The organism is Streptomyces sp. 3211.6, assembly GCF_003634815.1.
Lineage (GTDB): Bacteria > Actinomycetota > Actinomycetes > Streptomycetales > Streptomycetaceae > Streptomyces > Streptomyces katrae_A.
Map to the genome: position 1 here is coordinate 3,162,399 of NZ_RBXC01000001.1, position 55,535 is coordinate 3,217,933.

Below are 55,535 nucleotides of genomic sequence, written 5' to 3' on the forward strand. Positions count from 1 at the left end.
TGACCGAAGCGGTCGCGGTCTCGTCGAACATGTGCGAGGTACTGCGGCGACTGGGACTGGACGTCGTGGGTGGCCACCATACGTACATCAGTCGGCGTGTGAGGTCGCTGGCCATAGACACCTCGCACTTCAAGATCCCTTCACCGGCTGGCCGGCCCAAGACGCGCCGGACTCCGGAGACCCTGCTGGTGGTGCAGGAACCGGGAAGCGCACGCCGCATCCCGGGTGACCGCCTCAAGCGCGCCATGGGGTCCTGCGGGGTGCCGGAGCGCTGCTCGAGGTGCGGCACTGAAGCAATGTGGCGCGGCTACCCACTCCCCCTTGAGGTCGACCACATCGACGGCGACTGGCGGAACAACCAGCTGGCGAACCTTCGCCTGCTGTGCCCGAACTGCCACTCCACGACGGACTCGTACCGAGGCCGGGCCAAGCGGCGGGCAGCATGAACGGCTCCCATTCCGAGCAGCCCCGCCGACGCAACAGCCGATCCCGGCCGGACCCGGCGGCAATACGCGACGCGGTCGCCGAGTCCCGGTCACTGGCCGAGACGCTGCGGCGCCTGTCTCTGCCCGACTCCGGCGGGCAGCGTGGAAGGCTGCGGGCATGGATACACGAGCAGGGGCTCTCGACCTCCCATTTCCTGGGGCAGGCGCATCAACGGGGCAGACCCGGCACCGTTCCGCTCAAGCCCCCGGAGGAAGTCCTCGTGCTCCGCACCGGAGGGCGGCGCACGAAAACCGAGCTCTTGCGCCGCGCTCTGCGCGCAATCGGCGTGCCTGAGTGCTGCGCCGAGTGTGGAACCGGCCCGGAGTGGCAGGGGCTTGCCATGACCCTCGAGGTGGATCACGTCAACGGCGACTGGAGGGACGACCGCCGCGAGAACCTGCGACTGCTGTGCCCCAACTGCCACGCGATCACAACCACCTGGTGCAGAGGGGGACGCCGCCGGTCCGTCTGAGGAGTCCTTCACCGCAGCGGATGGCTGGCCGCTACCATGGCAGCATCTCGCGGCCGTGTCGTAACAGGCAGCCGAGCGGCGCTTAGAACGCCGTGGGAGAAATCCCGTGGGGGTTCGAATCCCCCCGGCCGCACCACACCGAAGGCCCCGTACGCAACCGCGTTCGGGGCCTTCGGGCTATCCGGCGGGCGGACCGTCAGCCCAGCAGGTCGCGCAGGATCGGGATCAGGGCGCGGAAGGCCTGGCCTCGGTGGGAGATGGCGTTCTTTTCCGCTGCCGTCAGTTCCGCGCAGGTGCGGGTTTCGCCCAGCGGCTGGAGGATCGGGTCGTAGCCGAAGCCGCCGCCGCCCGCCGGGGTGTGGCGGAGGGTGCCCAGGAGGCGGCCCTCGACGACGTGTTCGGTGCCGTCCGGGAGGGCCAGGGCGGCCGCGCAGAAGAAGTGGGCGCCGCGGTGTTCGTCGGCGATGTCGCCGAGCTGGTTGAGGAGCAGTTCCAGGTTGGCGCGGTCGTTGCCGTGGGCGCCGGCCCAGCGGGCCGAGAAGATGCCGGGGGCGCCGTTCAGGACGTCGACGCACAGGCCCGAGTCGTCGGCGATGGCGGGGTAGCCGGTGGCCTGGGCGAGGGCGTGGGCCTTGAGGAGGGCGTTCTCGGCGAAGGTGACGCCGGTTTCCTTGACGTCCGGGACCTCGGGGTACGCGTCGGCGCCGACCAGCTCGTGCGGCAGGCCGGCGTCGGCGAGGATGGCGCGGAGTTCGGTGACTTTGCCCGCGTTGCGGGTGGCGAGGATCAGGCGGGTCATGGCGCCATTATCCCGGCCGGGGCAGGTCGTCGGGGCAGGTCGTCAGCCCGGGGTGCAGACCTTGGAGATCTCCGCGGCGGCGTCCGCGACCGGCTTGATGTCGGGGGCGGTGTTGCCCTGCTGCACGGAGGTGCGGACGTTGTTGACGGCCGTGGTCATGGAGTCGACGGCCTTGCCGAGGTCGGCGTTGCCGGTCTGGTCCTTGATCTTCTTCAGGTCGGTGTCTATCTGGTTCAGCGCGTTCTGGGTGTCCTGGACGCTGTTGCCGGCGTTCGAGACGGCCTGCTGGAGGTTGTTGACCCCGTTGGTGATGGCCACGGCCGTGTTGGCGCAGTCCATCGCGGTGGAGATGGCGTCGCAGGAGGCGAGCGCCGGGACCGTGAGGGTGGCCGTCAGGGCCAGGGCGGCCATGCGGAGCTTCGGACGGGTGAGGTGCGGGTTCATGTGGGTCCCCCCCGGGGGTGTGGGTACGGGTACGGGCGCGCGGCCGTGAGACCGTGCGCCCGTACCGGCGTAGACGCGGGCCCGTGCCGCGCGGTTGCCGGATGCCTAGGGGAGCTGGAGGTCCAGCGCCCCGAGCTGGAGGGCTTCGAGGTCCGCGCAGCCGCCGGCGGCGAGGTCGAGGAGGGCGTTGAGCTCCTTGCGGTCGAAGGGCTCGCCCTCGGCGGTGCCCTGGACCTCGACGAAGCGGCCGTCGCCGGTGCACACGACGTTCATGTCGGTCTCGGCGCGGACGTCCTCCTCGTAGCAGAGGTCGAGGAGGGGGACGCCGTCGACGATGCCGACGCTGACGGCGGCGACGGTGCCGGTCAGCGGCTTGCGGCCGGCCTTGATGAGCTTCTTCTTCTGGCCCCAGGCGATGGCGTCGGCGAGGGCGACGTAGGCGCCGGTGATGGCGGCGGTGCGGGTGCCGCCGTCGGCCTGGAGGACGTCGCAGTCGAGGACGACGGTGTTCTCGCCGAGGGCCTTGTAGTCGATGACGGCGCGCAGGGAGCGGCCGATCAGGCGGGAGATCTCGTGGGTGCGGCCGCCGATCTTGCCGCGGACGGATTCGCGGTCGCCGCGGGTGTTGGTGGAGCGCGGGAGCATCGAGTACTCGGAGGTGACCCAGCCCTCGCCGCTGCCCTTGCGCCAGCGCGGGACGCCTTCGGTGAAGGAGGCGGTGCAGAAGACCTTGGTGTCTCCGAAGGAGATGAGGACGGAGCCCTCGGCGTGCTTGCTCCATCCGCGTTCGATGGTGACCGGGCGGAGCTGTTCGGGCGTGCGGCCGTCGATGCGAGACATGGCTGTGAGCCTAGTCGCTGCGGGGGCGGGCCGGGTGACGGGCGGGAGTACGGCCGGTGCAGGGGGGTGTGGGTACGGGTGGACCCCGTCCGGTCGGGCCGGTACGGGGTCCTGGTCATGCTCCGCGGGGGCGGTTCACATCATGTCTTCGATTTCGCCGGCGATCGGGTCGGCGTCGGTGCCGATGACGACCTGCACGGCGGTGCCCATGCGGACGACGCCGTGGGCGCCGGCGGCCTTGAGGGCGGCCTCGTCGACGAGGTCGGGGTTGACGACCTCGGTGCGCAGGCGGGTGATGCAGCCCTCGACCTCTTCGATGTTTTCGATTCCGCCGAGCCCGGCGACGATCTTCTCAGCCTTGGTGGCCATGTGTTTCTCCCTGAGTGTGGCGAAGAACGAGTCTCGGCGGCCGTTACCAGCTGCGTCCGCTTCGTCACGGTAGCTCACGGTTGGCCTATCTACGCGAGCACGGGTCTGGGGTCTGCCGAATGATGACGATCAGCAGCACCCTGCCCCACAACTGGTCTACACCAGTGTGCCGTACGCGGTGCGGCTGCCAAAACGGGCCGGTCCAGGGAGGACGCGATGAGCGCGAGCAGTGCCGAAGCGGCACCGCAGCCGAAGTGGTGGAGCGGCCTGTACCCGGGGTTGCAGAAGATGGGGCGCAGTCTGCAGCTGCCGATCGCAGTGCTGCCGGCGGCGGGCATCCTCAACCGGCTGGGGCAGCCGGACGTGTTCGGCAAGGACGGGCTGGACTGGGCGCCGGTGGCCAAGGTGATGGCGGGTGCGGGCGGGGCGCTGCTCGACCCCGAGCTGGGGCTTCCGCTGCTGTTCTGCGTGGGTGTGGCGATCGGGATGGCCAAGAAGGCGGACGGGTCGACGGCGCTGGCGGCGGTGGCGGGGTTCCTCGTCTACCGGGGGGTGCTGCGCGCGTTTCCGAAGGACTGCCCCGTGGGGACCAGGGACGTCGGGGGTGGCTGCCTGACGCCGGCGGACACGTTCGCGGGGTACACGTACCAGAACCCGGGGGTGTTCGGCGGGATCGTGATGGGGCTGCTGGCGGCGTGGTTCTGGCAGCGGTACCACCGGGTGAAGCTGGTGGACTGGCTGGGGTTCTTCAACGGGCGCCGGCTGGTGCCGATCATCATGGCGTTCGTGGCGATCGCGTTCGCGGTGGTGTGCCTGTGGGTCTGGCCGCCGGTGGGCGGTGCGCTGGAGCACTTCTCGGACTGGCTGATCGGTCTGGGGGCGTGGGGTGCGGGGATCTTCGGTGTGGCGAACAGGGCGCTGCTGGTGATCGGGCTGCACCAGTTCCTGAACGTGCCGGTGTGGTTCCAGTTCGGTTCGTTCACCACGCCCGAGGGTCAGGTGAAGCACGGTGACATCAACATGTTCCTGGCGGGCGACCCGCACGCCGGCCTGTTCCTGAGCGGGTTCTTCCCGATCATGATGTTCGCGCTGCCGGCGGCGGCGCTGGCGATCACGCACTGCGCGAAGCCGCTGCGGCGCAAGGAGGTCGGGGGCCTGATGCTGTCGGTGGGGCTGACCTCGTTCGTCACGGGGATCACGGAGCCGCTGGAGTACTCCTTCCTCTTCGTGGCGCCGCTGCTGTACGCGGTGCACGCCGTGCTGACGGGGGTGTCGATGGCGGTGACGTGGGCGCTGGGGGTGCACGACGGGTTCAGCTTCTCGGCGGGTCTGATCGACTACGTCATCAACTGGGGGCTGGCGACGAAGCCGTGGCTGATCATCCCGATCGGGCTGTGCTTCGCGGTCGTGTACTACGTCATCTTCCGCTTCGCCATCACGGCGTTCGGCATCCCGACGCCGGGTCGGGAGTCGGACGAGGAGATCGCGGCGATGCAGGCGGAGAACACCAAGGCGTAGCGCATGGCGGGAACCGCCGTGCGGCACAGGGCAAGGGCCTTCGGATCCGAGGATCCGGAGGCCCTTCGTCCTGTGGTCCAGGCCACACAAAATCGAAGGTTCCTTATCTAACCCCGACCGTGCTACAACTGGTCTACACCACCTAATGGTGTAGACCATGCAGGCCGCCCGAGCAGCCCAGTGGTCTCTTCCGAGACGCCGCCACCCCATTTTCCCCTGTCCCCTGGCAGCGCCTTGCCCAATGGAGGAAGCCCATGTCCACAGCGACCGCTGCGGAGAAGAAGAAGGGCGCTGGCGTGATGGCCGTCATGCAGCGCATCGGCCGGAGCCTCATGCTCCCCGTCGCGGTGCTGCCGGCCGCCGCACTGCTGGTCCGTCTCGGCGACAAGGACATGCTGGGCGATCCCTCGCTGCCGGGCTTCCTCACCAAGATCGCCGGATACATGTCCGCCGGTGGCAGCGCGATCCTCGCCAACATGGCTCTGCTGTTCGCCGTCGGCATCGCGATCGGTTACGCCAAGAAGTCCGACGGCTCGACCGCGCTCGCCGCGGTGACCGGCTACCTGGTCTTCTCGAAGGTCCTCGCGACCTTCACGGACCCGAACCTGCCCCAGGTCGAGGTGGTCGTCGACCACAAGGTCGCCCTGGTGGATGCCCCCGTGGACGCCAAGGTGCTCGGCGGCGTCGTGATGGGTCTCGTCGTCGCCCTGATCTACCAGAAGTTCTACCGGACCAAGCTGCCCGAGTGGGCGGGCTTCTTCGGCGGCCGCCGTCTCGTCCCGATCCTCTCGGCCTTCGCCGGTCTGCTGATCGGCATCGTCTTCGGTCTCATCTGGCCGGTCCTCGGCACCGGTCTGCACGGCTTCGGTGAGTGGCTCGTCGGCTCGGGCGCCGTCGGCGCGGGCATCTTCGGCGTCGCCAACCGCGGTCTGATCGCGGTCGGCATGCACCACCTGCTCAACTCCTTCCCGTGGTTCCAGGCGGGCGAGTACAACGGCAAGAGCGGCGACATCGCCCGCTTCCTCGCCGGCGACCCGAGCGCCGGACAGTTCATGACCGGCTTCTTCCCGATCATGATGTTCGCCCTGCCGGCCGCGTGCCTGGCGATCGTCCACTGCGCCCGCCCCGAGCGCCGCAAGGTCGTCGGCGGCATGATGTTCTCCCTCGCGCTGACCTCGTTCGTCACCGGCGTGACCGAGCCCATCGAGTTCACCTTCATGTTCATCGCACCGGTGCTCTACGCCGTCCACGCGGTCCTGACCGGTGTCTCCATGGCCCTGACCTGGGCGCTGGGGATGAAGGACGGCTTCGGCTTCTCCGCCGGCGCCATCGACTACCTGCTGAACCTCGGCAAGGCCACGAACCCGGCCGGTCTGGCGCTGGTCGGCCTCTGCTTCGCGGCGCTCTACTACGTGATCTTCCGCTTCGCGATCACCAAGTGGAACCTCCCGACGCCGGGCCGCGAGTCCGACGAGGAGCTCGCCGAGCTGGCGAAGGCCGAGGCGAAGTAAGTTTCGTAGGCGGCACTACGCGACGGAGCCCCCGCTCTCCCGGAAGGGAGGCGGGGGCTCCGTCGTTCGTGCCGGGGCTCCCGGTCGCGGCTCAGACCTCGTAGACGGCGCCGGCGTACGCGAGGTCGACGCGGCCGTCGTAGACCGCGCGGGCGTCCGCGAGGTTCTGTCCGGCGTCCGTCCACGGCGGGATGTGCGTCAGCACGAGCCGCCCGACCCGGGCGGCGCGGGCGTACTCCCCGGCCTCGCGGCCGTTGAGGTGGAGGTCCGGGATGGCCTCCTTGCCGTAGGTGAAGGAGGCCTCGCACAGGAACAGGTCGGCGCCCTCGGCCAGCGCCCCCAGTTCGGGGCAGACCCCGGTGTCCCCGGAGTACGCGAGCACCCGGCCGCCGTGCTCGATGCGGATCCCGTAGGACTCGACCGGGTGGCAGACCCGCTCGGTGCGGACCGTGAACGGGCCGATCTCGAAACTGCCGGACTTCAGGGTCCGGAAGTCGAAGACCTCGCTCATGGAGCGCTCGTCCGGGACGTCCTCGTAGGCCGTGGTCAGGCGCTGCTCGGTGCCTTCCGGCCCGTACACGGGCAGGGGGGCGCAGCGGCCGCCCTCGTGCCGGTAGTAGCGGGCGACGAAGTACGCGCACATGTCGATGCAGTGGTCGGCGTGCAGATGGCTCAGGAAGATCGCGTCGAGGTCGTAGAGACCGCAGTGGCGCTGGAGGGCACCGAGGGAGCCGTTGCCCATGTCGAGGAGCAGCCGGAAGCCGTCGGCCTCTACGAGATAACTCGAGCAAGCCGAATCCGCGGACGGGAACGACCCCGAACAGCCGACGACGGTGAGCTTCATGGAGCGTGAACCTCCGTGGACGGTCCGTGGACGGATTGCGGGCCGTGCGTGCGTCGAGCGTAAGGCGCGAAACCTTCGGTCGCTCCTCCGCGGCAGGCCGTTGTGGGGGGAATCACCTGTGCTGTCACCCAGGGGAGCGACGAGTGGTACGGGCGTTGCCATGTCGCCGCGGTGTCGCTGCCGTGACGCCGCGGTGTCGCTGCCGCGCCGGGGGTGGCCGTCACGGCTACGGTCGGTTTATGGACACGTCCTGGTGGTTCGCCGTGGCGGCGGCGGTCGCCGTGGTGGGGGTGGTGCTGCTGCCGTGGCACGTCAGGAGGCGTGCGGGTGCGCCCCCGGCGCCGCCGCACGGGCTCGGGCCGCCGCCGCGGGTGCGGGCCGGCGACCTGTGGGGCCTGGCGGACGGGCGGACCTGCCTGGTGCTGTCGGCGCGGCCGCAGCGGGAGTCGGCGCGGGTGGCGTGGATCGTCGGCAAGTACGACGACCGGCGGCCCGGGGTCGTCCCGCTGCCGCCCGGCACGGCGGGGGACGGCGGACGCGGCGGCTTCCTGGAGGCGGACCGGCCGGAGGAGGTCTCGGTGTGGGAGTTCCGGCGCAGGCTCGGGACGCTGGATCCGGCGCTGTGGGACGAGGCCAAGGGACTGGGAGGCGGCAGCGGATGAGCGGGCGGGAGGTCAGGTTGCGGCGGGTCTACGATCCGCCCGAGCCGGGGGCCGACGGCGTACGGGTGCTCGTGGACCGGCTGTGGCCGCGCGGGCTGTCGAAGGAGGCGGCGGCGGTGGACGAGTGGCCGAAGGAGCTGACGCCGTCGGCGGAGCTGCGGAAGTGGTTCCACGGGGGCGGGTCGGCGCAGGAGTTCCGGGCGCGGTACGAGGCGGAGCTCGCGGGGGCGGGGGCGGAACTGGACCGGCTGCGGGCGCTGGCGGCGGACGGGCCGATGACGCTGCTCACGGCGGTCCGTGACCCGGCGTCCAGCCATGCCGCCATCCTGGCGGAGCACCTGGCGGAGTGAGGGCGGCTACCGCTGCGCGGAGCCGTCTCCCCGCCCCGCCCTTCCTCCGTTCCCAGGGGCTCCGCCCCTGACCCCGTTCCTGGGGGCTCCGCCCCCAGGCCCTCCCCCAGCTACCGCTGGGAGGTGCCCCCAGCGCCTCAAACGCCGGCGGGGCTGGATTTGGCGCGCCTCCCTGGGGGGCTACGCCCAGAGCTGGCCCTGGAGGACTTCGATGGCTTCCTCCGTCGTCGCCGCCGTGTAGACGCCCGTCGAGAGGTACTTCCAGCCCCCGTCGGCCACGACGAACACGATGTCGGCGGACTCGCCGGCGGCCACCGCCTTGCGGCCGACGCCGATCGCCGCGTGCAGGGCGGCGCCGGTGGAGACGCCCGCGAAGATGCCCTCCTGCTGGAGGAGTTCACGGGTGCGGGTCACCGCGTCGGCCGAGCCGACCGAGTAGCGGGTCGTCAGGACCGACGCGTCGTACAGCTCGGGGACGAAGCCCTCGTCGAGGTTGCGCAGGCCGTAGACGAGGTCGTCGTACCGCGGTTCCGCGGCCACGATCTTCACCCCGGGCACCTGCTCGCGCAGGTAGCGGCCGACGCCCATGAGGGTGCCGGTCGTGCCCAGGCCCGCCACGAAATGGGTGATCGAGGGGAGGTCCGCCAGGATCTCGGGGCCGGTGGTGGCGTAGTGGGCGCCCGCGTTGTCGGGGTTGCCGTACTGGTAGAGCATCACCCAGTCGGGGTGCTCCGCCGCCAGCTCCTTGGCCACCCGCACCGCGGTGTTCGAACCGCCCGCGGCCGGCGACGAGATGATCTCGGCTCCCCACATCGCGAGAAGGTCGCGGCGCTCCTGCGAGGTGTTCTCCGGCATCACGCACACGATCCGGTAGCCCTTGAGCTTCGCGGCCATGGCGAGCGAGATGCCCGTGTTGCCGGAGGTGGGTTCCAGGATGGTGCAGCCGGGGAAGAGGCGGCCGTCCTTCTCCGCCTGCTCGATCATGTGGAGCGCGGGGCGGTCCTTGATCGAGCCGGTCGGGTTGCGGTCCTCCAGCTTGGCCCAGATCCGGACGTCCGCCGAGGGGGACAGCCGCGGCAGGCGGACCAGCGGGGTGTTGCCGACCGCCGCGAGCGGGGAGTCGTACCGCATTACTTCGAGCCGCCGGCCACGGCCGGGAGGATGGTGACGCTGTCGCCGTCCTTGAGGGCGGTGGCGATGCCGTCGATGAAGCGGACGTCCTCGTCGTTGAGGTAGACGTTCACGAAGCGGCGCAGCTGGCCGCCCTCGACGATGCGCTCCTCGATGCCCTTGTGGCGGGTCTCCAGGTCCGCGAACAGCTCGGAGAGGGTGGCGCCCTGGCCGGTGACGGCCTTCTCGCCGTCGGTGTAGGTGCGGAGGATGGTGGGGATGCGGACCTCGATGGCCATGGCAGCAGGCTCCAGTGTCGTGAAGGAGGAGGTGGAGAGAAGAATGCGGGCGCGTTCTCGTGCGGCCCGCGCGCGGGGCCGTGGTGCTCAGGCGGCAGGACAGATGGCGCTGGCGAGGCGGCACAGGTCGACGTGCAGCCGCGCCACGAGCAGCAGCCTGCCGGGCGTCTCGATGCTCACGTCGTGGGAAACCATGCGGTCATGTTAACGATTCCCGGTCCCCCGTTTGGAGTGTGATCCCGCATCGTGGACGCCTGCCGCTCACATAGTGGTCAGTAGGCGGCTACGACCTGCACTTCTTCCTCCGTGATCACGCCTTCGAGGATCCGGTACGAGCGGAACTGGAACTCGCCGAGGCCGTCGGTGTCGGCCGTGGACACCAGGACGTAGTGGGCGCCGGGCTCGTTGGCGTAGGTGACGTCCGTGCGCGAGGGGTAGGCCTCGGTCGCGGTGTGCGAGTGGTAGACGATCACGGGCTCCTCGTCCCGGTCGTCGAGTTCGCGGTAGAGCTTCAGGAGGTCCTTCGAGTCGAACTCGTAGAACGTGGGCGAGCGGGCCGCGTTGAGCATCGGGATGAACCGCTCGGGGCGGCCGGTGCCCGCCGGGCCGGCCACGACGCCGCACGCCTCGTCGGGGTGGTCCTTGCGCGCGTGTTCGACGATCTGGTCGTACAGGGCCTGGGTGAGGGTCAGCATGGGGCTCAGGATAAGCAGACGGGCCCTCCCGTACCGAGGTGTGGTACGGAAGGGCCCGCATGGTGGACACGAGGTCCGCAGGAGCGCGGTTCCCGGCGGTGACAGGCGGCCGGGACCCATGGCTCGCGGCCCGGGCTACGAGGAGCTCGAGGCCTTCTCGAACGCGGCGCCGCCGGGGTTGCGGGCCTTGAGGACGAGGTAGGACACGCCGAGGATCAGGCCCCACAGCGGCGCGCAGTACAGCGAGACGCGGGAGTCCTTGTCGAGGCCCATCATCACGATGACCATGCCGATGAAGGCCAGGGAGAAGTAGCTGGTGTACGGGGCGCCGGGGGTGCGGAAGGAGGACTGGGGCAGTTCGCCGCGGTCGGCCTTGGCCCGGTAGCGGATCTGGCAGACCAGAATGACGATCCAGGCCCACATGCCGGAGATGGTGGCGAAGGAGACGACGTAGTCGAAGGCCTTGCCGGGGGCGACGTAGTTGATCCAGACGCCGACGAGCATGAGGGCGGCGGAGAAGGTGGTGCCGACGAGCGGGGTGCCGGTCTTGGTCAGCTTGGTGAAGAACTTCGGGCCCTGGCCGTTGAGCGCGAGGTCGCGCAGCATGCGGCCGGTGGAGTACATGCCCGAGTTGCAGGAGGACAGGGCGGCGGTCAGGACGACGAAGTTGACGATCGCGGCGCCGATGCCCAGGCCCATCTTCTCGAAGGCGAGGACGAAGGGGCTCTCGCCGGCCTTGAAGTTGGACCACGGGATGACCGACATGATCATGATGAGCGCGCCGACGTAGAAGACGGCGATGCGCCACGGCACGGTGTTGATGGCCTTGGGCAGGGTCTTCGCGGGGTCCTTGGACTCGCCGGCGGTGACGCCGACGAGCTCGACCGCGAGGAAGGCGAAGACGACGATCTGCAGGGTCATCAGCGTCTCGCCGATGCCGTTGGGGAAGAAGCCGCGGTCGTTCCAGAGGTTGGAGACGGAGGCTCCGGCGGCGGCGTCGGAGAAGCCGACGGTGAGGATGCCGGCGCAGATCAGGATCATGCCGACGATGGCGGTGACCTTGACCATGGAGAACCAGAACTCCAGCTCGCCGAAGAGCTTCACGGAGATCAGGTTGGCGGCGTAGAGGATGACCGTGAAGATCAGCGCGTAGGCCCACTGCGGGAAGCTGTCGTGCGTCCAGTACGACATGTACTTCGCGGCGGCGGTGACCTCGGTGATGCCGGTGACGACCCAGAACAGCCAGTACGTCCAGCCGGTGGCGTAACCCCAGAACGGGCCGAGGAACTCGCGGGCGTAGTCGGAGAAGGAGCCCGAGACGGGGCGGTACATGAGCAGTTCGCCCAGGGCCCGCATGATGAAGAAGATGACCAGGCCGACGATGGCGTAGGCCAGGATGAGGCTGGGCCCGGCCTTGGAGATCGCCTTGCCCGCGCCCAGGAACAGGCCGGTGCCGATGGCCCCGCCGATCGCGATCATCTGGATCTGGCGGGCGCCGAGCGCGCGGTGGTAACCCTCGCCGTCGCCCTCGCCCTGTGCGCCCTCGCCGGGCGTCCTGTCGTGCTGCTCGACCTGCACAGAGGTCATGTTTGGTGCGCCTTTCTCCACGCCGACCCGCGCCTGAGACGGCTGCGGATCGGGTCCTCGATCCCCCCGGATACGGATGGAGTTGCACCCGGCGGTCAGCCGGTTCAAGCGGGCCGGGGGACATGGGTGGCGTCCCGGCGGCGGTCGTGAAGATTTATCACGCGCTTAGGGGTGGAGGAAGGGGCGAAATGCGACGCAGGGAGGGGTTAAATCGGGACATATGGCCTGAAAGAGATCAGATCACCGCATGGCGGTGATCTGATCGTTATCCGGATTTGAGCGTCCGCTGAGCGAACGGTGTGCGCGCTTGAGGATCCTCAGAGGGTTTCGATGAGGGTCTCCTGGAGACCGCCGAGCCAGAGGTAGGCCATCACCATCGGCTTGCGCGGGTCGTCGTCCGGCAGCCGGTAGAACTCCCCGCTCTGCTCGTCCTCGGTGATCTCCAGCCGGGCGGCGATGGTCAGCCGCAGGTCGTTGAGGGCGCCGAGCCAGCGCAGCGGCAGTTCCCCGGACAGCTCCAGCACCGCCGCGCCGTCGCTGGCCGGGGTGAGCGCGTCGAGGCTGCGCACGACGGCCAGCGCGTCCTCCCGCTTGCGGGTGCGCAGGTCGTTCTCGGTGAAGCGGCGGAACTCCGCCGAGCGGGCCCGCAGCTCCTCCGGGTCCTCGCCAGCCGCGGCGCCCGGGCCCCCGTAGGCGTCGGGGAACAGCCGGGCCAGCGCCGGGTCGGACGGGGGCTCGGTGGGGCCCTCGGCGGCGAACAGCACGGCGAGGGGGTCGGCGTCCTCGGCGGGCTCCGGCTCGCCGGGGCCGATCAGCTCCAGCAGCTGCACCGCGAGGGAGCGCAGGATGGAGATCTCGATCTCGTCCAGCGCGACGGCGGCCCCGCCGCCCTTCAGGGGCTCGAACACGCCGCCCATCAGTTGCGGTCCTGCGAGAGGGTCGCCCAGAGCCCGTACCCGTGCATGGCCTGCACGTCGCGCTCCATCTCCTCGCGGGTGCCGCTGGAGACGACCGCCCGTCCCTTGTTGTGGACGTCGAGCATCAGCCTGGTCGCCTTGTCCTTGGGGTAGCCGAAGTACGCCTGGAACACGTACGTCACGTAGCTCATGAGGTTGACCGGGTCGTTGTGGACCAGGGTCACCCAGGGGACGTCCGGTTCCGGGACCGCGTAGGTCTCCTCAGCCGATTCGGTCCGTTCGATCTCAATCGGAGCAACACTCACTCGTCCCATGCTGCCACTGCGACAGGCCCGTCGCACAAACGGGCCCCCTGCCGGGCTCCGCGCCGTCCCGCCCTCCGGACCACATCTCGTCAGTTTGACGAGATGTGCGCTAGCATCCGTGACATGAACCCTGCGGACCTGGGCCTGCCGGTGGACGTGCCGTCGACAGCGCTCTTCACGGACCATTACGAGCTCACGATGCTGCAGGCCGCGCTGGCCAACGGCACGGCCGACCGACGCTCCGTCTTCGAGGTCTTCACCCGGCGCCTGCCCGAGGGGCGGCGCTACGGGGTGCTGGCGGGGACCGGGCGAGTCCTGGACGCCGTGGAGAACTTCCGTTTCGACGGAGCCGTGCTGGAGTTCCTGCGCGAGCGGGCCGTCGTCGACATGCGGACCCTGGACTGGCTGGCCTCGTACCGCTTCTCGGGTGACATCTGGGGCTACCCGGAGGGGGAGGTCTACTTCCCCGGATCGCCGGTGCTGCGGGTCGAGGGCAGCTTCGCCGAGTGCGTGCTGCTGGAGACGGTCGTCCTGTCGATCCTCAACCACGACTCGGCCATCGCGGCGGCCGCCTCCCGGATGGCCTCGGCGGCGGGCGGGCGGCCGCTGATCGAGATGGGGGCGCGCCGCACCCACGAGCTGGCGGCGGTCGCGGCCTCGCGGGCCGCGTACGTGGGCGGCTTCACCTCCACCTCCGACCTGGCGGCCGGGTTCCGGTACGGGATCCCCACGGTCGGCACCAGCGCGCACGCCTTCACCCTCCTGCACGACACGGAGCGCGACGCCTTCACCGCGCAGGTGGCCTCGCTGGGCTCCGGGACCACCCTGCTGGTGGACACCTACGACGTCGCGGAGGCCGTCCGCACGGCGGTGGAGGTGGCCGGAACGGGGCTGGGCGCGGTCCGGATCGACTCCGGCGACCTGCTGCTGGTCGCGCACCGGGTGCGGCAGCAGCTGGACGAGCTGGGGGCGACGGACACCCGGATCGTGGTCACCTCCGACCTGGACGAGTACGCCATCGCCTCGCTGGCGGCGGCGCCGGTGGACGCCTACGGGGTGGGCACGCAGCTGGTGACGGGCAGCGGACACCCGACGTGCTCGATGGTCTACAAGCTGGTCGCACGGGCGGAGTCGGCGGACCCGAAGGCCCCGCTCGTTCCGGTGGCGAAGAAGTCCTCCGGCGGGAAGACCTCGATCGGCGGCCGCAAGTGGGCGGCGCGGCGGCTGGACGCCGAGGGCGTGGCGGAGGCCGAGGTGGTCGGGACGGGCCCGGTCCCGACGGCCCTGGCGGACCGGCAGCTGCTGGTCCAGCTGGTCAAGGCGGGCGAGGTGGTGGCCCGCGAACCCCTGGACACGGCCCGCACCCGCCACGCACGCGCCCGCGCGGGCCTGCCGCTGTCGGCGACACAGCTGTCCCGCGGCGAACCGGTCATCCCGACGGAGTACGCCTAACCCCGCACCGCCCCTCCCGGGGCCCGACCCCGACCCCGGCAACCCCGGGCCGGGGCAGGCCCGGGGCCGGGCAGGCCCGGGGGCGAGCAGGCCCGGGGGCGGGCAGCCCCGGGGGCGAGCAGGCCCGGGGGCGGTGCGGGCCCGGGGGCGGTGCGGGCCCGGGGGCGGTGCGGGCCCGCCTAACCCCGGGGCCAGCCGGCCGCCCCGCCTGGGGGTTCTCCGGCGGTAGCCGGGGGCTGGGGGTCCGGCCCCCAGTTTCGGGAAGGGGCGGGGTGGGGGAAGAGCACCCGCAGGGCCCCGACGCGCCGCCGCACCGAAGAACCATCCACACCGAGCCGAAGGGCACGCGACATGCACCGCGCACTGATCGTCGTCGACGTACAGAACGACTTCTGCGAAGGCGGCAGCCTCGCGGTAACCGGCGGCGCCGACGTCGCCGCCGCAATCACCGAGCTGATCGGGAACGCCACGGCCGGCTACCGGCACGTCGTGGCCACGCGCGACCACCACATCGACCCCGGCGCGCACTTCGCCCGCCCCCCGGCCGAGCCGGACTACGAGAACTCCTGGCCCCCGCACTGCGTCGCCGGGACCGAGGGCGTCGGGTTCCACCCGAACTTCGCGCCCGCCGTCGCCTCCGGCGCGGTCGCCGCCGTCTTCGACAAGGGGGCGTACGAGGCCGCGTACAGCGGGTTCGAAGGCGCCGACGAGAACGGCGACAGCCTCGCCCAGTGGCTGCGCGAGCGCCACGTGAGCGAGGTGGACGTCGTGGGCATCGCCACCGACCACTGCGTCCGCGCCACCGCACTCGACGCCGCCCGCGAGGGCTTCGCCACCCGCGTCCTCCTGGACCTGACGGCCGCCGTGGCCCCCCACACCACCGCGAAGGCCCTGGAGGACCTCCGGGCGGCCGGGGTCACCCTCGTCGGCACCGCGGGCGACCACCCCCACGCCTGACCCCCGCCCAGCCCTTCCCCCACCGCAGCGGGGAGCCCACCCCCTGGCGGAACCGGCCTGAGGCCGTCCAGGGGGTTCAAGGGGCCGGCCCGGGCCGCTAGTGCCCCAGCAGGGCCCGGATCGGGTGCCACAGCTCCGCCGTGCCGTCCGGGGTGCCGCGCCACAGGAGGCCGTCCGGGTGGTGGAGGACCGCCGTGATCTCGTCCGGGGTCGGGGGGTGGGCGTTGCCCCGGAGGTACACCGCCCGCATGCCGAGGTTCCGCAGCCTGGTCAGGGCGCGGGCCCGGTTCGCGGCGTGTACGAGCACGCGGACGTTTCCGCCCTCGCCGGACGGCCTCGGCAGCGTCAGCGCGACCACCACGCTGCCGCCCGGCAGTCTGACGAAACCTCCACCTGGCATGATCCTCAGCTCCCCCGTCAATAAGAACAGTCGTCCGTGCATCTAAACGCGATCGGCCGCCGCCCGCTAGAGGGCGACGGCCGATCATGCTTTGACCTGGGGTTTCAGGTCACTACTTGCCCGAGGGGCCGACCTCGATCGTCATCTGGAGGCCGTCGTAGGTCTCCTTCGCGATCTTGATCTTGGTGTTGGTGTCAGCGACCTTCACCGAACCGGTCGGGTTCTCGTCGTAGTAGTACTTGCCCTTGTGGTCGTCGAAGACCAGGTTGGCCGGCTTCGGCTTGACGAAGAGCGACTCGCCGTTCTTGTGCAGGGTGAACGCGTCCGTCGAGTAGGCGCTGAACGGGGCGTCGTACGGCTGGATCTTGTTGCGCAGCAGCGTGCCGTCGGCCCACTTCATCGGCTTGGCGTTGGCGTCGATCGGCAGGATCAGACCCGAGCCCGGGTGCTGGCTCGTGTTGTTGTCCTTCTGGGACTTGTCCCACAGCCAGATCAGCAGGCCGTCCTGGTACGGGTAGTGCTCGACCCAGTTCGGCTTCGAGTTGCCCCAGCCGAAGTTGTACGGGCCCACCTTGAGGGTGGAGTCGTACGAGACGTAGCGGCGGTTCTCCGCGATGTAGTACTGCGGGTACTCCTTGGTGAAGCCCGAGCCGACCCGCTGGAAGCCCTTGCCGGTCCAGCCGTTGTCGCCGTTCTCGGCACCGTCGGTGAACACGGCCGCGCCGTCGGCGGTCAGGGTGATGGCGTCGGCCGTGAAGCCCTTGCCGCCCGCGCCGCCGTCCGTCTGGTAGCGGAAGCGGAGGTCGATCTTCTTGCCCGCGTAGGCGTCGAGCGGGAAGTTCAGGGACTTCCAGGCGCCGGAGGCACCGGTCAGCGAGGGGGCGCCGGAGGCGTCGGCCGGGAGGGCCGCACCGTCGGCGGTGCCGGGCAGGGCGGTCCAGGTGGCGCCGCCGTCCGTGGAGACCTCGGTGTACAGGAAGTCGTAGTCCTGCTCGATGTCCCACCAGCCCTTGAGGGAGAGGGCCGCGGCCTTCTTGCCCGTCAGGTCGACGGAGCGGGTGAGGGTGTTCTTGAGGTCGTCACCCATCTGGCTCCACCACTGCGAGGAACCCTCGGCGGGGGCGACGATGTCGGTCTTGACCTGCTTCTTCGGCAGCTCGACGACCAGCGCCTGCTTGTCCTTGGTGTTGTACTCCGAAACACCCAGCTTGTGCGTGGACTTCGTCGCGGCCTTGGCCGTGTCGTAGTTCAGCCAGCCCAGCTGGAGCTTGTCCCAGGCGGTCATGTCGCCCGGGAGGTCGCCTATGGAGTCCTTGCCCTCGCCGAGCCAGGAGCCCGCCGACATCAGGGACCAGAAGCCGACCGAGTTCTCGCCGCCACCGGAGGTGTCGTAGAGGTCCGGCAGACCGAGGTCGTGGCCGTACTCGTGCGCGAAGACGCCGAGGCCGCCGTTCTCCGGCTGCATCGTGTAGTCGCCGACCCACATGCCGGTGTCGCCGATCTGGGTGCCGCCGGCCTTGTTGTTGGCCGGACCGGTCTTGCCGACGTCCGTGCCGTACGCGTACCAGCGGTGCGCCCACAGCGCGTTGGTGCCCTGCACGCCGCCGCCGGCCGACTCGTCCTCGCCCGCGTGGACGATCTGGAAGTGGTCGATGTAGCCGTCGGGCTCGTTGAAGTTGCCGTCGCCGTCGTAGTCGTTGCGGTCCCACTGGTCGTACTGCGCCAGGGTGGCCTTGATCTCGGCGTCGGTCTTGCCGGCCTTCTTCTGCCCGTCCACCCACGCGTTCACGCCGTCGCGGACGGCGTCCCACACGTTGGAGCAGTTGGTCTGGCCGCAGTAGTTCGAGCCGTAACGGGCCTCGTTGTACGGGATCTTGACCCAGTCGGCGACCTGGCCGTCGACCGAGTAGCGGCCCGAGGAGGTCTTCTCGTAGTAGGTCTTCAGCGAGTTCTTGCCCTGGCCGGTACCGAAGTACAGGTCCTGGAAGTAGTCGCGGCTGAAGTCCTTGCGCCAGGCGGTGCTGTTGTTGGTCGCGCGGTCGGGCTGCGCGATCTGGTTGTGCAGCGGGCCGGGCGTGCCCCCGTACTTGGGCTGCGGCGGCTTCGGGCCGGCCGGGCCGTCCGGGTCGAACATGGTCGTGTTGTCGACCTGGTCGCCGAAGTCGACGAGGATGGTGAAGATCTTGTCGGTCTTCTCGCGGCCGAGCTCGACGTACTTCTTGTCGTCGAGCTTGACGACCTTCGAGGCACCGCGCTGCTCGACCTGCTTCTTGCCCGCCAGCACCTGGTCAAGGGCAGCCTCGCGCTCCTGCGCCTGCTGCTTGCTGAACGGGGTCTCCAGGTCGTGCTTGACCTTCTCCTGGGCAGGAGCGGTCGGGTCCTGCTTGCCGGAGGCGGGTACGCCGCCCCAACTGGTGTTGGCCTGGGCCGTGGTGAACATGGCGCCGGTGGCGGCGGTGGCCGCCATGGTCACGCCAACTGCGGCGGCGCGCAGCGCGCGACGCCTTGCGGAGTTGCCGGTCACTTGATGTCGTTCCCCTCCCGCGGCCGCGGGCGTTGGTCGGAACGTCTCCATTGGAGCGGGGGGTTCCGCGCGGCGCGCGTCTCAAGTGACGACATTTGACCGGAGAGTCTAAAGAAAAGACAGACCTTGACTTCTTCCTTACAACTGCACTATGCGGTCAGCGAGTTCCGCTATTCGGACGTTTGGAGTCATCGGGGCCTTCCGGGGCGAAGAGAGCCCCGGATGCCGGCTTCCCGTCCGGTTGCGACCCGGTTTGTGACCCCGTGCGCCCCCCGTGCTCCGGTCCCGTGGGTAAGGCCACGCTTACTTGTGGCCTTCCTCGGGCATCCCGTCGTATGGGTCACTTGACGCGCGCGACCGTTGAGGGGACTCCGAGCCGACGTACCCACGCACCTCCCGCCTCCGAGGACGGAACACGTCATGCCGCGTCCGACTGCCGCACAGCTCGCCTACGGCTCCGCCACCGTCGTCGTGTCGACGATCGCCATGCTGTTGCTCTCGCAGACGAGCACCGGGATCGGGGTCGCGGTCATCTCCGCCGCCGCGCTGGCCCTCGGGCTGCTGGTCGCCCTCACGGTGCCGCTCCCGCGCCGCCGGGGCCGGCACGCCGCCGTACGGGGCAGCCGGGCGGGCGCGGCCGCGCCGGGCACGTCGGCCGCGGCGCCCGGCGGGGCGGGGGCCGGGGGCGGCCGGGTGCCGGAGCCGCGAACGGCCCCCGCGGAGCACTCCGTTCACCGCTGAGGCCCCCGGGACACGGACCCGGACACGTACGCGCACGCGCGTGGACGGCCGGCCCCGGGTGGGACCGGCCGTCCACGCGCGCCTGCGGCGGTGTCAGGACATCAGGGCAGTGAGGTGGTTCAGGGCACCGAGACCACCACGGTCCTGGCCGCCTTGTCGTGCAGGCCCTGCTTGTAGGGCTGGTCGACGAGGATCGAGATGCCCACGACGACCCACCACAGGCCGCAGCACAGGAACGCCGGCACCCACAGGGTGGCCGCCCGGCCGACGGCGGCGCCGGACGAGGGCACGCTGCCGTCGTTGAGCATGGCGACCCGCAGCCGCATCGCCTTCTTGCCGAGGGTCTGGCCGCTCTTCTGGGTGAAGAACCAGTCGTAGACGATCCACGCGGCGACGTAGACCAGCCACCACAGCAGGGCCGCACCGGTGACCCACCTGGAGGCGGAGTCGGTCAGTTCCCCGTTCTGGTCGGTGTGCACCGGAAGGGCGAAACCGATCGCGAAGAGGATGAGCCAGAGCGGGACGAACACGACCACCAGGTCGATGAGGCGCGCGACGAGCCGCTTGCCGGTGTCCGCCAGCGGGGGCATGCCGGCGAGCGGGTCGGGCATGCCGTAGCCGTACGGGGGCGGGGGCGAGGGCGGCGGGTATCCCCCGCCGGGCGGACCGCCGACCGGACCGCCGGCCGGGGGCGGAGACCCCCCGCCGGGCGGCGGGGGCGGCTGGCCGCCGGCGCCCGGAGGCGGTGAGCCGTAGGGCGGGTCACCCGGCGGAGGCGTCGGTTCCTGCGGCTTCTTGAGGAACGGGTCGTCCTCGGGCTGCCCGCCCGGCGGCGGCTGGTCGGTACTCATGGCCCGAGTCGAACCCGCCCCCGCCCCACCCGCAACGCAACGGCGCCCGTCCGGGGGAGTGGCCCCCGCCCGGGGCGAGCTCCCCGCCCCTCCCCCGGACTCTGCCCGGGGGGAAACCCACTTCGGCCGCTGCCAGGAGCGCCACCCCCTGCCCCCTGGACCGGTCCCTGCGCGGCCGGTGCGCCCCACTCCCCAGCGGCCGCTGGGGGGTAGGTCTGGGGCCGTAGCCGCCGGGGACAGGGTTCTCCGGCCCCGGACCCCTCTGCCCGGCCGGGCCGGGCCCGGCCGGGCCACGCGCCGCACGGGCCGCCATCGGTGGGCCCGCTTCCGGGTGGGAGGCAGGGGCGTGCCCGTTCGTCCGCGACGGGCTGCGAGGGACGCCGTGGGCCGGTCCTGCCGCCCGGGTCTTCAGCGGGTCACGAACGTGCGGGCCGCCCTGTCGTGCCAGGCCCGTCGGCGCGGGCGGTCGACCAGGCACCACAGGCTGCCCGGCAGCCCCAGCAGCGCGTACACGAGCCAGCGGAGCAGGGCCGCGCCGAAGCCGGGCGGGCGCAGGGTGGCGGTGCCCAGCACCCGCACCCCGCACAGCTTCTTGCCCGGCGTACGGCCCCAGCGGGCGGTGGGCAGGACCTCGTAGAGCACTCCGAACAGCAGGACGGCACCCAGTACGAGGCCCAGCCCGCCGGCCGTGGTGGCGTCGAGCAGCCACACGGTGGTGCTGCGGCCGCTGGCCCGGGCGGCGTCGACCTTGGCCTGGAGATGGGCCGTCACCCCGGGTACGAGGGGCACCGCGGCGGCGACGGCCACCCCCGCGAGCACGAGCGAGTCCAGGAGCCGCGCCAGCCCCCTCCGCACCAGCCCGGCGGGCCGCACGGCCCGCTCCGCCATCCGCTCGAAGACGGCCCGCGCGTCCTCGTCCGGCACCGGGGCGGGGGCCGACGAGGGGGCGTGCGCGGCCGCCCGGTCCGCGGCGGGTGCCGCAGCGGTCCCCTCCGGCCGCCTGGCGGCGGGGCCGGGGTACGCACCCGGGCGGGAGCCCGCCGGAGCATCGGCCCGCCCGTGCGCCGCGCGGGCGGAGCTCCCCGCCGGGGCCTCTCCCGGGGCCGGGGACCACCTTCCGTCTGACTCCCCCGCCATGCCTGCGCCCCCGGACCACGCCCGTGCCGCATCCGCCGAAGCCGAAGCCGACCCCGGGGCCCCGGCCCACCCCTGGGCGGGTTCCCCCTCCGGGCCCGCGTCCCGGGACCCGGCCCGGGCCGAACCCCCCGCAGCCACACCGGCCGCCCGCACGCCCTCCGCCGGAACCCCGGCCGACCCCCGGGCGGGCTCCCCTTCCGCGCCCGGCTTCCGGGACCACGCCCGGGCCGTACCCCCGGAGGGCACACCGGTCACCCGCACGCCGTCCGCCGGCCCCCCGGCCCACACCCGGCCGGGCTCCCCTTCCGCGTCCGGGTTCCCGGACCACGCCCGGGCCGAATCCCCCGCAGCCACACCGGCCGCCCGCACGCCGTCCGCCGGAACCCCGGCCGACCCCCAGGCGGGCTCCCCTTCCCCGCCCGCGGGACCCGCCACCCGAGCGGAATCCGATGCCGACGGGGCCGACGCCTGGGCTGACCACCCGCCCGGGCCCAGGGCACCCTCCGGGCCGGGCTCCCCCTCCTCCCGGAACCCCGCCGGACGAACGGAACCCCCGCCCGAACGCGAACCCGGGGCCCCGGCCCATCCCCGGCCGGGCTCCCCCTCCGCCTCCGACCCCGCAGCCGCCGACCACGCCGCGCCCCCGCCGGGGGCCGGTGGGGCGGGGGCGGTGGCCGTGGCCTCCGGCCAGCTCGAGGTGAGGCCCGAGACGCCCGTCGCCGGGGCGTCCGGCCAGGCCGGCGGGCGCGCCGAGAGGATGCCCACGCTCTCGGCGGCGGCCTGCGCGGGCAGCCGCCGTGCGGCGGGGGCGGCGGCCGCGGGGCGGGCCAGGGAGATCCCGCCGGGCCGGACGTCCTCGGGCTCCGCGAGGTCCGGGCCGCCCCAGGACACCCGGACGTCGCGCGGCCCGCCGAACCCCGCCTGGTGCGCGGGGTCCGCCTGCCAGCCCCCGGCCTCCCGTTCCGCCGGCCAGCCCCCGGCCTCCCGTTCCGGCCGCCTGCCCTCCGCCTCCCGTTCCCGTTCCCGTTCCGGTTCCCCCCGCCAGGCCGTCGCCGCCGCGTGGTCCCGTGCCGCCGGGCCGGGGCGGGGGTCCGGCAGGGCCCCGGTCTCGGGGGTCTCGTCGAGGAACACCGGCCCCGTCTCCTCCACCGGGGCGGGCGCGGGGGCGGGACGGCTCGTCCCCGGGACCCAGGCGGCGCCGTTCCAGTACCGGACGTACCCGGGGATGGACGGATCGGGGTAGTAGCCCTCGCGGGCCGCGTGCTCGCCGTCACCAGGGGAGGCCGTCAATGTCCCCAACTCCGATCGTGGCTCAAGGCTTGTGCAGGGGAGGACCCAAGGGGAGGACCATAGCCAAGAACCCCTTCCCGACAGGTCCGGTAACGGCAGATTCCAAGCCTTTGAGCGAACCTCGTCCCGCCCCCGGTCCGACCGTCACCCCACCCCACCGATTTCGGTCATCCGACAGATTCCGGCCAACCTCGAAACCGGTGCCGGAAGTCGCGTCATACCCGGGCACATCGGCGCTCTCTCCCCACGTGGGGCGATCCGCGCCCCACGTCCGCAACCGACGCACCGAAGTGAGGCCGCCGTGCACCACCACCCCGTCATCGAGCGCGAGCTGGAGCTCAGGCTGATCCTGTCCCCCGAGCGCAGCATCCGCGTCCCCGCGAAGCTGCTCTACCTGACCGACGACCCCTACGCCGTGCACATCACCTTCCACACCGGCACCAGCGCCCCGGTGAACTGGACCTTCGCCCGGGAACTGCTCGTCGAGGGGGTGTTCCGCCCCTGCGGCCAGGGGGACGTCCGGATCTGGCCCACGAAGATCGGCAGTGAGTCGGTGCTGTGCATGGCGCTCAGCTCCCCCGACGGCGACGCCCTCCTGGAGGCCCCGGCGGGCGCGGTGTCGGCCTGGCTGGAGCGCACCCTGCGCGTGGTGCCGCCCGGGACCGAGGCGGAACGGCTCTGCCTGGACGAGGCGCTGGCCGAGCTGCTCACCCCGACCCCGGCCGACGAGCTGTGGCTGCGCGACCCGTGGCCCTCCGAGGAGTCCGCGGACGGTGACCTGTGAGGGACGCCGGCGGCAACAGGGGCACCGCCCCGGACGGCGTGTCAGAACAGCTTGCCGGGGTTGAGCAGCCCGAGCGGGTCGAAGGCCTGCTTGACGGCGCGCTGCATCTCCAGCCCGACCGGGCCGAGTTCGCGCGACAGCCACTCCTTCTTCAGCACCCCGACCCCGTGCTCCCCGGTGATGGTCCCGCCCAGGGCCAGCCCGAGGGCCATGATCTCGTCGAAGGACTCCCGGGCCCGCCGCGCCTCGTCCTCGTCCGCGGGGTCGAAGCAGACGACCGGGTGGGTGTTCCCGTCGCCCGCGTGCGCGCAGACGCCGATGAGCAGGCCCTGGGCCCGGGCGATGGCGGCGGTCCCGTCCAGCATCTCGGCGAGCCGCGACCGCGGCACGCACACGTCGTCGATCATCGTCGCGGGCCGCAGCGCCTCCAGGGCGGTCAGGGCCGTCCGGCGGGCCTGGAGCAGCAGCCGCGACTCCGCCTCGTCCTCGGCGGGTACGACGGCACTCGCGCCGGCGGCCTCGCACAGCGCGCCGACGGCGGCGAGGCCGGCGGGCGCGTCCGGGGTGTCGAAGGCGGCCAGCAGCAGCGCCTCCGTGCTGTCGGGCAGGCCCTCCCCCGGGCTCTCGGCTCCGCTCGAACGGGGGCGGCTCCCACGGCCGAGGGCGTTGACGGCGCGGACGGTCGTCCGGTCCATCAGCTCCAGCAGCGAGGGCGCCAGGCCCGCCTCCATGACGGCGCAGACGGCCTCGCAGGCAGCCGCGACGGACGGGAACTCGGCGGCGAGCACCAGTTGCCGGGGCGGCGCCGGCCGCAGCGCCAGGACGGCCCCCACGACCACGCCCAGGGTGCCTTCGGAGCCCACGAAGAGCCGGGTCAGGTCATATCCGGCGACGCCCTTGGCGGTGCGCCGCCCCGTGCGCAGCAGCCGCCCGTCCGCGAGCACCACGTCCAGCCCGAGCACGTACTCGGCGGTGACCCCGTACTTGACGCAGCACAGTCCGCCCGAGGCCGTGCCGATGTTGCCGCCGATCGTGCACTGCTCCCAGCTGGAGGGGTCGGGCGGGTAGTACAGGCCCTGTTCGGCGACGGCCCGGGAGAGGACCGCGTTGACCACGCCCGGCTCGACGACGGCGATCCGGTCGACGGCGGAGACCTCCAGGATCCGGTCCATCTTCACCAGGGAGAGCACGATGCAGCCGTCGGAGGCGTTGGCGGCCCCGGACAGGCCCGTACGGGCGCCCTGGGGGACCACGGGGACGCGTAGGGCGGTCGCGGTGCGCATCACGTGCCGGACCTGCTCCACGGTCCGCGGGAGGACGACGACGGCGGGCGTGCCGGCGGGGCAGAAGCTCGCCATGTCGGTGGCGTACGAGGCGGTCACCTGTGGGTCCGTCAGCAGCGCCTCGGGCGGGAGCCCTTCGCGCAGCCTTGCGAGGAGACCGGGGAGCGGGGAGGCGAGATCGTCGTCCATGGGGCCACAGTGGCAGTCGGGGCCATCGGTGTGAACACGGCTGCGACGGGCTTCGGACACCCGGGCGGTCTCTTCATATTGACGCACAGTGAGCGCATGGACGGTTTCGACGAGCATTCTCCGCAGCCCGCGCCGCCCGTGACCTTCACCGGCCGCAAGACGGTGGTGGCGGCCGCGGTGACGGTGGTCCTGATCGCCGCGACCCTGCTGATCCGCCCCGCCCGCTCGGGCGACGACGCGCGTCCGCCGGGGCCGGGCGAGCGGGCCGCGTCGGCGGTGGGCCGGGGCGCCCCGGCGGCGGCGGTGGACCTGACGGCGCTGGTGGCGGACCGGGAGAAGTGGCTCGCCGGGCATCCGGACGACGACGCTTCGTGGGCGGTGCTCGGTTCGGCGTACCTGGAACAGGCCCGGCGGACGGCCGATTCCGGCTGGTTCCCGAAGGCGGAACGGGCCCTGAAGCGGTCCCTGGAGGTCCGGCCCGCGGAGAAGGGCAACTTCGACGCGATGACGGGCATGGGCGCGCTGGCGGGCGCCCGCGGGGACTTCGTGACGGCCCGCAAGTGGGGCGAGCTGGTACGGGCGCAGGCGTCGCGGCGCTGGACGGCGTACCCGGTGCTGGTGGACGCGTACACGGGCCTGGGCGACTACAAGGGCGCCCAGAAGGCGATGGAGCAGCTGCAGGAGCTGCGTCCGGGCCTGGCCGCGGACCTGAGGGCGGCCCAGGTGTACCGGGACCGGGGCTGGCGCGAGGACGCGGTGGTGGCGCTGGAGGCGGCGGGGGGTGCGGCGAAGTCCCCGGCGGAGAAGGCGTACGTGCTGTTCCGGCTGGGGGAGCTGGCCTGGGAACGGGGCGACGCGGCCGAGGCGTTGCGCCAGTACGAGGCGGCGCAGCGCACGGACCCGGCGCAGGCGGAGGCCCTGGGCGGCCGGGCGCGGGCGCTGGCGGCGCTGGGGCGGAGCGGAGAGGCGGTGCGCGACTACCGGATGGTGCTGGGGCGTACGCCGCTGCCTCGGCTGGCGCTGGAGCTGGGCGAGCTGCTGGACTCGCTGGGGCGGCCGCAGGAGGCGCGGGCGCAGTACGAGGCGGTGTCCGTGCTGGCGGCGCGGGGGGCTGCGGACGGGGTGGACCAGGAGGTGGTCCTGGGCCTGTTCGAGGCGGACCACGGGGATCCGGCGGTGGCGGTGCGCCGGCTGTCGGCGGAGTGGGAGCGTCACAAGAGCGTGCAGGTGGCGGACGCGCTGGGGTGGGCGCTGCACCGGGCCGGGGACGATGCGCAGGCGCTGGAGTACGCGAAGAAGGCGACGGAGCCCGGGCTGCGGAGCGCGGAGTTCGCCTACCACCGGGCGGTGATCGAGCAGGGCCTCGGGGACGAGGCGGCGGCGCGGCGGCACCTTCAGGAGGTGGCGCGGACCAACCCGGACTTCTCGCCGGTGCGGGGGCCGCTGGCGAAGGAGGCCCTGGCGGCGGTGGGGCAGCCGGCGCCGGGCGGGCCGGAGAACATGCAGCCGCGCACGCCGTGGGTGGCGCCGGAGCTGCCGAAGCCACGACCCAGGCCGAAGCCTGCGGCGCAGCCCCCGAAGCCCGCGAAGCCGGCCCCGGCGAAGCCGAAGCCCGGCCCGTCCGGCACCTGAGCCCCGACTCCCGCCGCGCGGGGCCGGGGCCCCTCCCCGCCCTTCGGTTCCCGGGGGCGGGGCCCCCGGGAACCGTGGCGGGGCCGGGTGGACTACAGGTTGCCCCGGAGCTCCTGCTCCCGCTCGATGGCCTCGAACAGCGCCTTGAAGTTGCCCTTGCCGAAGCCCATCGACCCGTGCCGCTCGATGATCTCGAAGAACACGGTCGGCCGGTCCTGCACCGGCTTCGTGAAGATCTGCAGCAGGTAGCCGTCCTCGTCGCGGTCCGCGAGGATCTTCAGTTCGCGCAGCTCGTCGATCGGCACGCGCGTGTCGCCGACCCACTCGCCCAGCGTGTCGTAGTACGCGTCCGGGACGGACAGGAACTCCACGCCCGCCGCGCGCATGGTGCGCACGGTGGCGACGATGTCGTTCGACGCCAGCGCGATGTGCTGCACGCCCGGCCCGTTGTAGAACTCGAGGTACTCGTCGATCTGCGACTTCTTCTTCGCGATCGCCGGCTCGTTGATCGGGAACTTGACCTTCTTGGTGCCGTCCGCGACGACCTTCGACATCAGCGCCGAGTACTCGGTGGCGATGTCGTCGCCGACGAACTCCTTCATGTTCGTGAAGCCCATGACCTTGTTGTAGAACGAGACCCACTCGTTCATCCGGCCGAGCTCGACGTTGCCGACGCAGTGGTCGATCGCCTGGAAGGTCCGCTTGGCCGGCGGCTCGACCAGCGGGGCGACGGCCACGTAGCCCGGCAGGTAGGGGCCGGTGTAGTCGACGCGCTCGACGAGGGTGTGGCGGGTCTGGCCGTACGTCGCGATCGCGGCGAGGACGACCGTGCCGTGCTCGTCCTTGACCTCGTACGGCTCGTCGAGCCCGCGGGCGCCCTGCTCGACGGCGTACGCGTAGGCGGCGCGGACGTCCGGGACCTCGATGGCGAGGTCGATGACGCCGTCGCCGTGCTCGGCGACGTGCTCGGCGATGAAACGGCCGTGGTCCGTGGCCGCCTTGATGACCGAGGTCAGGACGAAGCGCGCGGAGCCGTTGGTCAGGACGTAGCTGGCGGTCTCGCGGCTGCCGTTCTCCGGTCCGGAGTAGGCGACGAGCTTCATGCCGAAGGCGGTCGAGTAGTAGTGCGCGGCCTGTTTGGCGTTGCCCACGGCGAAGACGACCGCGTCCATGCCCTTCACCGGGAAGGGGTCTGCCTCACGCGCGGTCTGCGGGGTGGTGTCCAGGGTCTCAGTCATGTGCGCAGCGTCCCGCCGTTCCACAAGCTGCGCAATAGTTTCCATTTCTGCTGTACAGATTGCCCAGCAGAACCCGAGGATGGCTGAGAGATCTGTGCAGTATGACCAGCCGATCGAGGGAAGGTTTCCATGGCTATCGACGAGCTCGACGGACGGTTGATCGTGCTGCTGGCGCGTGAACCCCGGATCGGCGTCCTGGAGGCCTCCCGGCGGCTGGGGGTGGCGCGGGGCACGGTGCAGGCGCGGCTGGACCGGCTCCAGGCGAACGGGGTCATCCGCGGCTTCGGGCCCCAGGTGGACCCGGCGGCCCTGGGATATCCGGTCACGGCCTTCGCCACGCTGGAGATCAAGCAGGGGCAGGGCGCGGACGTACGGGCCCACCTGGCCGGGGTGCCGGAGGTGCTGGAGCTGCACACGACCACCGGGCACGGGGACATGCTGTGCCGGCTGGTGGCGCGGTCCAACGCCGACCTCCAGCGGGTCATCGACCGGGTGGTGGGCTTCGAGGGGATCGTGCGGGCGTCCACGGCGATCGTGATGGAGAACCCGGTCCCGCTGCGCATCATCCCGCTGGTGGAGCAGGCGGCCGAGGACCACTGAGGAGTTCCAAAGAAAAGCTTGCAAAGAAACCCTTGCATAGAACCCTTTGCAAGCCCTACGGTTGAGCCATGCCCGAAACGAACGCCGAGAACCCGCGGCAGCCGGCCGCTCCCACTCCCGAGCGGCCCGCCGTCCGGACGCTCGACGCCCGCTCCCTGCGCGGCCTCGCCCACCCCCTGCGCATGCGCATGCTGGCCGCCCTGCGCCACGAAGGGCCCGCCACCGCCTCCCAGTTGGCAGAGCGGCTCGGCGAGTCCAGCGGCGCCACCAGCTACCACCTGCGCCAGCTCGCCGCGCACGGCTTCGTCGAGGACGCCCCCGGGCACGGCAAGGGCCGCGAGCGCTGGTGGCAGGCGGTCCACCAGGGCACGGCCTTCGACGAGACGCTGATGTACGACGAGGCCGACCCGCAGACGCGCGGCGCCGCCGACGCCTTCCTCCACGAGCTCGCCACCATCCACACCCAGGAGCTCAGCACCTGGCTCGGCGACTCCCACAACTGGCCGAGGGAGTGGCGGGCGGCCACGGACATGAGCGACTTCACCCTGCGGCTGACGCCCGCCCAGGCCACCGAACTGATCCACAAGGTCCACGACCTGGTGAACAGCTACCGCGACCTGCCGCAGGCCGAGAACACCGAGACGGTCCGCTTCCACACGCACGCCTTCCCGCGCCACGGCACCGCGTAGCACCCCGCCCGGCCCGCCCCACCCTCCCGCCCCTTCCCCACCCCCTTCCCACCCCTTTCCGCGCCCGTTTTTCCGCGCCCGCTCAGAAGGAGTCCTGCCATGCACGCCTTCACGCACACCCGGATCCACGCCGCCCGCACCGCCGAACTCGCCGCCGAGGCCGCCGCCTGGCGCCTCGCCCACGAAGCCGCCCCGCCGGACCCGACCACCGCGCCCGCCGCGCCCGCCGCCCTGCGCAACCGGCTCGGCGAGGCCCTGGTGTCCGCGGGGATCCGCCTGATGCAGCCCGAGCACCTCCACACCCGCATCCGGCAGCACGCCGCATGAGCCGGCGGCCCCTCGCGGCCCTCCTGGCCGCCAACACGATCTCCATAGCCGGCAGTTCACTCACCATGATCGGCGTCCCGTGGTTCGTGCTCCAGACCACGGGCAGCGCCGGGCGGGCGGGGATCGTCGCCTTCTGCGCCACCCTGCCCGTCGTCGTCGCGGCCCTCGTCGGCGGCCCGGTCATCGACCGGATCGGCCGCCGCCGGGTCTCCGCCGCCTCCGACCTCGTCTGCGCCGTCTCGGTCGGCGCGATCCCGCTGCTGCACTACGCGGGGCTGCTGGAGTTCTGGATGCTGTGCGCCCTGATGGCCCTCAGCGGCCTCGTGCACACCCCGGGCCTGACCGCCCGCTCCGTGCTGCTGCCCAGCCTCGCCGAGCACGCGGGCACCACCGTCACCCGGGCCGCGAGCCTCTACGACGCCGTCTCGCGCGGCGCCCGGATGATCGGGGCCGCGGTCGCCGGCCTGCTGATCGCCGTCCTCGGCGCGGAGTCCGTCCTGCTGATGGACGCGGCCAGCTACGCCGTGTCGGCCCTGCTGGTCTCCGCCTTCCTGCGCGGGGTCCCGGCCGCCGAACCCCGACGGGCCGCGGAGAAGCCCTCGTTCGCCGCCTACCGGACCGAACTCGCCGAGGGCTGGCGGTTCCTGACCCGCTCGCGCCTCCTGCTGGGCATCACCCTCATGGTGATGATGACCAACGGCCTGGACCAGGGCTGGTCGTCCGTGCTCCTTCCGGTCCACGGCCGCGAGGACCTCGGCGGCGCCACCGCCATCGGCCTGATGATCTCCCTCTTCGGCGGCTTCGCCCTGCTCGGCGCCCTCCTCTACGGGGCGTGGGGCGAGCGTTTCCCGCGCCGGGCGCTGTTCGCGGGCGCCTTCCTGGTCTCCGGCGCCACCCGCTACGTGGTCGCCGCCGTGACCGGCACCCCGCTCCCCCTCGCGGTGACCATGGCCCTGGCGGGCCTGAGCGTGGGCGTGCTCAACCCGATCCTGTCGACGGTGGTCTTCGAGACGGTGCCCGAGGAACTGCGCAGCCGGGTCTCCGGCGTGACCACGGCCGGCTGCGAGCTGGTCATGCCGCTGGGCGGTCTCACGGCGGGCCTCCTGGTGGACGGCCTCGGCGTCCACACGGCCCTGCTCGCCTTCGGCGCGGTCTACTTCCTGACCACCCTGGCCCCGGTCGTCTTCCCCGCCTGGCGCGGCATGGACGCCAAGCCGTCGTCCGTCGTCAGCAGGACGGAACGCCCTCTCCCCGGTTCAGCGCCCGCAGAACGTTCACCGCATCCGTCAGCGAAGTGACGGGGATCAGCCGAAGCCCCTCGGGCAGCTCCGACTTCGCGTCGGAGCACTCGCCTTTCGGGACGAGGAAGACCGTGGCCCCGTCCCGCCGGGCGGCCTGGGTCTTCAGCCCGACCCCGCCGACCGCGCCGACCGTCCCGTCGGCGCTGATGGTTCCCGTACCGGCGATGCTGCGGCCGCCGGTGAGGTCACCGCCGCTGCCGTCGCCGTCGATCTTGTCGATGATGCCGAGGGTGAAGAGCAGGCCCGCGCTCGGGCCGCCGACGTCGGCGAGGTTGAGGCCGACCTTGACGGACTTGGGGTCCTTGTGGAGGTAGCCCAGCGCGGCGGCCTCGGCGGCCGACTGCGACTGGGACATCTCCTCCAGGTTGTGCTGCTCGATCTGCTTCTCGCTGCCGCCCGTGGGATAGACCGCCTCCCGGGGCATGACCGCCTGGTCGCTCCGGAACCAGTGGTCGACCAGCTCGTGCAGCCTCATCGTGGAGGAGGGGCCGGTGGCGCGGATGGTGGTCATGCGCAGCTGGCCCTTGGTCTCGCGGACCGGGGCGCCGGTGACGGTGATGACCGGCTTGCCCTGGTCGGAGCCCAGCACGTCGGCCGTGGGCCCCGGAATGGCCACCACGAAGGGCAGCGGTGCGAGGGCCGCGACGGCGAACAGCGCGACGACGGGCGCGGCGCAGACGGCCAGGGCGGTGGGACGCGGCAGACGTGTGAGGCGAGAGAGCACCCGGCCAATCTACCGACCCGTCCGGCCCGCCCCGCGCCGCACGCTGCCGCGGCGCACGCAGCCGCGCCCGGCGGACGGGCCCCGGCCGGGGGTCAGCGCAGGGCGTCGGCGACCTCGCGGGCCGCGTCGACCACGCGCGGACCGACCCGCTCCGGCACGGCGTCGGCGAGCATGACGACCCCGACGCTGCCCTCCAGCCCGGTGATGCCGACCAGGGGGGCCGCGGCGCCGCTCGCGCCCGCCTCGAGTTCGCCGTGGGTGAGCGTGTAGCCGGGCTCGATCAGCGAGCCCTGACGGGCCGCCAGGATGGCCCGCCCGGCCGCGCCGCGGTCCAGCGGGTGGCGGAAACCGGCCCGGTAGGCGACGTGGTAGTCCGTCCAGGTGGGTTCGACGACGGCCACGGCGAGCGCCTCCGTGCCGTCGACGAGGGTCAGGTGCGCGGTGGCCCCGATGTCCTCGGCGAGCGAACGCAGCGCGGGCAGGGCGGCTTCGCGCACCAGCGGGTGGACCTGCCGGCCCAGCCGCAGCACGCCGAGCCCGACGCGGGCGCGTCCGCCGAGGTCACGGCGGACCAGGGCGTGCTGCTCCAGCGTGGCGAGCAGGCGGTAGACCACCGTGCGGTTGACGCCGAGCCGGTTGGAGAGTTCGGTCACGGTCAGCCCGTGATCGGTGTCGGCGAGCAGCTTGAGGACCCTGAGCCCTCGGTCGAGAGTCTGGGAGGTTTCCGCGGTCACGTCGCTTGCCTCTCCCTCTGTGTCGTCGGTGGACGGCGGTGACTCTCATGAGTTCAGCGCTGCCGGTCCCTCGGCGACGCACGGAGAGGCCGCCGGTAGCGGCCATGGCACCGGCTGCGCTCCCGCGGCGGCGCTGCCACGGGGCGTTCGATGCGGGGACAGTAGCGAGCGGGTCCGCTCAGCGGAAGGCCTCGTCCAGAATCCGGTCGCCTCCTGCCGGTTTCGGCCCTTTCCTCCTCGCGACTGTATCGATTCGTAATGTCTCCCGACCGAAAATCGGTTTACATGGCCATTACTCTGATCGTGTTCAAAAAGATGTTGGGGGGGTCCGGGCGACACGCGCCCCGGACACATACCAGGGGAGAGAACCAGCAGTGAACCTCAAGCGCATGGCCGTGGTCGCCGCCGCAGCGGTAGTGGGCCCGACGGTCCTCATGGCCACGCCCGCGATGGCGGACGAAGCGAAGAACACCGCCGTCACCACGCCGGACTCCGCCCCCAAGGGTGACTCCGCCGCCGCCGAGACCCCGGCCGCCCCGGCCGCGGACACGGCGAAGCCGGCCGTCGAGACCCCCGCCCCGGCGAAGGACGCCAAGCCCGCCGCCGAGAAGCCCGCCCCGGCTCCGGCCAAGCCCGCTCCGGCCCCGGTGGACGAGGACGAGGACTTCAAGGCCACCGGCCCGGTCCTCGGCCTCGGCGGCGTCCCGGCCTCCTTCAAGGCCGGCGGCGACTGGACGAACATCACCGTCAAGGTCGACAACTCCAAGGGCAAGGCGCAGGAGAGCTACGTGCTCGTCCTGGCCGTCGCGGACGAGGCCAACAAGCTCAGCGCCAAGGACGTCCACGTCCAGCTCTACTACCAGGGCGGCTGGCACGACGTTCAGGTCATCAGCGACGAGGGCACCCCGGTCGCCCTGCTGACCGACGACGTCGAGATCCCGGCCAAGTCCCTGAGCCTCCAGGTCCGCGTCAAGTTCAACGCGAACGCCCCCAAGGGCAACATCGCCATCGCGGTGGCCGGCGGCAGCAACGTGGACGAGACCGTCTACTCCGACACCGCCTGGGCCGAGTCGAAGATCGTCTCCGGCAGCACCAACGGCGGTGGCAACACCGGCGACCACACCGGTGGCAACACCGGCAACACCGGCGGCCACCACAACGGTGGCGGCAACACCGGTGGCGGTAACGACACCAAGCCGAACGGCGGCGGCACCACCACGCCGATCGTCGACCACAACACCGGCACCGGCACGGGCACCGGCACCAACACCGGCGGCGAGCTCGCCGAGACCGGTGCGGACGCCGCCACCAGCTGGGCGCTCGGCACCGGCGGTGTGGCCCTCGCCATGGGTGCGGCCCTGGTCGCCGGCACCGGCCGTCGTCGCCGCGTCACCAACTGACCCGGCTCCACGCCCTACGGCAACGGGGTCCGTGCGCACCTGCGCACGGACCCCGTTCCGCGTTCACGACGACAGGACCGGACTCACCGCATCCGGGTGGCCCACTCCTGCACCTTCTTGATCCGCTCCTTCAGCTGCCCCGCCGTCGCCTCCGCGCTCGGCGGCCCGCCGCACACGCGGCGCAGCTCGGTGTGGATCACCCCGTGCGGCTTGCCGCTCTGGTGGACGTACGCGCCCACCATCGTGTTCAGCGACTTGCGCAGCTCCAGCAGCTCCTTGTGCGAAACCACCGGCCGCCGCTCGGCCGGCAGCTCCAGCAGGTCGGCCTCCGAGTCCGGCTTGCGGCGGCTGTGCGCGATCTGCCGTGACTGCCGCTTCTGCAGCAGCAGCTGCACCTGATCCGGCTCCAGCAGGCCCGGGATACCGAGGTAGTCCTGCTCCTCCTCGCTGCCCGGGTGGGCCTGCATGCCGAACTCGGCGCCGTCGTACAGCACCCGGTCGAAGACGGCGTCGGACTCCAGCGCCTCGAAGGACATCTGCTCGTCCTCGCCGGTGTCCTCGTCCTCCTGCCGGTTCGCCTCCTCCATCTCCTTCTCGGACTCGGCGTACGGGTCCTCGTCCTCGCCCGCCTTCTTCGGCCGGTCCAGGACGTGGTCGCGCTCGACCTCCATCTCGCTGGCGAAGCCGAGGAGGTAGGGGATCGTCGGAAGGAACACGGAGGCCGTCTCGCCGCGCCTGCGCGATCGCACGAAGCGGCCGACGGCCTGCGCGAAGAACAGCGGCGTCGAAATCGTCGTCGCGTACACGCCCACCGCGAGGCGGGGGACGTCGACGCCCTCGGACACCATGCGGACCGCGACCATCCACCGGTCGTCGCTCGCACTGAAGGTGTCGATGTTCTTGGACGCGCCGGTGTCGTCGGACAGGACGACGGTCGGCCTGGTGCCGGTGATCTCCCGGATCAGCTTGGCGTAGGCGCGCGCCGCGTCCTGGTCGGCGGCGATGACGAGCCCGCCGGCGTCCGGGATGGCCTTCCTGACCTCGGTGAGGCGCTGGTCGGCGGCGCGCAGCACGTTCGGCATCCAGTCGCCGCGCGGGTCCAGCGCCGTGCGCCAGGCCTGCGAGATGGCGTCCTTGGTCATCGGCTCGCCCAGGCGCGCCTCGATCTCGTCGCCCGCCTTGGTGCGCCAGCGCATGTTGCCGCTGTAGGACAGGAAGATCACGGGGCGGACCACGCCGTCGCCGAGGGCGTTGCCGTAGCCGTACGTGTAGTCGGCGGAGGAGCGGCGGATGCCGTCGTTGCCCTCCTCGTACGTCACGAACGGGATCGGGTTGGTGTCGGAGCGGAAGGGCGTTCCGGTCAGGGCCAGGCGGCGGGTCGCCGGGTCGAAGGCCTCCAGGCAGGCCTCGCCCCAGGACTTCGAGTCGCCCGCGTGGTGGATCTCGTCGAGGATCACCAGGGTCTTGCGCTGCTCGCAGCGGTTGCGGTGCAGCATCGGGCGCACACCGACACCGGCGTAGGTGACGGCGACGCCGTGGTAGTCCTTGCTGAGCGGCCCGGCCGAGTACTCGGGGTCGAGCCGGATGCCTATGCGGGCGGCGGCTTCCGCCCACTGCTTCTTCAGGTGCTCGGTCGGCGCGACCACGGTCACCTGCTGCACCACGTGGTGGTGCAGCAGCCAGGAGGCCAGGGTCAGCGCGAAGGTGGTCTTGCCGGCGCCGGGGGTGGCGACGGCGAGGAAATCACGGGGCTGGGTCTGGATGTACTTGTCCAGCGCCCCCTGCTGCCAGGCACGCAGTTTGCTGGCGGTACCCCACGGCGCGCGGCCGGGGAAGGCGGGTGAGAGGTGGTGGGAGGCGGTAGTAGTCACGGTCTCCGGTTCGGGCTCTCGGTGGCGGTCGTACTGTACTCAGGACAACCGGGCGGACAACCGGGCCACCTTACCCGCGCCGCAGCACCCCCCGAGGAGGGACAGGCCCGTGACCTCGGGCAGTGCGGCGAGCGTCACACCGGGAGCAACTCCCGCAGCCTGGAGGCGATCACCGGCACCCGGGCCTCGGCGCCGGAGGCCGCGTCGACGACCAGCGCGTACGCCGCGTCCTGGTCGGCGGCGGCCGGGTCGACCCCGTTCACGGCGAGGAAGGTGGCGGCGGCGAGCCAGGCGGTGCGCTTGTTCCCGTCGACCAGCGGATGGTTCACGGCGATGCCGTGGAGCAGCGCGGCGGCCTGCTCGTGGAGGTCGGTGTAGGCCGGCGTCCCAAGCATGCGCGCACGGGGCCGGTGCACGGCGGACTCCAGCAGTCCGGGGGCTCGCAGCTCGACCGGCTGGTCCTGGGCCAGGCAGGCGTACCGGGCCAGGTCGAGGACCTCGGCGAGGGTGAGGTGGCGCACGGCGGCGTTCGTTCCCGTCATTCGCCGAGCCTCTTCAGCAGGGGCGCGTGCAGCCGCGCCAGCCGCTCCGCGGCGGCACCGACCCGCTCGCGCTCCCGGCGCAGGTGCTCCCGTACGGCCGCGAGGGCGTGCTCCTCGGGGGTGGAGCCGGAGGCGTCGGCGAGGTCGGCGAGCTCCGCGGCCTCGGCTGCGGAGAGCCGGATGACCAGCTCGCCCGCGCCGCCCGTGTCGTTGGCGTCGTCCACGTCGTCCCTGTCATCCGCGTCCTTCATGCACGCAGAGTAACGACGACCCGCCTCCCGATCACCCGCTTTTCGCCCCCGTCCCTGCCGCTTCGGACGGACGCTCGTGCAGCCGGGTCGCCACCCAGGCCCCCACCAGCGCCACGCAGGCCATCGGCAGGAACACGACGCGGAACGCCGCCGGGTGCGAGGCCCCGCCCCCCGCTTCGAGCACGTGCCCCGCGCCCACCGCTCCCCCGCCCAGCGCGGCGAACGCCGCCCCGCCGGCCGCGAGCAGCACCACGTTGGCCAGCGCGTCGGAGATCTGGAGCGCGGCGGAGTTCGCCCCCGCCTCCTCCGGCGCCGACAGCCGGAGCAGCAGCACGCTCGTCGAGCCGATCACCAGCCCCATGCCGAGGGAGCCCACGGCCCACGCCACGGCCAGCGTCCACACCGGCACCGACTCGACCAGCACCGCCGGGGCGGCGAGGATCGCGAGCGCCACCAGCACCATCCCGGCCACCATCAGCCGCTCCCGGTAGGGCGCCGTCCGCCCCTGGGACTGCACCCACGAGCCCAGCGCCCAGGTCACCCCGCCCAGCGCCAGCGAGAACCCGGCCAGGGTCGGGCTGAGCCCGCGCTGGGTGACCAGCATCAGCGGCACGAAGCTCTCCGCCCCGATGAAGGCCCCGGCCGCCACCCCGCGCAGCAGCACCACGGACGGCAGCCCGCGCCGCGCGCGGTAGGTCCCGCGCGGCAGCAGCCCCAGCACCGCCGGCACCAGCAGGGCGGCGCCGGCGGCGCCGGGCAGCAGCGACAGCCACCGCAGGTCCTGCGCGGCGTACTGGAGGAGCCCTGCGCCCACCGAGATCCCGAGGGCCAGCCGGATCCGCCGCCGGTCGAAGGCGGCGGGCGCCTCCCCGCCGGTGTCCACCGGCCCGGACGCGGTCCGGCGGATCGCGGGCAGCGCCACGATCAGAGGGACGACGACCAGGACGGGGATCCCGAGGAACACCCACCGCCAGCCGAGGCGCTCGGTGACCGTCCCGGCGGCCAGCGGCCCGACGATGGACGGGACCACCCAGCTCGCGGCGAAGGCCGCCATGATCGCGGGCCGCAGCCGCTCCTCGTAGGCCCGGCTGACGACGACGTAGAGCGCGACGATGACCAGCCCGCCCCCGAACCCCTGCACGGCCCGCCCCAGCACGAACACCCCCATGACGGCGGCTGTCCCGGAACACACCAGCCCGGCGGCGAAGGCCCCGATCCCGACGCTCAGCGGCCGCAGCGGCCCTTGCCGGTCGGCCCACTGGCCGGACAGGACCATGCCGAAGAGGCTGGTGGTGAAGTAGGCGGAGAACCCGAAGGCGTAGAGCCCGATCCCGTCGAGCTCGCGCGCGGCGACGGGCATGGCGGTCCCGACGGCGGTGGCCTCGAAGGCGATCAGGAAGATCACGGAAATGATCCCGACGCTCAGCGTCCGGTACGCCGGCCCCAGAATCCCGCCGCCCGGCGGTGGCGGGGCGGCGTCACTGTTCTCTGATATCCGGGGTTCAAGGGCGCTCATCGCCCCAGAGTAAGGTGCGCGGCCGGGTCTCGCCCCTGTCATTTGGTCGGATCCCGCATGGTCCGCGGGACCTAGGCCGAAGGGCCCGTGTAAACGCCGCATGGCAGTCACATTGCAGCCCCCACGCTCCCCTTCCCGGCCGCCGCCGGGGGCCCGTAGCGTCGTACCCAGCGCAGCACAGCACGGCCGTGTGCCCGAGTGGTTGAGGGACTCGCCTGCAAAGCGAGTTACGCCGGTTCGATTCCGGTCACGGCCTCTACGACGGGTTGAGGGCCGCCCGGGGAGTGTTCCGCGGGCGGCCCTCAGCCCGTCGGCAGGTCGGCAGCCCGAGCAGGAAGCCCGCCGTCATCCGCGCACCGGAGCTCCTTGGCCACGGCCAGGCCGGCGGAGTGGTTGATGGCCATGTAGTCGGCGCGGAGAACGTCCCCGCCCTTGCTCTCGTCCCACTCCTCGTGAAGCAGGATCTTGATCCGCAGGGGAACCTCCGGTGTGGAGCCGACTCGGGAGCTGACGCAGTCATAGGAGAGGTGCATGAACTTCCCTGGACTGCTGGCAACCCGCACACCCCGGTCGCTCCCGGACGGGAAGTCGGCGGGATCTCCGGCGTACAGGCTGAAGGCGGTGAACTGCAGCGTCACCGTCGGCACGTGAAGTTCCTTCTCGGATCCCGAGACCTCGCAGACCGCCTGAGGCATCTCGCGGATCCGGTTGCCAGACCTGTACGCGTCCTCCATCACCTGCGCGACGGCCCTGGCATCCGGATTCCACTTCTGGTTCCGGAGCCGGAACTCCGTGGATTCGAGGACCCGCTCCAGCCCCTTCCCACCATCTCCCGTGAACAGGCCTGCACAGACCTGGTCAGCCGAAACCCTCGCCACGGTCGGCGCCGGAGCCGGTCGCTCCGGCGTTCCGCCGGAACAGCCCACCGCCGCCATGGGGACGAGCACCAGGCACCCCAGCGGGCGCCGTATCCGTCCGTGGTTCACTCGACGCCCTTGGTCTGCGCCTCGTGGCCCTGCTGACGGGCGGTGGAGTTGCCCGTCATATAGCCGCTGCGCATCGACTCGTAGAGGTTGTTGCCGAGGACGCTGTTCCGGTCGACGTCATGACGCGTCATGAAGGCCCGCATGGGCGCCTCGGCGCTGTACTCGCCGCTCTGGAACGTCGCCTTGTTGTCGTCGTGCGTCTTGCCGTCGAGATCGTCCTTGTGCTGCTCCTTGGCCGTCTCCGACCATTCCCCGATGACCTGCCCTGCGGCCTGCTCCACGAGACCGGTACCGGTGTCCATGGCCAGGGGGACGACGACCGCCGCCGCACCTGCCGCAGCAGCCGTGGCGGGCAGGAAGGCAACACCGGCTGCGATGGCAGCCGTGGTGCCGAACTCGATCCAGGACGAGTTCTGCTCGTGCGCCCTCTCGTACAGCTCCTGCTTCCTGTCGTTGACTCCCTTGACCTGCTCCGCCCGTGACTCGTCGAGGATTCCCTGAACCTCGGCACCGGTACGGATCGCCGTCCGCGCCCGGCCCTCGTCGATCGCGCCGTCGTGCACCCCCTGGCTCTCCAGGACGCTCGCGGAGTAGACGCGTTCGGCGGTGGACACCGTGGCATAGGCGTCAGGATGCTGTCCCAAGGCGGCCAACAGGTCGCGGACACCGGCGCGCCCGAAGCTCGCGTGCGTTGCCCCCTCGGATCGTGGGGCGAAGATGCTCCGCTGGTCGTTCTCGTTCAGCGCCCAGTTGACGTCGTCGACGTAGCCTGCGGTCATATTTCCCAAGCTGTCCGCGAGGACCTCCTGGCGCATGAGCAGTCCGGCGTCGCCGCCGTACTTCAGCGCTACAGCCTCCATGACGTGCGCCCCCGTCTCGGTGCGGTGGAGCTCCGGCTTGGGGTCGTCCCAGGCGTGGCCGAGAGTGGCCGCTTCCAAAGCGTGTCCTAGGGCGTCGGGCATGTAGTTCCCGACCTTTTTCAGGTCGTCGGGGTTCATGCCCTCCATGTCGATGGTGGGGTGGTACTTCTCGTTCGCGAAGAAGTCGAGGTAGCTGGCGATCGGTTTCCCCTTGGCGTCCTTGCCGAGGTTGGCGTCGCCCGCGCGCACCGTCCCGTCCTCGTTGTACGAGGGAAGGTGCTCGCGCTTCGGGTCGAAGAACTGGGCCGACGCCTCCGGGCTGTGGCCCAGGGCCTCCAGGAAGCTGACGACCGGGTCGTAGCCCGCGCCGTTGATGCCGGAGGGGTTCAGCATGTTCTTGCCGTAGCCGTTGAGCTGGCGGGTTCCGGTGAAGAAGTCCGGGTTCTTGGCGTGGATCTGCGTCGCGTGCTCGGCGATCGGGACCAGGAACTTCGGGTCGTAGTTGCCGTAGCGCATGATCCCGCCGAGCAGCTGGTACCCGTACGGCGGGTTCTGGTCGTAGCGGGCCAGGGGGATCTGCTGGGTGCCCAGTTTGCGGAGCTCGGCCGCGTAGCTGTCGGGCAGGTGGGGTTCGGTGGTGGAGCGGGTGGCGGTGGCCAGGTTGAGGCCCAGGTTCTGCTGGAGTTCCTGGACGTCCTTCAGCCGCTGCTCGTCGAGCTTGCCGTACTCGTAGGTGTCGGTGGCCATGGTGCCGAAGAACTGGAGCGCGCCCTTGGGGCCGAGGTTCCCGTAGAAGGCGGTGGAGAACTCCGGGACCTTGGCGTTGTCGGCCAGTAGTTCGTTGAGTTCCGTGAGCTCGGCGTGCGAGAGGTTGCGGCCCTTCCTCGCGAGGTCGGTCGCGCGGCCGGCCTGTTCGGCGGCGAGGCTTGAGTACTTCGGGGCGCTGAAGTTGTGGTCCTCGGCGACGTTGGCGTTGAGGAGGCGGGCAAGGGACTGGTCGACGTCGTCGCAGGCGTCGATGAGGGCGTCGACCTTCGCCTGCCACTGCGCCTGGTTGGCTCGGAGGGACTGCTGGTAGTCGAGGTCGTGCCGAGCCGTGTTGCGGTCCGCGGCGGAGGCGAGGGGGACCGCGGTGACCTTGCCCTTCGCGTCGACCTGGAAGCCCGCGGCGGGGGCCTCCTCCTCGGCGATCTTCTTCAGCTGGTCGCGGGAGGACTTGAAGGCGTCGTGGCCCTGGGTGAGCGCCTGATGGATGCCCTTGGCTTCCTTGGCCGCGTCCTGGAACTCCTTGGCCGTCTTGTCGACGAACGGCCGCGCCACGCCCGCGGTGACCCCGCTCCACTGGGCCTGGTCGGACTTGGCCTTCATCCCGCTGCGGGCGGCCTCGGCCAGCTCCTCCAGCTTGGCGACCATCGCCTGCCAGTCGCGGACGGCGGTGGCGAGCTTGTCGATCGGGGCGTTGAGGACGTTCTCGTACGTCAGCACGGCCGCGCGCCTTTCCCTACTTGAGGTACTCGTCGATCTTGGAGGAGGTGAACTCGGCGTAGAGCTGCTGCTCTTCCTTGGCGTGGGAGGAGAGCGAGTAGTTGAGCCCGTTGGAGATCTGCGCGCAGGCGGCGACGAGGGTCTTGACCTGGCTCTCCCAGCGGCTGTTCGCCTTGGCGAGGGCGGCCCCGCTGGCGAAGCCCTCCCGCGAGAGCGCGCCGGCCGCCTCGCCGGAGGCGGTGGCGGCGTGCTTGCCGTCGGTCTGGAGGCGGGAGTGGAGCTTGTACGCCTCGCTGCCGACGGCTCCGATGTGGTCCTGGTTCAGCTCGAGGTCGGCGCCGGAGGCGGCGGGGGCCTGGTTGAGCCGCATGGAGACGTTGGCGGCGGCGGTGGCGCGGGCGGCGGACCATTCCTCTTCGAAGGACATGGCGTGCACTCCACTCGTGTGTCGGTTCAGGTCAGCGCTTGGCCCGGCGTACGACGACCGCGGTGACGGCTCCACCGATGAGAACGCAGGCCCCGAGTCCGAGGGCGATCCAGGGCGGACCGCCACCGTCGGCCTTTCTTACCGCAGCTTGGGGCTGCGACGCAGGCGATGGCGTGATCTTTCCCCCGGGAGAGGGGGAGCCGGCCGCGGCGGCGGCGAGATCGGGGAGGGGGTAGACGTCCGGAGGACCGGGGTCGCCGGGGGTGGGCAGCGCGACGCGGGGGCGGACTACGCCGTAGCCGATGTAGTCGTTGCGCTCTACGCCGTCGACGGGCTTGCCGGCGGTGTTGAGGAGGACGCGGAGGACCTGGTTGTTGGTCCAGGTGGGGTGCGCGGACCAGAGGAGGGCGGCGGAGGCGGAGGTTAGGGCGGTGGCGTCGCTGGTGCCGCTGCTGGTGCATAGCCCCGTCTCGCGTGCACACGCTGTTACGAGGCCAACACCGGGGGCTGAGATGTCGACCTGCGGCCCATGCTGCGACACCTTTGCTGCAGCCCCATCCGCATCAACCGCTCCGACCCCCACCACTCCAGGCGTCGCGGCCGGATAGAGAACGGGATTCGTCGTATCGCCGTCATTGCCAACACCGGCAAAGATCAATTTCCCCTTAGAAAGCGCGTACTTCACAGCATCGAGCCGCCCAGGGTCGTCCTTGGGAGTCGCCATGGAGATATTTATGACCTTGGCGTCCGAATCGGCCGCGAACCGAATTGCGGCAGTCCACGACGGGCTTGCAGCATTGAACTCGTGCGGTACCCGAATGGGGAGAATCTTGGCTCCAGGGGCCAGGCCGAACGCGCCGTCACCGCTTGGATGCCTTCCTGAGCCAGCGATCAACGCCGCCATCGTGGTCCCGTGCTTGTCATAGTCAGTACGCTCGTCGCCCTTGTAGCCATCCAGGCCTGCCGCAAAATCCCTTCCCGGTAGAACCTGACCCTCTAGTTCCGGAATACGGTCGACGCCACTGTCAATGACAGCAACAGTGACCCCCTTACCGGTGCTGATCTTCCAAATATCGTCAGCCTTCATGGCATCTAGATGCCATTGCTGCTCTCGAATGGTCTGCGCATGTGCCGGAGTAGCAGCAACGCCGGCCAAAAGTACGCCCATCAGGGCAGAGGTCGCCTTGCACATGCGCATCTGCTGCATTGTCCGATCCGCTCAGTCGATCACTGGCGGCACAACACGACGGTCACCCTGCCAGGTCTCTTCGTCTTCAGTCAGGTAGTCCGGGCGATTGCCGTCCTGGCCTCCACGGCGACGGGGCGATGCCGGGGAGGCCGTGCCACCATGGCCCACGGCACCGACGCCCGCTCCATTGCGAACAAGGCCCGACCCTCCCTGGGTGAACGGCTGGCCACCAGCCGTGGCCTGACGGCCCCCGACAACGCCACCCGGTTCCATCGCTAGCCTCCGACCAGTGACCGGACTGCCTGAAGCGCCGTGCGCACCACCGAGGCCGCCACCCATCATGCCGGGCATCCCGCGGCTGCCACCCGCGTACGGGCCTTCAGCTCCGATGACCGTGCCTCGCGGAATATTGGCGCTGGGTCCACCTGTGGCGATCTGTCGGCCACCCACGATGCCTGTATCGCGCGGCGACGGAACCGGGATGCCACCCACCTTGCCGCCAATGCCACCTGGGGCCCGGGGCACGGTTAGCGAGCCGCCGCCCAACGATGGCGGTCCACCGATTGGGGGCAATGGCGGTGGCAGGATCAGGCCGTTGCTGGGAGGGTTCCCACCAGGCACGCTCGGGCCGGGCCCGACAGGCAGACCCGGGGTCGGAGGCAGAGTCTTGTCCGGAAGGGTCGCGACATGGTCAAGATCCACATTCACGCCACGGCCCGGGATGCCCTGCGGGGAGGGCGACGGCGGCGCAGACGCAGGTCGTCCCGCATCAGATGAGGTGTGAGACTGCGTCAACCCCGCATCCGCGGAAGGGCCGCCACCACTGGGCGATACCACGGCATGGGTCGAAACACCGGAACCAGAAGGCCCGGCTGCAGCGCCGTCCCCCCGAGGGCGGGAGATCTCCTCGAAATCGACGCCCTGCGGCGCGAACACCGCTGGCGGTGGCGGAAACGTAGGAGCCTCCGTGCGGCTCAGTTGGGTTGCCGAGGCGTCGTAGGACTGGGCCAGTTTCGTCAGTTGCTGGACCGCCTGTTCGTGGTCCGCCGTCAGTTTGGCGTGGGCCGTCTGGCCGATCTGCTGGGCGTCCGGGTCGTTGTGGGACTTGCGGGCCGCCTCCAGGTTGTCGGCCGCCCCCTTGTCGTACTTCGGGGTGTTGGCCTTGACCTCGACCATCGTCTGGGCGGCGTGCGTCATCCACGTGCTGCCCGCGTCGCTGTACTTGCCCAGGGTCAGGGTGGCGTTGCCCGCGCGGCTCACCCAGTCATGGAAGGCGTGGGCCGCCTCGCCCTCCCAGCCCTTGACCTGGTGGTTCTTCAGGCTCTCGCCGATTTCGTTGAGCGCCTTCGCCGCGTCCGCCAGCTGCGTGGCGCGCGCCTTGACCGTCTCCGGGTCGAGGGAGGCGATCATCGCGAGCAACTGCTCGTGCGAGTAGCCCTCGAAGTTCGTCGTCGCCATCAGATCGTGCCCTTCGACGTGCTCGGAGTCGGGGTCGGGGTGGTCGGGGCGGAGGAGCCCTGGTGCTGCTTCTGGGCTTCCTTCTGCTGCTGGATGAGGGGGTCGCGGTCCTCTACGTACTCCTCCTTCGAGCGCCTGATGAGGGCCCGCATCCTCGCCTGCGTGTCCTCGTCGACTCCGGCATAGCCCTTGCCCGCCGTCTGGATGGCGATGCCGAGCGCCTCGATCTGCCCGGCCAGGCCCTGCGACAGCTTCTGGAGCTCGCTGTGGACCGTGTCGTACGCCTTGAACAGGGACTCCGCCTCCGCGAAGCCCGTGCCGAGGGTGCCGGCGGGGAGGGAGCCGTGGGCGAGTTTGCCGGCGTCCGCCTCGGAGCCGTCCAGCTTCTTCAGCAGGGCGTCGACCCGCTTCTTGGCGTCGGTCAGCGACTCGTACTCGACTTCGAGCGCCTTCGCCTGGCGCATCACCGCGTCCGCCACACCTCCGGCGATGTTGCCGCCGCCCAGCAGTCCCGGCGTGGTTTCGCCTGCCACGATGGCCTCCCCCACTTCCCGTCCCCGTCCGCACCCGTCCGCGCGCGTGCGTCCCCCCTGTCACCCGCCACTCTAACGACCGGCACTGACGGCAAGGTGGGGCAGACCGCTACGAGTTGGGCACCGCCACCGCCGCGGATGGCCGGATCGGGATCCTGTTCACCGGCCGCCCCGTCGCCGCGCGCACCGCCGAGGCCACCGCCGCCGGGGTCGTCACCACCGGGACCGCGCTCGCGGCCTTCGCACCGAACGGGGCCACCACGTCCCGTTCCTCCACCAGCCGGACGATCCGCACCGCCGGGGCGTCCAGGGACGTCGGCAGGGCGTAGCCCGTCAGGTCGGGGTGGCGGACCAGGCCGGCGACCGAGCGGAGGTTCTCCGTCAGGGCCGCGCCGACGCCCTGGGTGACGCCCGCTTCGATACGGGCCTCCAGCTGGCGGGGGTTGAGGACGCGGCCCACGTCCTGCGCGACGGCCAGCTCCACCACCCGGACCGTGCCGAGTTCGATGTCCACGTCGACCACCGCGCGGACCGCGCAGAAGGCCAGGCCCACGAAGGCGTCGCCCTGGCCGTGGTCGTCCAGCGGCTCGGTGGGGTGCGGGCGGCACTGGGCCGTCGCCCAGAGCTCCTTGCCCTCTATGGCTTCCGCCACCGAGAGGGAGAAGGCGCCGTCGTACGACGTGATCCGGCCGTCCTGGATCTGGAGGAGTTCGGTGGACATACCGAGCTTGTGGGCCATCGGCTGGAGGAGCTGCGTGCGGACCATCTTCGCGGCCCGCTCGACGGCCCCGCCCGAGACCCAGGTGTGGCGGCCGTGGGCGGAGGGGCCCGCGGGCGGCTGGTCGGTGTCCACGGGGGCGCAGGTCACCTCGTCGATGCCCAGCACCTCCTGGACGATCTGGCGGGCGAGGGTGGCGAAGCCCTGGCCGGTGTCGACGGCCGCGCAGATGACGGTGGCGGTGCCGCCGACCACCTTCACGGTGGCGGTGGACACCTCGTCGGCGCCCTCCGCGCCGAGCATGTGGACCATGCCCACGCCGTAGCCGACGCCGCGCCGCACCGCACCGGGCTCGCCCGCGCCCTCGGGGCCGCCGGGCAGCAGCCAGTCCTCCTCCGGGGTGTCCTTGGGGAGGGAGGGGAGGGGGAAGTCGCGGACCGAACGGAGGAGTTCGGCCACCGGCGCCGGGCAGGTGACGGTCTGGCCGGTGGGCAGGAGGTCGCCGGTGGCGAGGACGTTGCGCAGGCGCAGTTCCGCGCCGTCGATGCCGAGGGCGGCCGCGAGTTTGTCCATCTGGCCCTCGTAGGCTGCGCAGACCTGCATGGCGCCCTCGCCGCGCACGTGGCCGGAGGGCGGGTTGTTCGTGCGGACCGCCCAGCCCTCCACGAAGGCGTGCGGGACCACGTACGGGCCGCACGCGAAGGCCACGGCCGCCGCGAGGGATTCCGCGGAGGCGTCGGCATAGGCGCCGGCGTCCATCAGGATCTGCGCCTCGACCTTGACCAGCCGGCCCTCGGCGTCCGCGTGGTGGCGGTAGCGCAGCAGGGTGGGGTGGCGGTGGGCGTGGCCGAGGAAGGACTCCTCGCGGGTGGCGGCCAGTTTGACCGGGCAGCCGGTGCGCAGGGCGAGGAGGCCGAGCGGGAGCTGGAAGGCGGGGTCCTCGCGGTCGGCGGTGGCGCCGGGGACACCGGTGACGACGACGCGGACGCGGTCCGGGTCGAGGCCGAAGCAGGCGGCGGCGAGGTCGCGGTCGGTGTGCGGGTCGGTGGAGGCGGTGTAGATCTCGACGCCGCCGTCGGGGCGGGGCACGGCGAGGCCGGCCTCGGCGCCGATGGGGGCCGGGTCCTGGCGGCCGATGCGGTAGAGGCCCTCGACGACCACCTCGCCCGTGGCGTCCGGGTCGCCGTAGCGCAGCGGGATGTGCCGGATCAGGTTGCCGTCCGGGTGGAGCGGGGCGGCGCCGAAGGACTGCTCGGGGTCGGTGACGGCGTCGAGGAGCTCGTACTCGACGGCGATGGCGGCGGCCGCGAGGCGGGCCGTGTCGGGGTGGTCGGCGGCCACGGCGGCGATGGGCTCGCCGTGGTGGCGCACGACGTCGTGGGCGAAGACCGGCCGGTCGGCGATGCGGCGGCCGTGGGTGGTGGCGCCGGGGACGTCGGCGTGGGTGATGACGGCCCGCACGCCGGGCATCTCGACGGCGGCCGAGGTGTCGATGGAACGGATACGGGCGTGGGCGTGCGGGGAGCGCAGCACGGCGGCCCACAGCAGGCCCTCGGCCCACAGGTCGGCGGCGTAGGGGTAGGTGCCCTCGGTCTTGGCACGGGTGTCCGCCGAGGGGACGGAGGCTCCGATTCCGCGCGCGGGGCGCTGGTCGCCCGTGCCGCCGCCGTCACCGTCGCCGTCGGCGCCGCCGTTGAGCGTCGCCATGGTCATGGTGGTGGTCGTGGTGGTCGTGGTCGTCGCCGTGGCCGCGTCCTGCCCGCTCACGCCATGCCTCCGTTGTGGTGGATCCCGTCGAATCCGCTGCTGCTGGTGCCGTGGGTGGGGCCGTGGGCGCCGTCGAACCCGTGCGGGCCGGGGGCCGCGCCGCCGGCCGCGCCCGGGGTGCCGGGGATGCCGAGGGCGCCCGTCGTGTCGAGCGCGTCGAACGCGGCGAAGCCGCCGGCGTGGGCCACGCCGGACGGGTCGAAGCCGTTGCCGCCGAAGGTCCCGTCCGCGCCCGGGGCCGGCTCGAAGGCCGCCGACGCGTCGAAGCCGTTGCCGCCCAGCGTGCCGCCGGGGCCGCCGGGGCCGCCCGGGCCGCCGGCTACGGCCTCGAAGCCGCCCGGTACCTCGAAGCCGTTGCCGCCCAGTGTCCCGTTCGGGCCGGGAACGCCCGCGTCGAAGCCGCCGGACGCCTCGAACACGGCGGAGGCGTCGAAGCCGTTGCCGCCGAACGTCCCGTCGGGGCCCGGGGCCGGGACGTCGAAGCCGTGCACGCCGCCCTGGCCCGGCGGCGCCTGGTGCGGGATGAGCGCTTCCGCCGGGGCCTGCGCCCCCGCTTCCGCGGCCTGCGACGCGGTGGCCTCGCGCTCCGCGATGACCTCGCGGACCGCCTCGATGACGCCCTTGTAGCCGGAGCAGCGGCAGAGGTTGCCGCACAGCGCCTGGCGGGTCTCCAGCTCGCTGGGGGCGTGGTTGCCCTCCAGCAGGTCATGGATGGTCATGGCCATGCCGGGCACGCAGAACCCGCACTGCACCCCGCCCGACCTGCACAACGCCTGCTGCACGTCCGAGAGTTCCCCGCCCTGGGCCAGGCCCTCGACCGTGCGGACCTCGGAGCCGGCCGCGGTGGCCGCCGGGACCAGGCAGGAGGCGACGAGCCGCCCGTCGACCTGCACCGCGCACGCCCCGCACTCGCCCTGGGAGCAGCCGTCCTTGGCGCCGGCCAGGCCGAGCCGCTCGCGCAGCACGTAGAGCAGGGACTCGCCGATCCAGGCGCCGGTGACGGGCCGGTCGGCGCCGTTGACGCGCAGGACGTACGACGCGGAAGGGTGCTCGTGATGGGCGACGGCGGGCTGCCGTTCCTCCTCGTACGACGCCTCCCCGAGCGGGAACTCCCCGGTGTCGTGCCCGGCCGGGGCCGGCACGGCGCTGTCGGCGGTGTCCTCACCCGGCGCGGGCGCGGCCTCCGCTCCGGCGGGGGCACCGGCCCCCTCCCCGAAGCCGTGCCCGTCCGTCCCGCCCGGTACCGGGGCGGGGGCGGACCCCTCCCCCGGTGCGGCGTCGGCGCCCTCGGCCTCCGCCGGCCGCGGCCGCTCGTCCCCCGCCGGGGGCTGCGCCGGGCCGTGGCCGTGCGAGGCCTCGATGTCCGGGGCGGCGTCCAGCACGGACTCGGGCTCCGGCCCGGCCTGGGGGTAGCCCTCGGGCAGCGGGGTCCCGACACCGGGACCGCCCAGCACCCTCGGCCCGCGCCCCGGCACCCCGGCCCCGGCCCCCTGCGGCCCCTGGCCACCGCCGCCCGGCAGCACCCCGGAGCTCAGCGGCATCTCGGCCGCGGCCGCCACGGCCTCCGCCCCCGGCCCGCCCGGCACCTCGGCCGCCGCCCAGGGGGCCTGGGCCCCGCCCGGCAGCGTCACCGGGGCCTGGCCCCAGCCACCGTCCGCCCCGCCGGCCCGGAACTCCCCGGTCCCGCCGGGCAGCTCACCGCCGCGCCCGGCACCGGCGCCGCTTCCGGCAGCCCGGCCGAGCCCGAAACCGTCGGGGCCGACACCGTCCCCACCGATACCGCCGACACCGTCGACGCCACCCACACCACCGGCATCCGCACCCGCGCCGCCACCCGCAAGGTCGGCCGGCAGCGTCCAGTGCCCGGTGGCCGAGGACTCCTCGTCCTGGTGCAGCGCCTCCGGGAACTGCCATTCGGCCGTCGCCCCCGGGTCCACCCCGGCGTGCGGGCCGGCGTAGTGCTGCACGTGCCGCTGCTCCGCGAACCCCACGGGTTCCGCGCGCTCCGCGAACTGCGCGGGCTCCGCGAACTCCCCGGACTCCCCGTGCCCCGCATGCCCCGCGAAGCCCCCGGACTCCGCATGCCCCGCGGACTCCGCGTACTCCCCGTGCCCCGCGAACTCCGCGAACTCCCCGGGCTCCCCGTGCTGCGCCGTCCCGTGGGCCCCGGCGTGGGAGGCCAGCCGGGAGCCGGGCTGCGCCCGTCCGTCCTGGGCGGCGTCCGGCCGCGCGCCGCCGTGGAACTCCGCGTGCGCCTCGGGCTCGGCCGCCGCGAAGGCGGCCGCCACCGACGCCGGGAGCGGGATCGACGCGGGAATCGGCGCGCGGGACGGAGCCGCCGGCGCCGCGTCGGCGGCCTCGGCCTGCCCGCCCGCGCCGCCCGCCGCGGGCCACTGGGCCGGCATCGTCCAGGTGCCGGTGGCGCTGGGGTCCGTACTGCCGGACGAGCCCAGCGGCATGATCATCGGAGGCGGCACGAAGCCGTGCCCGGGCGCCGCGAGGGGCTCCCCGGTGTCGAGCGCGTCCAGCATGTCCTGCGGCAGCTGCACGAAGGCGGTGGCGTCGGAGTCGTAGTCGCCCCCGTGCGGCACCGGCTCCCAGCCCCAGCCGGCCCCCGCGGCCGCGCCCCCGGCGCCGCCGTTCCCCGTGTTCTGCGCGTCCCCGCTCGTTCCGCTCACGTTCTCGTTCTCACTCATGAGGTCAGCGCCCTCCCCAGGGCCCTGCGCGCCAGCACGGCGACGGTGCGCCGCAGATGCAGTACTCCGGCGGAGACCTGCTGCCCCTGGTCGGGCACGCACGCCGCCGCGACGTACTCGCCGAAGGCCTCCAGGGCCTCCGGGGCCAGACTGCGGTCCCCGTCCCAGTCGATCAGCGAGGCCACCCACTGCTCGGCCTCCAGCGGCCGCAGCGGCATCGGGGCCACCGCGCCGATCGCACACCGCACGCCCCGGCGCGCGGGGTCCAGCACGAGCCCCACGGAGGCCACCGCGCGCCCCGGTCCCGTCCGCCCCGTGGCCTTCAGGAACACCTGGGGGGCGTGCAGCAGCGGCACCCGCACGAAACCGATCAGCTCACCGGGACGCAGCATCTCCCGCCCGGCGAGCAGGTGGGAGACGGGGATCTCGCGCTGCGAGCCGCCGGGGCCGACGATGACCAGCACCGCCTCCAGCGCGGCCAGCACGGGCAGTGCGTCACCGGTCGGCGCGGCCGTCGCGATGTTGCCGCCCAGGGTGCCGGCGTTGCGGATCTGCGGCGGGCCGGCCGCACGCGCGGCCGTGGCCAGCGCCGGGATCAGAGCGGCGAAATCCGGCCGTCCCATCCGGGCGTGGGTCAGACCGGCGCCGAGCAGGGCGTGCCCGTCCTGGTACTGCCAGCCGCGGATCTCGTTGATCCGCCCGAGGCCCACCAGCGCGGCGGGCCGCAGCAGTCCGGCGTTGACGGCCGCCATGAGGTCGGTGCCACCGGCCACCGGGACGGCTGCGGGCATGGCGGCGAGCGCCGCGACGGCCTCGTCGAGCGAGGCCGGCAGCATCACGGACTGCGCCGCCTGCCCCGGCGCCGAATGCGGGGTGTGCGGCCCCTGAGCCGAATGCGGTGTGTGCGGTGCGTGCGTGGTCAACCCAGCTGCCCCTTCCCGATGTCCCGGTCCTGGCGCTCACGCCTGTCCGCCGTACGGTACGTGCTCACCGCCGGGACGTGGCAACTCTGGCACATCTTCGGGACCGCCCGGCGCGAGGGTCTCCCGGGTACCACCGGCCCCGGGCGTCCGGGTCCCGGCGGCGGGGCGCCCGGACACCTTCCGCACACCCGCCCGCCACGCCTTTTCCACCCGGGCCGGGCCCCCGGCCACCCCCACGGCCGGCCCCCTCCGCAGCCCCTCCGGACCCACCCGTACCACCTTCGTACGACACCGACCCGAACGTCCGTTTTCCCCCGGATACACCTTGTTCGAGCGACAGTTCCAAAGGTTCCAGAAGGTTCCCGAAGGTTCCCGAAGCTTCCCCAAGGTTCCCGTAGAGTTCCGCTTCCGGACGCGGAGGGCGCCGGCGGGCACACGCGGCTCCCCCGCGCCCCCGGGTCACACGATCGGGGGCGCGCCCTCGCGCGGACGCCCCAGCACCCCCGGCCGCCGCTGCCACGGCAGCGGCCCGCCCGGTGGCCGGTAAGCGACCCCGAGGGCGTCCAGCCGCGCCAGGTGCCCCGCCACCCGCCCCTCGAAGCGGGCCCAGTCACGGGATTCCGGTTCCGGCAGCCACGACCACACCGCCTCCGCGAAGGCGGCCAGCCGGGGGAACACCTGGTAGTCGACCCGCCCCTGGTGCTCCATCACCTCGGTCCACACGTTCGCCTGCGCGCCCAGCACGTGCGCGGCCGCCTCCGGCGAGAGCTTCGGCGGCACCGGCTCGAACCGGTAGACGTCCTCCAGCGAACGCACGTACCCGATGGGCATCGGCTCGTCGGGGCCGTCCGCCTGACGGTGGTCCAGGTACACCTGCTGCTCCGGGCACATCACCACGTCGTGCCCGGCCTCGGCGGCGGCGATCCCGCCCGCGTAGCCGCGCCAGGAGGAGACGGCCGCGCCGTCCGCGAGACCGCCCTCCAGGATCTCGTCCCAGCCGATGAGCCGGCGGCCCCGGTCGGCGAGCCAGCGGTCGAAGTGCCGGATGAACCAGGCCTGGAGGCCGTCCTCCCCGTCCACGCCCAGCTCCCCGATGCGCGCCTGCGCCGTCGCCGAGGCCCGCCACTGGTCCTTGGGGCACTCGTCGCCGCCCACGTGCACGAACGGTGAGACCTCGGGCGGGAACAGCTCCAGCACCTCCTCGAAGACGCCCTCGTAGAAGCGCAGGACCTCCTCGGTCGGCGCGAGCACGTTCTCGTTGACGCCCCAGTCGTCCCACACCTCCAGCGCGGCGGTGTCCACGACGTCGGCGTTGCCCAGCCAGGGGTAGGCGGCGATCGCGGCCTGGGAGTGTCCGGGGATGTCGATCTCGGGGACGATCCGCACGTGCCGCTCGGCCGCGTAGGCGACGATCTCGCGGATGTCGTCGTGGGTGTAGAAGCCGCCGTGCGGGGTCTCGTTCCACAGCGGGGACGCCCGGTGCCCCCAGCGGCTGCGGGGCCGCCAGGAGCCGGTCTCCGTGAGGAGCGGGTGGCGCTTGATCTCGATGCGCCACCCCTGGTCGTCCGTCAGGTGCAGGTGCAGCACGTTGAGCTTGTGCGCGGCCAGCAGGTCGACGTAGCGCAGCACCCCGTCCTTGGGCATGAAGTGCCGGGCCACGTCCAGCATCAGCCCGCGCCAGCCGAAGCGGGGACGGTCGGCGATGCGGACGTACGGCAGGTCCCAGGTCCGCCCGGGCCGCAGCGGGGCCCGCCGGTGGGCGTCGGGGCCCAGGAGCTGACGCAGCGTCTGGGCGCCCCAGAACAGCCCGGCGGCGTCCGCACCGGTCAGCTCGACCCCGTCGGCGCCGACGTCGAGCCGGTACGCCTCGGGCTCCGTACCCCCGGACCCCATGCCCCCGGACCCCGCGCCCCCGGGCTCCAGCCTCAGCCGCAGGTCGCCCGGCGCCCCCGCCGGGAGCGCCCACCCGGTGGCGCCCCCGACCTCCCGGCGCAGCCAGCGCGCGACGCCCTCGCAGCCCGGCCCGGCGTCGAGCACGGGCTCGGGCCCGAAGACGTAGCGGCGGCCCTCCTCGTCGGGAACGGCCATCCGGGGTACGGGGATCAGGTCCATGCGTCAGCCCCTCACGACAGAGCGCTCCTCGCGCCCGACCCTAGCCGCGCACCCGCCCCCGGCATAGGCCCCGGCGGCGAAAGGTCCGGACAAATGGATCCGGGTGCACGAAGGCCCCCGGGGTGCGCGCGGGCGCACGCCCCGGGGGCCTCGTCGGCGGGAGCCGGACCCGTTACGAGTCCTTGCCGCCCTTGTCCTTGTCGCCGCCGGCGCCCATGGAGTCGTAGATCTCCTTGCACATGGGGCAGACGGGGTACTTCTTCGGGTCGCGGCCCGGCACCCAGACCTTGCCGCAGAGCGCGACGACGGGGGTGCCGTCGAGGGCGCTCGCCATGATCTTGTCCTTCTGGACGTAGTGGGCGAAGCGCTCGTGGTCGCCGTCGCCGTGGGACACCACGGGCGTCGGCTCTACGAGGGTCCCCGTACCAGTCCCGCGATCGGGCTCGAGAGTGCTCATAAAAACCAGGGTACTGAACGCCGCCGGGGTCAGTTGAGCGACGGGTCGTCCAGATAGGTGGCGACCATCGCGAGGTCGCTGCGCTGGCGGCGCAGCACCGCCCGCCACAGCCGTTCGGGGTCGGGGAAGGAGACGTCGCCCGGCTCGGAGTCCACCACGTACCAGGCGCCGTCGCCCAGCTCGTCCTCCAGCTGGCCGGGCCCCCAGCCGGAGTACCCGGCGAAGATCCGCAGGCCTCCGAGGGCGGCGGCGAGCAGTTCCGGCGGGGCCTCCAGGTCGACGAGGCCGATGGCCCCGTGCACCCGGCGCCAGCCGAGCGGGCCCTCCTCGCCCGGTATCACCGCGACCCCCAGGGCGGAGTCGAGGGCGACGGGGCCGCCCTGGAACACCACGCCGGGATCGCCGGCCAGCGGGGCCCACGGCAGCAGGATGTCGCGGACGTCCACGGGGGTGGGCCGGTTGAGGACCACGCCGAGGGAGCCCTGCTCGTCGTGGTCGAGCAGCAGCACCACCGCGCGGTCGAAGTTCGGATCCGCGAGGGCGGGGGTGGCCACGAGCAGCCGCCCTGTGAGGGAGGACACCTCGGTCATGGGCACATGATCTCGCACATTCGCCCTCCGGGGGGAGCGGGCGGCGCGATCCGATCACGCGCAGCTCAGGGCGCACGGCTGCAGACGCAGGCGCGCGCCGGTCCACACGCCGGAACGCAACACTCCGCTACCTGGCGGACACCGTACGTGGTGTGCCGACTGCATGACAGTCCTACGGCCCCGTCACCCATACAAACAAGGGGGTGGTGGCCCTTACCCTTACGTCTGGTCCCCTGCCCATCCACTCCGGAACGCGAGATCCATGACCGGCAACGATGTCCTGCTTGTCCACGGCGGAACCCCGCTCGAGGGCGAGATCCGTGTCCGCGGTGCGAAGAACCTCGTGCCGAAGGCCATGGTGGCCGCCCTGCTCGGCAGCGAGCCGAGCCGGCTGCGCAATGTTCCCGACATCCGTGACGTGCGGGTCGTGCGCGGTCTGCTCCAGCTGCACGGTGTGACCGTGCGCCCCGGCGAGGAGCCGGGCGAGCTGGTCCTCGACCCCACGTACGTCGAGAGCGCGAACGTCGCCGACATCGACGCGCACGCGGGCTCCTCCCGCATCCCGATCCTCTTCTGCGGCCCGCTGCTGCACCGCCTCGGCCACGCCTTCATCCCGGGTCTGGGCGGCTGCGACATCGGCGGCCGGCCGATCGACTTCCACTTCGACGTGCTGCGCCAGTTCGGCGCGACCATCGAGAAGCGCGAGGGGGGCCAGTACCTGGAGGCCCCGCAGCGCCTGCGCGGCTGCAAGATCCGCCTGCCCTACCCGTCGGTCGGCTCGACCGAGCAGGTCCTGCTGACGGCCGTCCTGGCCGAGGGCGTCACCGAGCTCAGCAACGCCGCCGTCGAGCCGGAGATCGAGGACCTCATCTGCGTACTGCAGAAGATGGGCGCGATCATCTCCATGGACACCGACCGGACCATCCGGATCACCGGTGTCGACCGCCTGGGCGGCTACAACCACAAGGCGCTCCCGGACCGTCTGGAGGCCGCGTCCTGGGCCTCCGCGGCCCTGGCGACCGGCGGCAACATCTACGTCCGCGGGGCGCAGCAGCGCTCGATGATGACCTTCCTGAACACGTACCGGAAGGTCGGCGGCGCTTTCGAGATCGACGACGAGGGCATCCGCTTCTGGCACCCGGGCGGCCCGCTCAACGCCATCGCGCTGGAGACGGACGTGCACCCCGGCTTCCAGACCGACTGGCAGCAGCCGCTGGTCGTGGCCCTGACGCAGGCCTCGGGCCTGTCGATCGTCCACGAGACGGTCTACGAGTCCCGCCTCGGCTTCACCTCGGCGCTGAACCAGATGGGTGCTCACATCCAGCTGTACCGCGAGTGCCTGGGCGGCAGCGCCTGCCGCTTCGGCCAGCGCAACTTCCTGCACTCGGCGGTCGTCTCCGGCCCGACGAAGCTGCAGGGCGCCGACCTGGTCATCCCCGACCTGCGCGGCGGGTTCTCGTACCTGATCGCGGCGCTGGCGGCCGAGGGCACCTCGCGCGTCCACGGCATCGACCTGATCAACCGCGGCTACGAGAACTTCATGGAGAAGCTCGTCGAGCTGGGCGCGAAGGTCGAACTGCCGAACGGCGACCTGGTCTGACGGTCGCTCCGACGTCCGGAACTTCCCCCTCCCAGGGCCCACGAGGCCCCTGGGAGGGCCTGGAAGGCCCGGGAAAGGCCTGAGGGCGGCCAC

General features: G+C 72.3%; 53 protein-coding genes and 2 tRNA genes (1 of these 55 only partly in view). 19 read left to right on the forward strand and 36 right to left on the reverse strand.

The features are described 5' to 3' along the window. From BX286_RS14490 to BX286_RS14500, 3 genes are all read left to right on the forward strand, one after another. Nucleotides 1-446, forward strand: the 3' portion of a protein-coding gene (locus tag BX286_RS14490) for an HNH endonuclease signature motif containing protein (RefSeq protein WP_121017648.1). The gene continues 196 nt to the left of window position 1, outside the view; only the last 446 of its 642 coding nucleotides appear in the window; the start codon falls outside the window, past its left edge; it ends in the stop codon at nt 444-446. Then, nucleotides 443-958 carry an HNH endonuclease gene (locus BX286_RS14495; protein WP_107438261.1) on the forward strand — a complete coding sequence of 172 codons (516 nt, stop codon included), beginning with the start codon at nt 443-445 and terminating at the stop codon, nt 956-958. The genes BX286_RS14490 and BX286_RS14495 overlap by 4 nt, the downstream gene beginning before the upstream one ends. Nucleotides 959-1,007: 49 nt before the next feature. Next, nucleotides 1,008-1,094 (forward strand) — tRNA-Leu (locus tag BX286_RS14500). Nucleotides 1,095-1,154: 60 nt separating this feature from the next. Here BX286_RS14500 and rdgB read toward each other — a convergent pair. From rdgB to BX286_RS14520, 4 genes are all read right to left on the reverse strand, one after another. Beyond that, nucleotides 1,155-1,757 (reverse strand): RdgB/HAM1 family non-canonical purine NTP pyrophosphatase, encoded by a 603-nt coding sequence (gene rdgB, locus BX286_RS14505; protein ID WP_079427301.1) that lies wholly within the window; start codon nt 1,755-1,757, stop codon nt 1,155-1,157. 42 nt (nt 1,758-1,799) lie between these two features. Continuing rightward, nucleotides 1,800-2,201, reverse strand: coding sequence for a hypothetical protein (locus tag BX286_RS14510; protein ID WP_121015112.1), 402 nt, complete (start codon nt 2,199-2,201; stop codon nt 1,800-1,802). A gap of 105 nt (nt 2,202-2,306) precedes the next feature. Beyond that, entirely contained in the window at nt 2,307-3,041 is a 735-nt protein-coding gene (rph, locus tag BX286_RS14515; protein ID WP_100863588.1) for a ribonuclease PH, read from the reverse strand. Between the two features lie 135 nt (nt 3,042-3,176). Further along, nucleotides 3,177-3,488, reverse strand: a complete 312-nt coding sequence (locus BX286_RS14520) for a PTS glucose/sucrose transporter subunit IIB (protein WP_272482321.1) — start codon at nt 3,486-3,488, stop codon at nt 3,177-3,179. Between the two features lie 138 nt (nt 3,489-3,626). Here BX286_RS14520 and BX286_RS14525 point away from each other — a divergent pair, with 138 nt between their 5' ends. Together BX286_RS14525 and BX286_RS14530 are read left to right on the forward strand one after the other, a co-directional pair. After that, nucleotides 3,627-4,928, forward strand: a complete 1,302-nt coding sequence (locus BX286_RS14525; protein WP_079427307.1) for a PTS transporter subunit EIIC — start codon at nt 3,627-3,629, stop codon at nt 4,926-4,928. A gap of 254 nt (nt 4,929-5,182) precedes the next feature. Then, nucleotides 5,183-6,439, forward strand: coding sequence for a PTS transporter subunit EIIC (locus BX286_RS14530; protein WP_100863587.1), 1,257 nt, complete (start codon nt 5,183-5,185; stop codon nt 6,437-6,439). 91 nt (nt 6,440-6,530) lie between these two features. Here BX286_RS14530 and BX286_RS14535 read toward each other — a convergent pair whose 3' ends face one another. Further along, entirely contained in the window at nt 6,531-7,283 is a 753-nt protein-coding gene (locus BX286_RS14535; protein WP_121015113.1) for an MBL fold metallo-hydrolase, read from the reverse strand. Between the two features lie 239 nt (nt 7,284-7,522). Here BX286_RS14535 and BX286_RS14540 point away from each other — a divergent pair, with 239 nt between their 5' ends. Together BX286_RS14540 and BX286_RS14545 are read left to right on the forward strand one after the other, a co-directional pair. Then, on the forward strand, nt 7,523-7,945 hold the full coding sequence (locus BX286_RS14540) for a hypothetical protein (protein WP_121015114.1): 423 nt from the start codon (nt 7,523-7,525) through the stop codon (nt 7,943-7,945). Beyond that, nucleotides 7,942-8,295, forward strand: coding sequence for a DUF488 domain-containing protein (locus BX286_RS14545; RefSeq protein ID WP_185117283.1), 354 nt, complete (start codon nt 7,942-7,944; stop codon nt 8,293-8,295). The genes BX286_RS14540 and BX286_RS14545 overlap by 4 nt, the downstream gene beginning before the upstream one ends. Before the next feature lie 180 nt (nt 8,296-8,475). Here BX286_RS14545 and BX286_RS14550 read toward each other — a convergent pair whose 3' ends face one another. The 7 genes from BX286_RS14550 to clpS form a co-directional block, all read right to left on the reverse strand. Continuing rightward, nucleotides 8,476-9,426 (reverse strand): PLP-dependent cysteine synthase family protein, encoded by a 951-nt coding sequence (locus BX286_RS14550; protein WP_079427318.1) that lies wholly within the window; start codon nt 9,424-9,426, stop codon nt 8,476-8,478. Then, nucleotides 9,426-9,704 carry a MoaD/ThiS family protein gene (locus BX286_RS14555; protein WP_079427320.1) on the reverse strand — a complete coding sequence of 93 codons (279 nt, stop codon included), beginning with the start codon at nt 9,702-9,704 and terminating at the stop codon, nt 9,426-9,428. The genes BX286_RS14550 and BX286_RS14555 overlap by 1 nt, the downstream gene beginning before the upstream one ends. An 87-nt stretch (nt 9,705-9,791) precedes the next feature. Beyond that, nucleotides 9,792-9,899, reverse strand: a complete 108-nt coding sequence (locus tag BX286_RS37875) for a putative leader peptide (protein WP_311736929.1) — start codon at nt 9,897-9,899, stop codon at nt 9,792-9,794. A gap of 77 nt (nt 9,900-9,976) precedes the next feature. After that, complete coding sequence (locus tag BX286_RS14560) at nt 9,977-10,399, reverse strand: Mov34/MPN/PAD-1 family protein (protein ID WP_121015115.1); 423 nt, start codon at nt 10,397-10,399, stop codon at nt 9,977-9,979. Between the two features lie 135 nt (nt 10,400-10,534). Continuing rightward, a complete protein-coding gene (locus tag BX286_RS14565; protein WP_121015116.1) occupies nt 10,535-11,986 on the reverse strand; it encodes an amino acid permease in 1,452 nt (483 codons plus the stop codon). Between the two features lie 317 nt (nt 11,987-12,303). Further along, nucleotides 12,304-12,903, reverse strand: a complete 600-nt coding sequence (locus BX286_RS14570; RefSeq protein ID WP_079427326.1) for a DUF2017 domain-containing protein — start codon at nt 12,901-12,903, stop codon at nt 12,304-12,306. Continuing rightward, nucleotides 12,903-13,217 (reverse strand): ATP-dependent Clp protease adapter ClpS, encoded by a 315-nt coding sequence (gene clpS / locus BX286_RS14575; RefSeq protein ID WP_079427328.1) that lies wholly within the window; start codon nt 13,215-13,217, stop codon nt 12,903-12,905. The genes BX286_RS14570 and clpS overlap by 1 nt, the downstream gene beginning before the upstream one ends. Before the next feature lie 114 nt (nt 13,218-13,331). On the opposite strand from clpS, the gene BX286_RS14580 reads away from it, so the two are divergent. Together BX286_RS14580 and BX286_RS14585 are read left to right on the forward strand one after the other, a co-directional pair. Continuing rightward, entirely contained in the window at nt 13,332-14,660 is a 1,329-nt protein-coding gene (locus BX286_RS14580; protein WP_079427330.1) for a nicotinate phosphoribosyltransferase, read from the forward strand. A 351-nt stretch (nt 14,661-15,011) separates the two neighbouring features. After that, nucleotides 15,012-15,617 (forward strand): isochorismatase family protein, encoded by a 606-nt coding sequence (locus tag BX286_RS14585; RefSeq protein ID WP_079427332.1) that lies wholly within the window; start codon nt 15,012-15,014, stop codon nt 15,615-15,617. A 97-nt stretch (nt 15,618-15,714) separates the two neighbouring features. Here BX286_RS14585 and BX286_RS14590 read toward each other — a convergent pair whose 3' ends face one another. Together BX286_RS14590 and BX286_RS14595 are read right to left on the reverse strand one after the other, a co-directional pair. Beyond that, entirely contained in the window at nt 15,715-16,017 is a 303-nt protein-coding gene (locus BX286_RS14590; RefSeq protein ID WP_079427334.1) for a hypothetical protein, read from the reverse strand. Between the two features lie 112 nt (nt 16,018-16,129). Continuing rightward, complete coding sequence (locus BX286_RS14595; RefSeq protein ID WP_121015117.1) at nt 16,130-18,484, reverse strand: immune inhibitor A domain-containing protein; 2,355 nt, start codon at nt 18,482-18,484, stop codon at nt 16,130-16,132. A gap of 477 nt (nt 18,485-18,961) precedes the next feature. Here BX286_RS14595 and BX286_RS14600 point away from each other — a divergent pair, with 477 nt between their 5' ends. After that, on the forward strand, nt 18,962-19,282 hold the full coding sequence (locus tag BX286_RS14600; protein ID WP_100863583.1) for a hypothetical protein: 321 nt from the start codon (nt 18,962-18,964) through the stop codon (nt 19,280-19,282). A gap of 119 nt (nt 19,283-19,401) precedes the next feature. On the opposite strand, the gene BX286_RS14605 is transcribed toward BX286_RS14600, so the two are convergent. Both BX286_RS14605 and BX286_RS14610 read right to left on the reverse strand, forming a co-directional pair. After that, a complete protein-coding gene (locus tag BX286_RS14605) occupies nt 19,402-20,133 on the reverse strand; it encodes an RDD family protein (RefSeq protein ID WP_121015118.1) in 732 nt (243 codons plus the stop codon). A 408-nt stretch (nt 20,134-20,541) separates the two neighbouring features. Beyond that, on the reverse strand, nt 20,542-22,560 hold the full coding sequence (locus BX286_RS14610; protein ID WP_121015119.1) for an RDD family protein: 2,019 nt from the start codon (nt 22,558-22,560) through the stop codon (nt 20,542-20,544). A gap of 301 nt (nt 22,561-22,861) precedes the next feature. Here BX286_RS14610 and BX286_RS14615 point away from each other — a divergent pair, with 301 nt between their 5' ends. Then, nucleotides 22,862-23,344, forward strand: a complete 483-nt coding sequence (locus BX286_RS14615; protein ID WP_100863580.1) for an SsgA family sporulation/cell division regulator — start codon at nt 22,862-22,864, stop codon at nt 23,342-23,344. Between the two features lie 41 nt (nt 23,345-23,385). On the opposite strand, the gene BX286_RS14620 is transcribed toward BX286_RS14615, so the two are convergent. After that, nucleotides 23,386-24,816, reverse strand: a complete 1,431-nt coding sequence (locus BX286_RS14620) for an FAD-binding oxidoreductase (RefSeq protein WP_079427346.1) — start codon at nt 24,814-24,816, stop codon at nt 23,386-23,388. A gap of 96 nt (nt 24,817-24,912) precedes the next feature. On the opposite strand from BX286_RS14620, the gene BX286_RS14625 reads away from it, so the two are divergent. Then, on the forward strand, nt 24,913-26,448 hold the full coding sequence (locus tag BX286_RS14625) for a tetratricopeptide repeat protein (RefSeq protein WP_221265281.1): 1,536 nt from the start codon (nt 24,913-24,915) through the stop codon (nt 26,446-26,448). Nucleotides 26,449-26,540: 92 nt separating this feature from the next. On the opposite strand, the gene hppD is transcribed toward BX286_RS14625, so the two are convergent. After that, nucleotides 26,541-27,686 (reverse strand): 4-hydroxyphenylpyruvate dioxygenase, encoded by a 1,146-nt coding sequence (gene hppD, locus BX286_RS14630; protein WP_121015120.1) that lies wholly within the window; start codon nt 27,684-27,686, stop codon nt 26,541-26,543. A 129-nt stretch (nt 27,687-27,815) separates the two neighbouring features. Between hppD and BX286_RS14635 the strand changes: the two genes are divergently transcribed. The 4 genes from BX286_RS14635 to BX286_RS14650 all read left to right on the forward strand — a co-directional run bounded on the left by BX286_RS14635 (nt 27,816) and on the right by BX286_RS14650 (nt 30,600). Further along, nucleotides 27,816-28,286: an Lrp/AsnC family transcriptional regulator gene (locus BX286_RS14635; RefSeq protein WP_079427349.1), complete on the forward strand. Its 471-nt coding sequence runs from the start codon at nt 27,816-27,818 to the stop codon at nt 28,284-28,286. A 68-nt stretch (nt 28,287-28,354) separates the two neighbouring features. Continuing rightward, nucleotides 28,355-28,975 carry a transcriptional regulator gene (locus tag BX286_RS14640; RefSeq protein WP_121015122.1) on the forward strand — a complete coding sequence of 207 codons (621 nt, stop codon included), beginning with the start codon at nt 28,355-28,357 and terminating at the stop codon, nt 28,973-28,975. Between the two features lie 99 nt (nt 28,976-29,074). Continuing rightward, the gene (locus BX286_RS14645) at nt 29,075-29,302 is read left to right on the forward strand and encodes a hypothetical protein (RefSeq protein ID WP_100863578.1); all 228 of its coding nucleotides are present in this window, start codon (nt 29,075-29,077) and stop codon (nt 29,300-29,302) included. Continuing rightward, nucleotides 29,299-30,600, forward strand: a complete 1,302-nt coding sequence (locus BX286_RS14650) for an MFS transporter (RefSeq protein ID WP_100863577.1) — start codon at nt 29,299-29,301, stop codon at nt 30,598-30,600. The genes BX286_RS14645 and BX286_RS14650 overlap by 4 nt, the downstream gene beginning before the upstream one ends. On the opposite strand, the gene BX286_RS14655 is transcribed toward BX286_RS14650, so the two are convergent. Further along, on the reverse strand, nt 30,530-31,327 hold the full coding sequence (locus BX286_RS14655; protein WP_079427357.1) for a S16 family serine protease: 798 nt from the start codon (nt 31,325-31,327) through the stop codon (nt 30,530-30,532). The two genes, BX286_RS14650 and BX286_RS14655, sit on opposite strands and share 71 nt — an antisense overlap. Before the next feature lie 92 nt (nt 31,328-31,419). Beyond that, nucleotides 31,420-32,061: an IclR family transcriptional regulator gene (locus BX286_RS14660; protein WP_007264382.1), complete on the reverse strand. Its 642-nt coding sequence runs from the start codon at nt 32,059-32,061 to the stop codon at nt 31,420-31,422. Between the two features lie 374 nt (nt 32,062-32,435). On the opposite strand from BX286_RS14660, the gene BX286_RS14665 reads away from it, so the two are divergent. Continuing rightward, nucleotides 32,436-33,461, forward strand: a complete 1,026-nt coding sequence (locus BX286_RS14665) for a hypothetical protein (RefSeq protein ID WP_121015124.1) — start codon at nt 32,436-32,438, stop codon at nt 33,459-33,461. Nucleotides 33,462-33,544: 83 nt separating this feature from the next. Here BX286_RS14665 and BX286_RS14670 read toward each other — a convergent pair whose 3' ends face one another. The 4 genes from BX286_RS14670 to BX286_RS14685 form a co-directional block, all read right to left on the reverse strand. Continuing rightward, entirely contained in the window at nt 33,545-35,332 is a 1,788-nt protein-coding gene (locus tag BX286_RS14670; protein ID WP_079427361.1) for a DEAD/DEAH box helicase, read from the reverse strand. Between the two features lie 134 nt (nt 35,333-35,466). Further along, nucleotides 35,467-35,874: a type II toxin-antitoxin system death-on-curing family toxin gene (locus tag BX286_RS14675; protein WP_100863575.1), complete on the reverse strand. Its 408-nt coding sequence runs from the start codon at nt 35,872-35,874 to the stop codon at nt 35,467-35,469. After that, the gene (locus BX286_RS14680; RefSeq protein ID WP_100863574.1) at nt 35,871-36,125 is read right to left on the reverse strand and encodes a hypothetical protein; all 255 of its coding nucleotides are present in this window, start codon (nt 36,123-36,125) and stop codon (nt 35,871-35,873) included. The genes BX286_RS14675 and BX286_RS14680 overlap by 4 nt, the downstream gene beginning before the upstream one ends. Before the next feature lie 31 nt (nt 36,126-36,156). Further along, nucleotides 36,157-37,641 carry an MFS transporter gene (locus BX286_RS14685; protein WP_121015126.1) on the reverse strand — a complete coding sequence of 495 codons (1,485 nt, stop codon included), beginning with the start codon at nt 37,639-37,641 and terminating at the stop codon, nt 36,157-36,159. Nucleotides 37,642-37,825: 184 nt separating this feature from the next. Between BX286_RS14685 and BX286_RS14690 the strand changes: the two genes are divergently transcribed. Next, a tRNA-Cys gene (locus BX286_RS14690) sits at nt 37,826-37,897 on the forward strand. A gap of 46 nt (nt 37,898-37,943) precedes the next feature. Here BX286_RS14690 and BX286_RS14695 read toward each other — a convergent pair. From BX286_RS14695 to BX286_RS14750, 12 genes are all read right to left on the reverse strand, one after another. After that, nucleotides 37,944-38,588 (reverse strand): hypothetical protein, encoded by a 645-nt coding sequence (locus BX286_RS14695; protein ID WP_148710273.1) that lies wholly within the window; start codon nt 38,586-38,588, stop codon nt 37,944-37,946. Between the two features lie 35 nt (nt 38,589-38,623). Further along, nucleotides 38,624-40,972: a hypothetical protein gene (locus BX286_RS14700; RefSeq protein ID WP_121015130.1), complete on the reverse strand. Its 2,349-nt coding sequence runs from the start codon at nt 40,970-40,972 to the stop codon at nt 38,624-38,626. 16 nt (nt 40,973-40,988) lie between these two features. Continuing rightward, on the reverse strand, nt 40,989-41,399 hold the full coding sequence (locus tag BX286_RS14705) for a hypothetical protein (RefSeq protein ID WP_100863571.1): 411 nt from the start codon (nt 41,397-41,399) through the stop codon (nt 40,989-40,991). 31 nt (nt 41,400-41,430) lie between these two features. Then, complete coding sequence (gene mycP, locus BX286_RS14710) at nt 41,431-42,606, reverse strand: type VII secretion-associated serine protease mycosin (RefSeq protein WP_121015132.1); 1,176 nt, start codon at nt 42,604-42,606, stop codon at nt 41,431-41,433. 12 nt (nt 42,607-42,618) lie between these two features. After that, nucleotides 42,619-44,046: a WXG100 family type VII secretion target gene (locus BX286_RS36075; protein ID WP_148710274.1), complete on the reverse strand. Its 1,428-nt coding sequence runs from the start codon at nt 44,044-44,046 to the stop codon at nt 42,619-42,621. Next, complete coding sequence (locus BX286_RS14720; protein ID WP_261993425.1) at nt 44,046-44,579, reverse strand: DUF2563 family protein; 534 nt, start codon at nt 44,577-44,579, stop codon at nt 44,046-44,048. The genes BX286_RS36075 and BX286_RS14720 overlap by 1 nt, the downstream gene beginning before the upstream one ends. A 109-nt stretch (nt 44,580-44,688) precedes the next feature. Next, nucleotides 44,689-47,064 carry a xanthine dehydrogenase family protein molybdopterin-binding subunit gene (locus tag BX286_RS14725; protein ID WP_167747585.1) on the reverse strand — a complete coding sequence of 792 codons (2,376 nt, stop codon included), beginning with the start codon at nt 47,062-47,064 and terminating at the stop codon, nt 44,689-44,691. Next, nucleotides 47,061-49,760, reverse strand: coding sequence for a 2Fe-2S iron-sulfur cluster-binding protein (locus tag BX286_RS14730; RefSeq protein WP_315974721.1), 2,700 nt, complete (start codon nt 49,758-49,760; stop codon nt 47,061-47,063). Before BX286_RS14730 ends, BX286_RS14725 begins: the two co-directional genes overlap by 4 nt. After that, nucleotides 49,757-50,683 carry an FAD binding domain-containing protein gene (locus BX286_RS14735; protein ID WP_079427376.1) on the reverse strand — a complete coding sequence of 309 codons (927 nt, stop codon included), beginning with the start codon at nt 50,681-50,683 and terminating at the stop codon, nt 49,757-49,759. The genes BX286_RS14730 and BX286_RS14735 overlap by 4 nt, the downstream gene beginning before the upstream one ends. A gap of 459 nt (nt 50,684-51,142) precedes the next feature. Further along, nucleotides 51,143-52,795, reverse strand: a complete 1,653-nt coding sequence (locus tag BX286_RS14740) for a beta-N-acetylhexosaminidase (RefSeq protein ID WP_079427378.1) — start codon at nt 52,793-52,795, stop codon at nt 51,143-51,145. Nucleotides 52,796-52,967: 172 nt separating this feature from the next. Then, nucleotides 52,968-53,252 carry a DUF3039 domain-containing protein gene (locus BX286_RS14745; protein ID WP_079427380.1) on the reverse strand — a complete coding sequence of 95 codons (285 nt, stop codon included), beginning with the start codon at nt 53,250-53,252 and terminating at the stop codon, nt 52,968-52,970. 29 nt (nt 53,253-53,281) lie between these two features. Beyond that, on the reverse strand, nt 53,282-53,842 hold the full coding sequence (locus BX286_RS14750; RefSeq protein ID WP_079427382.1) for a YqgE/AlgH family protein: 561 nt from the start codon (nt 53,840-53,842) through the stop codon (nt 53,282-53,284). 262 nt (nt 53,843-54,104) lie between these two features. Between BX286_RS14750 and murA the strand changes: the two genes are divergently transcribed. After that, nucleotides 54,105-55,442: a UDP-N-acetylglucosamine 1-carboxyvinyltransferase gene (gene murA, locus BX286_RS14755; RefSeq protein ID WP_079427384.1), complete on the forward strand. Its 1,338-nt coding sequence runs from the start codon at nt 54,105-54,107 to the stop codon at nt 55,440-55,442. The last annotated feature ends 93 nt before the right edge of the window (nt 55,443-55,535 follow it).

Bases quoted from the DNA above. Each gene is read 5' to 3' on its own strand.
- BX286_RS14495 (WP_107438261.1), top strand. From the start codon at position 443: ATGAACGGCTCCCATTCCGAGCAGCCCCGCCGACGCAACAGCCGATCC.
- rdgB (WP_079427301.1), bottom strand. From the start codon at position 1,757: ATGACCCGCCTGATCCTCGCCACCCGCAACGCGGGCAAAGTCACCGAA.
- BX286_RS14510 (WP_121015112.1), bottom strand. From the start codon at position 2,201: ATGAACCCGCACCTCACCCGTCCGAAGCTCCGCATGGCCGCCCTGGCC.
- rph (WP_100863588.1), bottom strand. From the start codon at position 3,041: ATGTCTCGCATCGACGGCCGCACGCCCGAACAGCTCCGCCCGGTCACC.
- BX286_RS14525 (WP_079427307.1), top strand. From the start codon at position 3,627: ATGAGCGCGAGCAGTGCCGAAGCGGCACCGCAGCCGAAGTGGTGGAGC.
- BX286_RS14530 (WP_100863587.1), top strand. From the start codon at position 5,183: ATGTCCACAGCGACCGCTGCGGAGAAGAAGAAGGGCGCTGGCGTGATG.
- BX286_RS14535 (WP_121015113.1), bottom strand. From the start codon at position 7,283: ATGAAGCTCACCGTCGTCGGCTGTTCGGGGTCGTTCCCGTCCGCGGAT.
- BX286_RS14540 (WP_121015114.1), top strand. From the start codon at position 7,523: ATGGACACGTCCTGGTGGTTCGCCGTGGCGGCGGCGGTCGCCGTGGTG.
- BX286_RS14545 (WP_185117283.1), top strand. From the start codon at position 7,942: ATGAGCGGGCGGGAGGTCAGGTTGCGGCGGGTCTACGATCCGCCCGAG.
- BX286_RS14550 (WP_079427318.1), bottom strand. From the start codon at position 9,426: ATGCGGTACGACTCCCCGCTCGCGGCGGTCGGCAACACCCCGCTGGTC.
- BX286_RS14555 (WP_079427320.1), bottom strand. From the start codon at position 9,704: ATGGCCATCGAGGTCCGCATCCCCACCATCCTCCGCACCTACACCGAC.
- BX286_RS37875 (WP_311736929.1), bottom strand. From the start codon at position 9,899: ATGGTTTCCCACGACGTGAGCATCGAGACGCCCGGCAGGCTGCTGCTC.
- BX286_RS14560 (WP_121015115.1), bottom strand. From the start codon at position 10,399: ATGCTGACCCTCACCCAGGCCCTGTACGACCAGATCGTCGAACACGCG.
- BX286_RS14565 (WP_121015116.1), bottom strand. From the start codon at position 11,986: ATGACCTCTGTGCAGGTCGAGCAGCACGACAGGACGCCCGGCGAGGGC.
- BX286_RS14570 (WP_079427326.1), bottom strand. From the start codon at position 12,903: ATGGGCGGCGTGTTCGAGCCCCTGAAGGGCGGCGGGGCCGCCGTCGCG.
- clpS (WP_079427328.1), bottom strand. From the start codon at position 13,217: ATGGGACGAGTGAGTGTTGCTCCGATTGAGATCGAACGGACCGAATCG.
- BX286_RS14580 (WP_079427330.1), top strand. From the start codon at position 13,332: ATGAACCCTGCGGACCTGGGCCTGCCGGTGGACGTGCCGTCGACAGCG.
- BX286_RS14585 (WP_079427332.1), top strand. From the start codon at position 15,012: ATGCACCGCGCACTGATCGTCGTCGACGTACAGAACGACTTCTGCGAA.
- BX286_RS14590 (WP_079427334.1), bottom strand. From the start codon at position 16,017: ATGCCAGGTGGAGGTTTCGTCAGACTGCCGGGCGGCAGCGTGGTGGTC.
- BX286_RS14595 (WP_121015117.1), bottom strand. From the start codon at position 18,484: ATGGCGGCCACCGCCGCCACCGGCGCCATGTTCACCACGGCCCAGGCC.
- BX286_RS14600 (WP_100863583.1), top strand. From the start codon at position 18,962: ATGCCGCGTCCGACTGCCGCACAGCTCGCCTACGGCTCCGCCACCGTC.
- BX286_RS14605 (WP_121015118.1), bottom strand. From the start codon at position 20,133: ATGAGTACCGACCAGCCGCCGCCGGGCGGGCAGCCCGAGGACGACCCG.
- BX286_RS14620 (WP_079427346.1), bottom strand. From the start codon at position 24,816: ATGGACGACGATCTCGCCTCCCCGCTCCCCGGTCTCCTCGCAAGGCTG.
- BX286_RS14625 (WP_221265281.1), top strand. From the start codon at position 24,913: ATGGACGGTTTCGACGAGCATTCTCCGCAGCCCGCGCCGCCCGTGACC.
- hppD (WP_121015120.1), bottom strand. From the start codon at position 27,686: ATGACTGAGACCCTGGACACCACCCCGCAGACCGCGCGTGAGGCAGAC.
- BX286_RS14635 (WP_079427349.1), top strand. From the start codon at position 27,816: ATGGCTATCGACGAGCTCGACGGACGGTTGATCGTGCTGCTGGCGCGT.
- BX286_RS14640 (WP_121015122.1), top strand. From the start codon at position 28,355: ATGCCCGAAACGAACGCCGAGAACCCGCGGCAGCCGGCCGCTCCCACT.
- BX286_RS14645 (WP_100863578.1), top strand. From the start codon at position 29,075: ATGCACGCCTTCACGCACACCCGGATCCACGCCGCCCGCACCGCCGAA.
- BX286_RS14650 (WP_100863577.1), top strand. From the start codon at position 29,299: ATGAGCCGGCGGCCCCTCGCGGCCCTCCTGGCCGCCAACACGATCTCC.
- BX286_RS14675 (WP_100863575.1), bottom strand. From the start codon at position 35,874: ATGACGGGAACGAACGCCGCCGTGCGCCACCTCACCCTCGCCGAGGTC.
- BX286_RS14680 (WP_100863574.1), bottom strand. From the start codon at position 36,125: ATGAAGGACGCGGATGACAGGGACGACGTGGACGACGCCAACGACACG.
- BX286_RS14685 (WP_121015126.1), bottom strand. From the start codon at position 37,641: ATGAGCGCCCTTGAACCCCGGATATCAGAGAACAGTGACGCCGCCCCG.
- BX286_RS14705 (WP_100863571.1), bottom strand. From the start codon at position 41,399: ATGTCCTTCGAAGAGGAATGGTCCGCCGCCCGCGCCACCGCCGCCGCC.
- mycP (WP_121015132.1), bottom strand. From the start codon at position 42,606: ATGCAGCAGATGCGCATGTGCAAGGCGACCTCTGCCCTGATGGGCGTA.
- BX286_RS36075 (WP_148710274.1), bottom strand. From the start codon at position 44,046: ATGGCGACGACGAACTTCGAGGGCTACTCGCACGAGCAGTTGCTCGCG.
- BX286_RS14730 (WP_315974721.1), bottom strand. From the start codon at position 49,760: ATGAGTGAGAACGAGAACGTGAGCGGAACGAGCGGGGACGCGCAGAAC.
- BX286_RS14740 (WP_079427378.1), bottom strand. From the start codon at position 52,795: ATGGACCTGATCCCCGTACCCCGGATGGCCGTTCCCGACGAGGAGGGC.
- BX286_RS14745 (WP_079427380.1), bottom strand. From the start codon at position 53,252: ATGAGCACTCTCGAGCCCGATCGCGGGACTGGTACGGGGACCCTCGTA.
- BX286_RS14750 (WP_079427382.1), bottom strand. From the start codon at position 53,842: ATGACCGAGGTGTCCTCCCTCACAGGGCGGCTGCTCGTGGCCACCCCC.
- murA (WP_079427384.1), top strand. From the start codon at position 54,105: ATGACCGGCAACGATGTCCTGCTTGTCCACGGCGGAACCCCGCTCGAG.